Here is a 57,671-nt window from a genome sequence, read left to right as displayed (position 1 = left end):
ACCCTGCGGAAACCGTTCCTGCTGCCCGAGGTGGACCTGCACGTCGACGCCAGCGTCGGCATCGCGGTCCACCCCGACGACGGCGCCGACCGCTCCACCCTGCTGCGCCGCGCCGACGTGGCCATGTACGCCGCCAAACACGGGCACGGCGGCCCGGTCTTCGCCACCGGCCTCGACGACCACGCCCGCGCCCGCCTCACCACGCTCGAGGAACTGCGCGCCGGCCTGGACCGCGACGAACTGGTCCTGCACTACCAGCCCAAGGTCACCGTCGGCCCGGAACGCCGGGTCGTCGGCGTGGAGGCGCTGGTCCGCTGGCAGCACCCGGTCCGCGGGCTGGTCTACCCGGACGCGTTCCTCGGCACCGCGGAGAGCGCCGACCTGATGGGCCGCATCACCGGGGCGGTGCTCGACCTCGCCTGCCGGCAGAGCCGCGCCTGGCACGACCAGGGCCTCGCCGTACCGGTCGCGGTCAACCTGACGGTCTCCAACCTGCGCGACCCCGCCTTCCCCGACCAGGTCGCCGCGCTGCTGGAGCGCTACCGGCTACCCGCCTCGGCACTCGAGCTGGAGGTCACCGAGAGCGTCCTGATGACCGACGCCGACAACGCCCTCAAGCGGCTCGGCACGCTGCGCGACATGGGCGTACGCCTGGCCGTCGACGACTACGGCACCGGCTACTCCAGCCTCGGCTACCTCCAGGTGCTGCCGGCCGACGACCTGAAACTGGACCGCGCCTTCGTGAGCCGCTGCGGCACCGACCCGCGCAGCGCCGCCATCGTGCACAGCACCGTCCAGTTGGCCCACAGCCTCGGCATGCGCATCGTGGCCGAGGGCGTCGAGGACGACGAGATCCTCGACCGGCTGCGCGAGTACGGCTGCGACTACGCCCAGGGGTACGGCATCGCCCGCCCCCAGAACGCCGCCTGGCTGGCCGCGCACGCCCCAGCCCCGGTCACCGCCGCTCCCGCACATAGGTGACGCCGAACGCCCGGACCGGCCGGTACTCCTGCAACCGGTGGGCCAGGTCGAACGCGTCCGAGCTGACGTGCTGGAAGACGTCCAGCCCACGGCCCAGCACGATCCGCCAGCCGGTGTCGGTGACGATCGACCGGTCGTGGGCGCCGTTGTCGAACGACACGTCCAGGTCGACGCCGCCGGCCGCCGCGCCCTGCTTCACCTTCACCAGCAGCTCCAGCTGACGGCGCAGCCGGTCCTCGTCCTCCCGGTGCTCGGCGGTCACCAGCTTCACGCTGATCTCGTCGGCCGGATCCTTGGCCCGCACCAGCACCTCGATCAGCTCCATCAGGTTCCGGGCCTGATGGAACTGCCGGATGTACGGATCGGTCACCGTGATCGTGGTGGCGCCCCGCAGGTACGGCAGCAGGATCCGCTCGAACGACACCCCGCGCTGGTTCTCCGCGAAGTCCCGGTGCCCCTCGAACAGCGCCGGCTCACCCGACGGCCGCGGCCGCGGTTCCGTGCGCGGCTCCGGTGGCCGGCTCCGGCGGTGGTAGTGCTCCGGGTACTCGTCCTCCTCCAGGGTGGTCACCGGCCGCCAGCCGCCGGCGGCGTCGGTGTACCCGAACGCGACAGTCGCCATCGTCGCGTCGATCCGCAGGATCTGGTCCTTGACCCGCTTACGGCCCTCGATCGCCAGCCGCAGCAGCTCCTCGATCTCCGCCGGGCTCGCCTCGCCGTGCGGGTGCAGCAGCTTCATCAGCCCGGAGAAGGTCTTCTGCACACCGTCGCGGTCCCGGGTGGAGATGTCCGGTGACAGGGAGAAATACGGTTGGTAGCGGTCGGAGAAGTCCATCGGCCGCATCGACCGCAGCACCTCGGCGATGTAGTCGACCACGAACCCGTACCCGCTGGAGAACATCTCCCCGCGGATCGTGTCGACCTCCCAGCCCGGGATGTAGTGGTGCAGCCGGTCCAGGTAGGCCGCGTCGTGGTAGCTCTCCGGCAGCTCGTCGAACAGGTCCGCGTGCTTGAGCATGTACGGCACGGTGTGCGAGGTGTTGCCGACGAACACCATCGACGCCTCGGCGCCCAGCGTCTCCACACCCCGCGAGAACGACTTGTTCGCCATGTAGTTCTTCATGATGTCGACCAGCGCCTTGTCGGCCCGCTTGCGCTTGCCGGCGAACTCGTCGAAGGCCACCACGTCCCAGTAGCCGACCAGGCCGATGCGGCCGTTGGCGTTGTTCACGAACAGCTTCGGTACGGTGACCTCGCCGCCCGAGATCAGCATGCCGTGCGGCGAGAACTCCGAGTAGATGTGCGACTTGCCGGTGCCCTTGGGCCCCAGCTCCACCAGGTTGTAGTTGCGCTCCGCGAACGGGATCAGCCGGATCAGCTGGAGCAGCTTGGCCCGGCGGCCGAACAGCGCCGGATCGAACCCGACGGACTGCACCAGCAGGTCGATCCACTCGTCGGTGGTGAACTCCCGGCGGGCCGCCAGATACCCGTCGAAGTCGAAGCTGGACAGCTGGATCGGCTTGATCGAACCGAGGATCCACGGCACCGCCCGCGCCGAGTCGGTGTGCGTGTACTCGATGTCGCAGATGCACCAGACCCCGCCCACCAGCAGCTTCGGGTGCGCCTTGATGGTGGACGGCTCCACCAGCACACCCCGTACGCCCAGGTTGGCGAACTCGGCCTCGTACACGTCGGCCCGGTCGTTCAGGGTGGCCGTGACCCGGTCGATGATCCGGTGCCGGCCGCGCTCCCGGATCGTCGACTTGACCAGCTCCGACTCGCTGCGGTGCACGTAGTGGTCGGCCAGGATCCGCCGGACCGCGTGGATGCCGGCCTGGATGGTGGCCTCGTCGTCGGAGGCCGCGTACTGGCCGAGCAGGTACTCCAGCACGTAGGTGGGGACGATGGCGTTGCCCTTGACCGCCTTCACCAGATCCTTGCGGACCACGACGCCCGGGAACAGCCGATTGATCTTGGAGTCGAGTTCGCTCACGACATCTCCCCTAGAAGTCGAAGTCGGACGTGAACGAACGCCGCAGCGTGTACATCGCCCGGGCGTACGGCCGCCACTGGCTGGTGTTCGGGATCGGCTCCTCCAACCGGAACTCGACCGCCCGGTTGTTGTGGTCGTTCGCCTCCTGCGTGAGCAGCAGCACCACGTTCTGGTAGCGGTCCCGGGTGTCCGCCGACTCCTGATCGAACACCAGCTCCGGCCGATCGGAGATCAGCACGTCCCCGGCGTACAGGCAGGCCCGCAACTGCCGCGGCCGCACCTTCTCGCTCACCGGCCGGGTCTGGTACAGCTTCACCACCAGCTGCCCCGTCGTGATCTTGTCGGTCTCCGGCAGCACCTCCACCCCGACCAGCTCGGTGTCGCTGCGCCGCTTCTTACCGACCGTCAGCACCGGCACGACCACCTCCTGCAACGTCGCCCCGCCGTGCACGAACCGCGACCCGGCACCCGGCAGCCGCAGCCGGTGCACCGACTTCGGCACCTGCACCTCCAGGTCCCCGGCCAGACCCAGCCGGTCCGCGGTGAACGTGCTGAACGCCGGATCCTCGCGCAACCCGCGGCCCAGCACGTACCGGCGGTTGACCACCCGGATCTCGTCACCGGCCGGCTGCGTGGACAGGTGGAACGCGTCGGCCAGCGGCGTGTGCTGGAACAGGAACCCGTGGTCGGCGGTGATCAGGATGTTCGTGGCGTTCGCGTTCGCCAGCCGCTTCACCAGGTCGACCAGCTCCCGCATGGTCTCCTCGGCGGCCTCGAACACCCGCGTCTCGGTGGCCGGCTTGTCACCGGTCGCGTCGATCCGGTCGTGGAAGACGTACAGCACCTGATGCTGCTGGTACAGCTCCCGCAACTCGTCGCGGGTCAGCGCGAGCACCGCCTCCGCCTGGATCGCCCGGCCGCCGGCCGCCGCCAGGATCCGGCTCCGGTTCGCGGTGCCGTTCGACGGCATCCCGTCGACCAGTACCGGGTCGCCGCCGGGGGAGTGCCCGATCGTCGTGTGCGGCAGCAGCGCCGCCATCCCCAGCTGGGTGTAACTGGGCAGCACCCCCAGCACCGCACCCAGCGTCGCGTCGAACCGGTCCTCCTGCCGGATCCGGGAACCCAGCTCGTCGGCGATCTCGTAGCGCAGCGCGTCGGAGACGATCACCACGGCCCGGCGGCGGCCGTCGCGGATCACCGGCTGGACGTGCTCGGCGAAGAACGACGTCTGCGAGGACAGCGCCGCCGACCGCCACCGGTCGGCCGTGTCCACCTGCCGCTGCCACGCGGCGCCCAGCTCGTACAGGAACTTGTTGGTGTAATGCCTCTCCACCCGGGCCCGCAGACCCTCCAGCGGCACCGGCGACTCGGCGGTCCGCGCCGCGTGGATGAACCGGCGGTACAGCTGGTCGATGCGGAACCACTCGGTGCGGTACCGCTCCAGGCCCTCGTCGAACGACCGCATCGACAGATCCAGGCAGCCGATCGCGGTGAGCAGGTCGGACGCGCTGCCGATCGCCGCGTACAGCCGGCGGTGCCCGTCGAACCAGACACTGCTCTGCCGCTGCCGGACCGCCTCGGTCACCTCGCGGGCGGTGACCGTCCGCTCGTCCACGCCGCGCGCCAGATCCCGCACGATCCGCTGCTCGGTCTCCTCGAAGACGTCGGTGCCGAGCAGGTCGCGGTAGCCGGTCTCGCGGATGCCCTCGGCGTACCCGATGGTGGCGGCCACCCGCCGGGCCAGCGTCTTCATCGCCTCCCGGCTGCGCACGTCGTAGCGCAGGCTGCCGAAGTCCCGGGCGATGTTGTGCAGGCCGCCGGCACCGTCCGCCCGGAAACCGCGGTCCGCCTCCCGGAACAGCCACAACACGAAGTCGTCGACACTCGGCCGCGACGAGGAGTAGCCGTAGATCGACGCCGTGCCCCGCCAGAAGAACTCGTCCAGACCGTGATCGGCCAGCGCCTCGAACCGGGGCCGGGACTCACCGGCGTGCTCGGTCAGCACGGTCCGGGTGATCTCCAGCAGGCTGTGCTCGCGCTGCCCCAGCAGCACGGCCGACATCTTCGCCCGCAGCAGCCGGGCGTCGTCGGCCGGCCCGAGCAGCGCCCGCAGCGCCTGCACCCGCTTGGCCGAGCGGAAGAACCGCTCGTGCGCCCGCAGCGCCTCGTCCATCCCCTCGCCGGTCAGGCCCAGCTCCTGGCGCACCAGCGACACCCGGTCCGCGGTGAACACCCCGTACGTCAGCTCCAGGTCGAGCAGCCAGTTGCCGATGTCGGCCGGCGCCGGGCCCGGCCGGTAGACCAGGAACCGCCTCTCCGGCTCGGCCCGCAGCATCCGGTGCTTGAGCCCGTACTCGTTGTTCTCCACCCGGACGATCCGCACGTCGCCCAGATCCAGCGAGTCCAGCTCGCCGGCGTACTCGCCGTCCGGGTCGTGCCAGAACACCAGCCGGTTCGTCTCGAACCGCCGCCGCAGATGGGCCCGGATGGTGGCCGGCTCACTCATCGCCCGCCTCGAGACCCTGGATCCGCCGCAGCGCCGCACCGAACCGGGGGTAGTTGGCCCGCACCCCGTCGTCCAGGTCGATCGCCAGTTGCCGGGTCGCCAGCGGGTACAGCACGTCGTGCTCGTACTCGTCCAGCTCGACCAGGATCCGGCGCAGCCGGTCCAGCTCCTTCTGCGCGGCGGCCCGGGCCCGCGGGGTGCCCGCCTGGTCCACCGACAGCCGCTCCTGGTGCTGCCGGTTCGCCGTGAGCTTCGCCCGGAACTGCCGCAGGTACTCGTTGAGCACCGTGGACACCGTCGACGGCTGGTAGCGGTGCAGGTACACCAGCGCCGTGAAGGAGCCCTTCGCGCTGGAGAACAGCCAGTACACCGGCCGCTTGCGGTACCGCTGCACGTGGTCCTTGTAGAACGACTTCACGAAGTAGTCGCGGACGTCCTTCACACCCAGGGCGGCGGTGACCCACCGCAGGTTCTCCTCCAGGTGCTCGTCACCGAACGCCACCCGCAGGAACTGCCGGAACCGGCCCACGATGTCGTCGTCGAACCACTCGCCGTCGACCACCGGGATCACGTTGTCCTGATCCGGCGGGAACGACGGCCGCGGCACCCGGGCCAGATAGTCCGCCACGGTCGCGCCGGCGTGCCCCAGAACCAGGCCCGGCTCGTCCAGGCTGTACCGGCCGAACATGCAGCCCACCGCGTACGAGACCAGATCGGCGGCACGCTCCCGCGCGTACAGTCGCTCGTGCTCCTCGGCCGGCTTGCCGGCGAACCGGAACTCCGGATTGCCGAACAGGGTGATCTTCGCGGGCGACACCTCGGTGTCCGCCTCGCCGTCCAGCCGGTAGGCGGCGGCGACCTCGGCGTTGAGCCGGGTCTCCAGCTCCCGCGCCCGCCCGGCCGTCGCCACCCCGGCGGCGAAGCTCGCCGCCACCGCGTCGGACAGCAGGCCCCCGGCCTCCACCAGGTCCAGGGTCCGGAAGTCCCAGGACGCCTCGCGGGCGTCCCAGTCCGCCCGGTGGATCTCCACCAGCTCCCGCACCGTCGCGGCGGTCTCCTCCGGCACCTCCGGGACCGGCAGCTGCGCCAGCGTGCCCACCTCGAAGTTCATCCGCGACGACGTGGCGGCCAGCAGATCCCGGGCCACCGTCGAGTTGCAGACCGCCGCCAGCCGCAGCAGGTCCCGCTCGGACGCGAAGATCGACGTGCCCGCCACGTCGAAGATGAACCCCTGCGGATACCAGCGGAACGCGGCCTTGGCGCCCACCTTCGACCACGACACCGACGGCAGGAAGTAGTAGCCGGTGTTCTGCGCGCGCGACCGCGGCCGGCCGGTCTCGATGCCGAACGACCGGATCTCCGCCCCGTCGTCCTGCCAGTTGACGACGAACTCCTGGTTGCCGTACCAGCGGCGGAACTCGCCGCCCTTGTTGTACGGGAACCACCGGAGATCAGAGGCCAGCGCCTCGTCACGGGCCAGCCCGAAACCGGTCCGGTCGGCGCTCACCTCGTGCCACTGCCGGACGAACCGGCCGTTGTCCGCGGTCGCCAGGCCCTGCCGCGGCTCGCCGATCTCACCCAGCGGGCGGCCCAGCCCGAACGCGCGCAGCATCGCCTCGGACAGCCAGTACGCCACCGGCGCGCTCGGATGCTGGCGAAGCTGCCGGCTCGACACCGTGTATACCGGCCGCCGCCCGGCCACCGACTCCAGGAACGCGGCGTTCATCACCGCCTCGCCACGCTCCTCGACCAGCCGCACGAACGTTCCGGCCAGATCCGGATGCCCCTCGTTGACCAGCAGGAACGCCGTGGTGGCGACCACCTCGCCCGGGATCGTGTCGAACGCCCGGGCGTCCAGGTGCGCCATCGTCACGATCGCCTGGTCACGGAGCAGACGGTCACGCAGTGCCGCGTACGAGCCGAGGAACATCCACCCCTGCATCGTGATCATGCCGATGAAGGCGCGCGGCACCGCCAGGTCGACGCACCGCTCGATGAACATCGCGAACAGGTCGGTCTTCGAGTCCGGGTACTCCCGCTTGGCGAACCCGGACAGCATCGCGTTCATGTCGCCGCTGTACAGATAGGGCGGATTGGCGACCACCGCGTGATAACCCCGGGCCAGATACCCCGCCTGGGTCAGCACCCGCTCGGCCCGCCGCCGCAGATCGGCGGCCAGCAGGTCACCCTCCTCGGCCGGCAGCCCGGCCAGATGCCCACGAAGACGATCGACCAGATCGGTACGCGGCCGCACCAGCGAACCCAGGGTGTCCGCGTTCTCGAACAGGCTCCAGAACGACTCCTCGGCCACCCGGTCACCGGTCGGCGTGACAAGCGTGTTCAGCTCGCCCGGCGTGAACGACACCGGCTCCAGCACACAGATGTTCGGCGCCACCCGCCGGTTGAAGAACGTCCGCTGCCGGGCCCGCGCCTTCATGGTCAGCGCGAACGCCGCCAGCGCGCCGGCCCGCGGGTCGATCTCCGTGCCGTGCAGGTTGTGGGTGAGGATCAGCCCGGGGATGTCCGAGGGGGCGTACCCCTCCTCCTCGTAGATCGCGTAGAGCAGATCGAACGCGTAGGTCAGGATGTGCCCGGAGCCGCAGGCCGGGTCGATCACCCGGATCTCCTCCGGGGAGGACACCTTCGGGTAGGACGTCAGATCGGACGGAAGGTAGTAGTCCATCCGCTCGGCCAGCGCCGACGACGGCCGGTTGTGCAGCCACAACCGGCCCACCGAGTTCTCCACCAGATACCGGACGATCCAGTGCGGCGTGAAGAGCTGGGTCGCGGCCGGGATCTCCGGCGCCCCGGCCTTCTGGTTGCGCTTGAAACCGGCGGACACCTCGTCCTTACGCTCCGAGATGTAGAGCTGGTACAGCCAGCCGATCACCTCGACGTCCCGGCAGACGTCCTCGGTCAGCACCGCCACCGTCCGCGCCGGCACCGAGTCCTCGGCCAGCAGATTCGTCGGGATCAGCAGCTCGGTCCAGTCGCCCTCCCGCTCGAACATGAACGGCATCGCCCGGTTCCAGTGCCGGCAGTACTCGGCCAGCAGCAGCGCGTACGCCTCACCCTGCGGATCGGCGCTGCGCCGGGTCCCGTCCAGCAGCCCGGTGATCGCCTCCACCGCACGCCGCCCGGAGACCACCTCCGGGTCCAGGTTGCCGCGCTTCGCCTCGGCCAGCACCTCCGGCTGCCCGGCGACCAGACCGGCGGCCGGGGACACCACCCCGATGCCGGTGTAGCCGTTGGCGTCCATGAACCGCAGCGCCACGATCCGGTTGAACCAGGTGTACGCGACCCGGTCGGCCACCGCGTCCCGGCCGGACGCCGCGATCGCGCGTTCCATGGCGGCCACCGCGTTGGGCTGCTCCACCCGCTCGGCCGACGCCGGGGCGAGCACCACCGCGATCCGGGCCGTCACCTCACGGATCAGGGCGGTACGCGCCCAGGTGGCGAACGTCTTCAACCGTGCCGTGTCGATCACAGTGCGATCCGCTTCCCGTCGTCCAGGGCCGACAGCAGTGCGGCGCGCAGCGCGTCCACGTACCGGTCGACGTCCTCAGGTTTCTCCAACAGGCCCTGCACCCCCGCCGCGGTGACCGACCGGATCGACACGATCGGCCGCACCGGCGCCGGTGCCGGACCGTCCCCACCGCCCGGCGCGGGCGCCGGCGGCACCAGCCGTTCCAGCAGGCCGGGATAGACGACCGACTCGAACGAGTTGCCCAGCTCCCGGATGAACGCGATCTGCGTCTCGGCGGCCACCTGCTCGAGGACCCGGTCGATCGCGCCGGCCACCTCCACCCGGGCCGCCTCCGGTGTCTCGGTCCAGTACCGCCCGGCCACCAGCTCGGCCCGGCGGGCGCCGATCGCCCCGGCCACCGCCTGCCGCGCCCCGGACAGCGCCTCGTCGAGCAGCGCCCGCAGCGTCGCGGCCGCCTGCCGCAGCCGCGTCATCCCGTTGCCGCGGAACGCGTTGCGGTCCGCCAGCAGCCGCCGCACCTCGGCGTCGCTGCCGGCCGGCAGATAGCCCAGATTGTTGGCGTTCCCGGCGAGCAGCGCCGCCGCCTCGTCGTAGATGACCCGCTGGCCGCCCTCCAGGAAGGACAGGATCGGGTCGATCACGTCCTCCTTGGCCTCCAGCAGCTCGTCGCCGAGACCGAAACCGGTCAGGTACCACTCGTCCGGCTTGCCGGTGACCTGCTCCAGCAGCTCGACCGGGCCGGCCAGCTGACCGATGAACGGGTACGGCGAGCCGGCCATCCGGGACCGCAGCTCGTCCAGCCGCGACCGCAGCCGGCCGGCGCCGTACCGGGCCACCTCCAGCGGGTCCCGCGGCACGCTCGCGTCGTCGAAGAAGTCGGTGCAGAACTTGCGGAACGCGGTGACCCGGCGCTCGTCGAAGACCTTCTGCGGGGCCACCACGGTGTGCGCGTGCTTCTGCGTGTTGCGCAGCACGGTGGCCACCTCGCTGCGGCGCACGGCGTTGCCGTCCATCGACAGCGACACCTTCGAGGCGCCGACCAGCCAGGCGATCACCACCTCGGCCGAGGCGAGATCCCATCCGTACGGGCGGGACTGGAACGTGTCCACCACGGTCTTCACCGTCACCTGCTCGCCACGCCGGTCCCGGCCCAGCACGAAGGAGTACACCTCCTCGCCCGGCGCGGCCAGCGTCGACAGACCCGGCCCCTCGACCAGCACCGCCGGATCCGGGTTCGCGGCCGCCGCGATCTGCTGCTCGGTGTAGCGCAGCCCGCCCAGCAGGCTCAGATGCACGTAGGTGCGCCCGATCAGCTCCTGGAAGCCGTCGGTCACCCGGGCCAGCGCCTCCTGCGCACCGGACACCACGGTCGCCGCGTTGATGATCAGCTCCGCCTTGCCGACGGCCCGCCGGACCCGCTCGACGATCTCCCGCTCGCGCTCCACGTTCTGCGCCGCCTTGGAGCGCAGGATCTGGTCCTCGATCGCCGAGATGGACGTCGTCTGCTTGCGCTTGAGGTACTTCTCGCTCTTGATCAGCAGCCGCAGGTCGGCCAGCGCCCGCTCGTCCGGCTCCAGCACCACCCGCAGCTCGTCCTTGCCCGCGCTGTGCATCCGGATCTCCTCCGGACCGTACGGGTACTCGGGCGTGATGAAGTGCACGGTCAGCTCACGCTGCGGCCCGTACTGCTGGTCGTCCAGCTTGTAGCCGAACGCGAAGTCCTGGCCGTTGCGCGCGTACCGCAGCTTGGTGGTCCGGATGACGTCCCCGGACAGCATCCGCAGCAGCCGGTTGCCCACCTCGGACCCGTCGATCTCGACGTTCTTGATCTCCTCCTCGATGACCTGTTCCTCATTGGTCAGGTACTCGTAGAGGTTGCCGTTGCGCTGCACGTACGTCTGGGTCTCCAGCAGCGTCAGCGCCGCCTGCACCCGCCGCGCCAGATCCGGCAGATCCAGCCCGAACCGGTCGTAGACCAGCACCGTCAGGTTCCGCGGACTGGCGTGGAACCCCTCCACGTACTTCACCAGGAACAGCGCCTTGAGCAGGCGGACCGCCAGCGGATCGTCGGCGATGTGCCGTTCGGCCAGGTCGATCGACCGGCGCGCCGCCGACTTCAGCGACGCCCGGATGCCCGCGAACATGTGGTCGAAGGTGGCCAGCGTGCCCACCTCGACGTCACCGATGTCCTTGGCCACCTGCTGCACCACGCCCAGCATCGAGCGCTCACCGACCGAGCTGTTGCGGCCCTCGAAGACGTTGTGGTCCGAGATCCCCTCGATCGCGGCCTGGAACAGCGGGAACTGGTAGCTCACGAACGGGTACGTGCCGGTGAAGTGCGCCTCGTCCGCGTAGTTGCGGTAGGTCTTGCCACCGTCCACGAAGTCGAACAGCGTCTTGAAGTTCGCCGACTCCCGGTCGTAGATGGCCCGCAGTTCGCCGGCGCCCGGCCCGTTCTTCTCCAGCAGCCGCTTGCGGATGACCTCCTCGACGTCCGCGCTGGTCAGCTTCACCCGGGTGGCGAACCGCGCCTGGATCTTGGAGAAGTCGTTGCCCTGCTGCCGGGTCCGGTCCCCGACGACCTTGTCCATGTCCTCCTGCGACGTGACGAACACCCAGGCCCGCCCCTGGCAACGGGTGTTCAGCGACTCGGCGATCGTCTGGAGGTTCAGCATCAGATGGGTGTTCGTGCCGATGAACTGGCCCACCTCGTCGACGAAGAAGTTCAGCCGCAGACCGGCCGGCTGCCGGTCCAGCCAGGTCCGCACCTCGTCGGCGAAGTCCTCGATCGACATCGAGTACTCGTTGCGGTACTTCGTCAGGATGTTCGTCGGCGCGCCCTCGGTCTGGCCGCTGACCACCGCGTACGCCCGGGCCACATTGCCCTCTTCGAGGACGCCCTCCTCCCGGCCCAGCGACCAGTCCCGGCCGGAGATCCGCGCGTACTCCGCCTGGAACGCCTCGTACTGGCCGCGGTTGTCCAGATCCCGCTCGAACCGGGCGACATGCCCCTGGTTGCCGAAGTAGCCGCGGCTCTCGTCGAACACCTTGACGAACACCCGCAGCAGCGCGTCCCCCTGATCCTTCTTGCTGATCAGGGTCGCCTTCTGGTCGATGTTGAACAGCAGGCTGCGCGCCGGGATCCGGTCCGCCCGGTCCAGCAGCGCCGGCAGGAACGCCCCGTGCGCCTTCTCCCGGAAACTCGCCGACACCCGCTCCCGCGGAAACCGCTGCCCGTCCACCTCGCCGAGCAGGTGGGCCAGCATCTTGAGCAGGTGCGACTTACCGGAGCCGAAGAAGCCGGAGATCCACACGCCGTTGGCGGTGGTGTAGTTCGTGTACGCCTCGAGCAGCAGCTCCAGGCCCTTGGCCGCCTCGTTGGTGAGCACGTACTCGTCCACCTCGGTACCGAGGTGCGCGACGTCGTCCGCCTTGATCACGCCCTCGATCGGGCGCTGCACGTCCTTGGCGAAGATCTCGTTGAGCCTCATCCGGATCTAGGCCTCCTGCTCCAGGATGTTCTTGGCGCGGTAGTACTGGTCGTCGGTGAGCCGGCCGAACAACACCAGGGACGAGCCCAGCGTGTCCGACTGCTCGTAGCGGCCCGGGAAGAACACCAGCATCGGCCGCCCGGTCACCACGCTCTGCAGGTTGTTGAGCACGTTGTGCGAGCGGATGTACGGAAAGACCTCACCGATGCCGGTCAGGAACACGATGTCGCAGTCCCGCTCGGCCAGCTTCGCCCGGATCGCCGGAGCCAGATGCCGCTGCGGATCGAGCATCCCCTGCAACAGCTCCCGGAAGTCGTCGCGGTCCTGCTCCGGCTCGATCCCGAGCAGCCGGTCCCACACGCCCCGCGCCTGGAGGATCTCCACCGCCAGGTCGTACAGGTCCACCTCCAGGACCTCGACACCCTGGGTGCCGAGCCGGTTGCGCAGCCGCCGCCTCGCCCGGCCCACCTCCAGGGCGTCCTCCGGCGCGTACGGGTAGATGAAGAACGGCACCTCGTTGCCCAGGCCCTCCATGGCCAGGAACCGCTTGCCGCTGAGCACCGCGAACAGGTGCTCCTCCTGCCGCGGCAGGTCACTCGCCGTCATCACGCCCCCGGCCCGTCACTTCACTGATCGTCGGGAAGAACCGGATCTCACCCGGCGACAGCACCGCCCCCGTCCGCGGCGACAGCACCGCCCCGGCCAGCCCGCCGCTCTCGGTCAGGAAACCGGCCTCGTGCAGCATCCGGAACAGATTCGCCCGCAGCTTGCGCGCCGTCGACGCGGTCAGCCCGGCCAGCTCGTCGTGCCACACCGCCTTGCCGCGCACGAAACTGTCGAAGTCGTCGTGGGTCAGCGCCGGGGCCCGCAGCAGGAACCGCTCCCGCAGCACCTCCTCGGCGAAGTCGCCGATCAACCGGTACCGCCGGCAGGCCGCCAGCCACAGCAGATGCCCCCGCTCGGTGGCGGTCGCACCGGCCAGCGCCTCGATCTCATCGCCGGACAGCGCCGACAACCGCTGCACCACCTCACGGGCCAGCCGCTGACCCGACGTCACGGTCCGCGCCTGCAACAGGTTCTGCGACTCGATCCGCGCGCGCACCCGCGCCCAGTCACGCTCCGCCAGGAACACCGGCGCGACCACCGCCGCCTCCCGGGTCAGCAGGGCGCCACTGGTGAACGACAGCCGGTACCGCGCACCGGCCACGGTGTCCCCCGCCACCGGCCCCTCCTTCCACCGGCGGAAACCCTCGTCGCCAGGCCAGGGTCGACCTTATCTCGCCGGTCCGTCAGGTCTTGACGTGGCTGTCGTATACCTGCTGCTGGACGTGTCCGGATCTACCGTGCGGCACGGCTTTCACCAACGGGCCGCCCAGGCGCTGCCGGCCGTCGTCGACCGGATCGAACGTGTCCGCGGCGACCAGGCCTGGCTCGGCATGGTGACCTACGCCGACCAGGCCGCCCTGCTGATCCCGCTGACCCGGGTCACCGGGCTGCACCACCTGCCGGTACCGCGCCCCGGCGGCTTCAGCTCCCTGGCCGCCGGGCTGCGGATGCTCGCCGGCTGTACCGCCCACGACACCGACCAGCTCGCCGCCGACGGCTTCGCCACACCACGCCCGATCGTCGTGATCATCGCCGACGGGCTGCCCACCGACCGGGACACCGACGTCCTGGCCGCCCGCGCCGCCCTCGACGCCGACGTGCACGCCCTGCTTCCCGGTCACGTGCCGGCCCTCGCCGCCGCCGGCCTCCGCGCCACCCTCCACCGCCACGGCCCCGAACACCTGCCCGACCTAGTCGAAACCCTCCTTTAACCCCCTTTCCGGTACGCCCAAGCGCCCCCGCCTCACGCAGAAGCGGATCGACCACCGCAATCGGTGGCAAGACGTCCAAGATCGCCAAGGTGTGCGAGTGGGCACGGGGTCGCGCGTTCGGCATGCCTCTTCCGCCCGTGATCTTGGACGGTGGGCCACCGGAGGCGGTGGGTTGGCGTTCAAGATTGCGGGTGGGGGCTTTGGGGTGGGGGCTGGACCACTGATCTACGCCCGGCGGGCGCGGCACGGGCGGGACCGGGCAGCCAGGTCGCGGGGCAGGGCGGGACTGTCCTGAAAGGAGTGGACGGGGTCGCGCGTACCAGGAAAGGGGTTAAAGGTTCAGAAGGGTCGCGGGGCCCAGGCGGGGCACTTCGGTGAGGGAGTCGAGGGGCGCCGTCCAGGTGCCGGACGGGCCGGCCACCAGGAGCAGGTCGCGGGTCGCGGCGATCGCGTGCGGCGCGCGGGCGAAGCGGGCCACCCCGGCCGGATGGTCGACGCTGCGCCACTGCCGGGCGCCGTCCAGGTCGTAGGCGAGCAGATGGCCCGTCACCGTGTACGCCAGCAGCCACCGCCCGGCCAGGGTGAGCGTCGCCAGCCGGGCCGGGGGATCGACCGGCGTCCAGTCGCCGATGCCGGCGGTCAGATCCCAGCGGGCACACGCCGTCGTGCCGGCCTCGGTGAGCGCCGCGAGCCACACCGTCCGCGCCGAGCCGGTGGCCGCCGCCAGCGCGGTCAGCCGTTCACCCGATGGGGCGGGCGGCACCGTGAGCGACGACGTGCCGCCCCAATCGCGCAGGGCCGCGTGCTCGATCCGCACCCGGTCCGGCGTCCAGAAGACGTCGACCGTGCTGCCGTCCGGGCAGACCGCGGCCAGCGGATAGCGCACCTGGTCGGCCGTCGCCACGATGCGCGGCTCGTCGTCGATATGGCCGTTAGGGCGCGGCTCGTCGGCGGTGTGGTGGTGAGGGCGCGGGTCGTCGGCGGTGAGGCGGCGGGCGAACACGCCGCCCGGGGCGGTCCACAGGACGTGGCCGCCGGCGAGCGCCACGTCCCGCGACGTCGCGCCGGGCGGGGACGCCACCCGCCGCCATGCCCCGGCGGACCCGGTGAAGACTCCGGAGCCGGTCACCAGGGCGAGCACCGGGCCGTCGCCGAGCGCCACGGCGGCCGGCGGGCCGGGTGACTCCGCGGGCGTGCCCGTGTCGTCGCCGGACCAGGCGGCCAGCAGCTGGGCGGCGATCTCCGGGCGGAACCCGGCGTACCCGGTGAGCCGGTCGCGGGCCTGCTCGGCGTGCCCGCCGGCGAGCAGCTCCGGCACCCCGGCCCGGGCCGCGGCGACCAGCAGGGCGACGGTCCGCTCGTCGCCGGGCAGCAGATCCTCCAGGGCGCGGGCCAGCCGGTCCGGCTCGCCGGCCAGTGACGGGTCGTAGCGCAGAGCGGTCGCGAGGGCCGTGGTCGCGGCCGAGACATCCACCGATGTTCCTCCTGTCCGTCAGTTAACGGCGAGCGGAGATTACCGCCGCTTGATGGTTTTCCGGGGACGAGAGGAAAGTCCGATGACCACATCCGCGACGGACACCCACGGCGACGACCGGCTCCTGGTCCTGCCCTTCTACATCGTCGTGGACGTCTCGCTGTCGATGAGTGTTCCGCAGGGCGGCGACAAGTCGGCGATCCAGGCGGCCAACGAGATCCTGCCGACCGTGATCGACGGCATCGAGGCGTCGCCGACGCTGGGCGACGTGGTTCGCCTGGGCGCCGTCGACTTCTCCGACGACGCCCGGGTCGTGCTGCGGCTCGACGACGTGCGCAACGTCAACCCGATCCCGCAGTTCACGGTGCGTGGCGCCACGTCGTACGCGGCCGCGTTCCGCCTGCTGCGCCAGGAGATCGAGAAGGACTACGCGCAGCTGCGCGGCGACAACTACAAGGCGTACCGGCCGGCGGTCTTCTTCATCACCGACGGCGAGCCGACCGACGACCAGTCCGACATCGTCGCCGCCTACAACGACCTCACCGACCCGTCGTTCAAGCTGCGGCCCAACCTCATCCCGTTCGGCGTGGGCACCGCCACCAAGGACCAGCTCGACCAGTGGGTCTACCCGAAAGAGGGATCCAAGAAGCCGATGCGCAGCTACGTGATGCGCGACGGCGCCGACCCGGCCAAGGCGATCACCAAGGTCGCCGAGATCCTGCTGTCCAGCGTCATCGCCTCCGCCCAGTCGGTCAGCGAACAGGGCAGCGCCGGCGGCTTCGTGCTGGACGACGAGGACCTCGACAGTGACTGGAACTGAGGTCGCCTGGGCACGGCACCCCAACGGGCGGTGGATCGTCGGCGACGCCGGCAACCAGCCGTCCGTGGTGGCCGTGCCCCCGGTCCTGGTCCGCCGCCGCCCGGACGTGACACTCGACGGCGGCCGCGTCGGCATGCTCGACTACCGGGCCGCCAGCCTGCGCGGCATCGGCCATCTGGAGACCGGCAAACCCCGGCAGGACTCGTACGTCGTGACCGTCACCCGCGACGACCACTGGCTGGTCGGCTGCGTCGCCGACGGGGTGTCCGACGGCCGGATGTCGCACCGGGCCGCCGACCTGGCCTGCGAGAAGCTCGCCGCCGAGCTGATCGACGGGCTGGCCGCCGGCCCGGAGGCCGACCTCGGCACCTTGGACTGGGCGGCCGGCGTGGCCGGGGTCAACGCCGCCATCCACCGGGAGTTCCTGCACACCGCCAAGGTCGAGGAGGCGGCCCTCGCCGACGTCCGCGCGCTCATGTCCACCACGGCGGTCGCCTTCGCAGTGGCCACCCAGGCGGACGCCGACGGCACCCACCGGGCCGTGATCGCGTCGCTGGCCGGTGACTCGGCCGCGCTGATCCTCGACGGTGAGGGCTGGCGCCCGGTCACCGCCGTCAAGGGCGACGGCGAGGAGGTGGCCTCCAACGCGGTCCGGCCGTTGCCCCGCGAGGTCGAACCGGAGCCGGTGACGCTGACCCTGCGGCCCGGCGACGTGCTCGCGGTGATCACCGACGGCATCGGCGACCCGATGGGCAGCGGCGGCGGGGTGGTCGGCCGGTTCCTGGCCGAGCAGTGGGCGGAGCCGCCGGACACCATCGAGTTCGCCAACCAGGTCGGCTTCTACCGCAAGACCTTCATGGACGACCGCACCGTGATCGCCGTCTGGGTCGCCCCGGAGCCGACATGAGCGAGCTTGCGAGCGAATCATCGGGCTCAGTTCTGAAGTCATGGCGGCGCCGGAGCGCAGCGGAGGCGACGGCATGACAGAGCCGGACACCGTCGCCAAGGGGGTGCTCGGGCGGCTCGACCACCTGGGCAAGGGCGGCACCGCGGTGATCTACCGGCTGCCCGGCTTCAAACTGCCCGGCCACCCACCGCTGGTCTACAAGGAGTACAAGGACCGGACCAGGACGATCGCCGGCCCCGCGCTCAAGCGGGGCCTGCTCGACCTGGTCCGGCGGCGGCTCGCCATGACCGACCAGCAGCGCGCCGCCTGGGACAGGCTGGTCACCTGGCCGTTGCGGGTCGTCGTCGACGGCGACGAGGCGTGCGGCATCCTCCTGCCGCTCATCCCGGCCGCCTACTTCCAGGACCTGCACACCCGCTCCGGACAGCGGCGGCGGGTGCCCCGCGAGGTAGACATGCTGTTCGGCGACACCAAGGACATGGCCCGCATCGGCCTGCCCGCCACCAGCCCCGAGCAGCGCCGCGCGGTCGCCGTGCAGATCGCCCGGGTGTGCGCCCTCACCCACCACCGCAACGTGGTGCTCGGCGACATCTCCGGCCGCAACATGGTCTACGACGTGAGCGGCCCCCGGCCCCAGGTGATGATCATCGACGCGGACGCGGCGCGGGTCGAGGGCAGCCGCGGCGCCTTCGGCGGACAGCCGCAGACCCCGCACTGGGAGCCGCCCGAGGCACTGCTCGCCGCCTCGCAGCTACGCGCCGCCCGCAAACGCGGCGACCAGAAGTCGATCAACACGCTGCTGCCGCGGACCACCGTGCAGAACCGGGCCACCGACGTCTACAAGCTCGCCCTGATGCTGGTCCGGGTGGTCGACCACGGGCGCGGCAAGGCGGTCAACCGCAGGCCGGACACCGCCCTGCGGATCTTCCGCCGCGCCTGGGGCAAGCCCGCCGCCGAACTGCTGGAACGCGCGATGGGCGCCGCACCGGACGACCGGCCCACCGCCCGCGAGCTGTACGAGTCGATGCGGCCCGGCGGACCGCCCGCGCCGAAACCACAGCCGAAACCACAGTCACAGCAACAGCCGCCGGTCCCGAAGCCACGCCCGCCGGACCCGCCGAAGACCGGCACCGGTCCGATCGAGAACGGCAAACGGGCCGGATCGTTCGTCTTCGTCGAGGGCCGGGGGTGGGTACGCGATGGCAGATGACCCGGGCAGGTGGTGCCGTGCCTGCGGGACGACCGCCGGCGACGGCGCCGGGAACTGCGCCGAATGCGGCGTCGACCTGGCCGCCCCGGCAGCCGGGGACACCCGCATCGGACAGGTGGTGGTGCTCCCCGGACTCTTCCTCACCCGTACCGGGATCGTCGTGGCCGCGACCGGCGACACGCTGTCCGTGCTCGGCAAGGGTGACCAGCCGAACAGCGTCGGCGCCGCCGAGTTCGCCCGGATGCGCCCCGTCGACGTGCCCGGACCGGCGGTCATCGGCGAGGCTGGCCGGCTCTGGGCGGCCTCCCACGCGGCCGGCACCGGCGCCGTCAAGGCGTCCTGGAACGACGCCCGCCTCAAGACGTACGCCGACGACCTGGCCGGCCGCGACCTGGGCCGCCGCCGGGCCGCCGCGGCCGACGCCATCGCTCTGGGCCGGCAGTTCTGGCTGCCGCAGGCCAAGCTCACCGAGACCGAGCTCTGCTGGTACCAGGCCCGCCAGGCGGCACTCCGCGGCGATCTCGGCCAGATGATGGCCTGGCTCGCCAAACTGCCCACCGGCCGGTACGCCGTCCGGATCCCGCTGCTGCTGTCGCACACCGCCGGGCTGCTCGCCGACACCGGCCTCGCCGCGCACGCCGCCGCCCAGCTCACCCCGTTCGAGGACACCCACCCGGACGCCCGCGCCCTGCGCCACCTGCTCGACCCGGACGCCGGTGCCGACCTGATCCACCTCACCGTCGCCTACGCCGCCACCAGCGGAGTCCCGAAGGCGGTGGCCGCCGCCGAGCGGATCCGGGACCGCCGCCGCATCCCGATCGAGCCGCACGCCGGCCCGAACACCCGGGCACTCGACGCCTACTTCGCCGGCCTCAACGGAACCAACCTCGACCAGTACGCCGGACTGCTCACCGAACTGCCCGAGGCGCTGCTCGACGACCTGGTCGACGCCCACGCCCTGACCAAGGTCGACGCCGACGGCACCGCCCGCGGCGCCTACCTGCGATGCCGGCTGCACCCGGGCCGGGTCACCCCGGACGAACTGGCCGCCGCCGGGTTCACCGCCGAACAGGCCCGCCGCCACTACCTGGCCCGCGACACCGACGCCCTCGATGCCCTCGACGGCGCCGACCCCGCCGTCGGCCACTACCGTGCGCTGCTTGCCTTCGTCCGGGACCGCGACCGCGGCCAAGCCGACGACCTGTGGCCGCAGACCCGCGCCCTGGTCGACCTGATCGACGGCGGTGGCGAGGTTCCGGAACAGCTCGCCGCCGACCGGTCCGCCTGGCCCCTGCTGCGCGACGCCGCCCTCCAGGGCCGGATCACCGTCCCCGAGCACGTCAGCGCGGCCCACCCCGACTTCGCCGCCTGGTACGGGCTGTGCCGCCTCACCCGGCTGGTCTACGACGGCGACTGGGAGGGAACCGTCCGGCTGGCCCGCGCGATCGGCCGGGCCACCCGCGGCGGGCCGCTCGCCGACGAGGTCGCGAGCCTCGTGGCGTACGCCAAATGGCAGCTCGGCGACCACGACGGCGCCCTCGCCGCCCTCGACACCGGACCGGCCGCCAGGTTCCGTGCCGGGCTCACCCTGAACGCCTCGGTGATCGCCGCCGAGAAGGGCTCCGCCGCGGCGCAGGAACCGCTGGCCCGGCTGGCCCGCGAGGCCCCCGACCAGCGGCTGCGCAACGGCGCACTGATCAAGGCGCTGGGGTTGTGGATCGCCGACGACGCGGTCACCGAGTACCCGCCGGAGCTGGCCGCCCTCGTGCACGGCCGGCTCGCCGACCGGATCGACGACGACGACTTCTTCCTCGACCTGCTCAAGTTCAGCGCCAACAACGACGCGTCCTGGGTGGCCGCCACCCCCGCGATCCGCGCCACCGGCGGGAACCAGGCCGACATGGTGCGCTACTTCCAGACCCGCTGCCGGATCCTCGAGGAGCACCGGCCGGAGACGTTCTCCGACCTGGCCGAGGTGCTGTCGCAGATCTGGCGGCGCGACCCGCGCCCGGAGTGGCAGGCCCGCGAGCGGGACTGGTTCGCCGACCTGCTGCTCGACCTGGTGCACCGCGACTTCGGCGAGGCGGCCGGCCTGGCCGGGGTGATCGAGATCCTGCTCGACGGCGGCGTCCTGGAGCCACGCGAACGGCTGATCCTGTCCATGCAGGCCGGCGGCCACCTGGCCATGGGCCTCGGCGACGACCAGGACCTGCGTCCGGAGTCGGAGAAACGGTTCCTGTTCGACCCGGCGTACGAGTTCCTGCGCGTGCGCGACGAGTTCCCCGAACCGGTCCGCGAGGCCCTCGCCGAGGAACTGGGCCGCTGCCTGGGCGTCGCCGCGTTCGCCGTCGGCAACGCCATGTCCCGCGCGGTCGACAACCTCGGCGACCAGTACAACGAGATCGTCGAACGGCGCAGCTGGGACCGCAGCAACGACTATTCGCTGTCCCGGATCCAGCTGGAGCTCCTCGACCACATGCAGACGGTCGTCGACCGGATGCGCGCCTACCAGGTACTTCTCGTCCAGTTCCCGCTGGACGGCCCGATGAACGAGATCCCGGACATGCTGCGCGGCCAGGCGGACGCGCTCGCCGGACAGATCGACATGCTCCGGAGGGACTTCTGATGGCCGACCGCAACCCGTACGTCATCCTCGGCATCCCGTTCGGCGCCGGCCGGGAGGAGGCCAACCTCGCCTTCGCCCGCCGGGCCCGCCCGCTGCGCCGCCTCGGCGCCGAGGGCCGCGACCGGATGACCGAGCTGACCTGGGCGCTCAACCAGATCGACGAGGCCATCAAGGAACCGGACACGGTGCTGTGGCTCTACCGGATCCCGCACGACCCGGCGGTGCTCGCCCCGAGCGGACCGGGCGAGTTCGCGCCCAAGCCCCGGCCGATGGCCCGCCGCAGCGGCGACAGCGGCCCCGGCCTCGACGCCGTGCAGCGGGCCGCCGCCCGCGAGCACCTGCGCCACCTCGTCCTCGACCGGGCCGGCCGGACCGCGATCCCGGCACCCTGACCACCGCATCCGAAGGGAAGACCGTGTTCGGCAACAGACAGCAGTTCGAGGCCATCGAGAAGATAGCCAAGCTCATCGACCAGATCGACCGCCGGGTCGAGCGGATCGAGACCGTCACCCTGGTCCGCGAGCCGGGCACGGCCGCGGCCGCCGAGGCGTACGAGGGACTGCGCAAACAGGTCGTCGCCGCGGTACAGAACCGGACCAGCCACCTGGCGCAGCTCGCCCAGATCGACGCCGCCGTGGCACACGGCGCCGCCGCCGAGGACCTCGCCGAGTTGCTCGGGCGCTGCTTCGAACAGGCCGGCCTGGAGAAGGTTGACGACGCCGACGACCCTGAACTCGCCCGCTACTTCAAGTTCGTCGGCGACCGTGACAGCGGCCGTCCCGAGGTGATCGAGGCCGCCTACGTGGACCGGGCGACCGGCCGCGCGGTGCGGCTCGGCGTCGCCAAGTACGTGGGGCACCGGTCTCCACAGGACGAGGGGGAGGAAGAAACAGAATGAGCGACGCTTTCGGGATCGACTTCGGCACCACCAACAGCGTTCTCGCCCGTACCACGGCGAACGGGGTCGAGGCCGTGCCGCTCGACCCCGGCCTGCCGCTGGAGTGGGCGAACCTCGAATTCGACCGGGTGCTGCCATCGGTCATCGGCTTCGACGGCGGCGACCCGGTGTTCGGCTGGGCCGCCAAACGCCAGCGCACCGGCAAGCTGGAGGCGGTCAAGCGGCTGTTCGCCACCGAGGACTCGGTCACCATCGGCGACCAGGACCTCAAGGTCGAGGTGGCGGCCGCCATGTTCTTCCGGCACATCCAGCAGCAGGCCGCCGCGGCCGGCATCATCGCGAAACTCAACCGGGCCGTCGTCACCATCCCGGCGAACAGCCGCGGCCTGGCCCGCTTCCGCACCAAACTGTCCGCCGGGCTGGCCGGCATGGAGGTGCTCGCCCTCATCAACGAGCCCACCGCGGCCGCCATGGCGTACGCCCACGCGATCGGCCAGAACCAGCGGATCCTGGTCTTCGACTGGGGCGGCGGCACCCTCGACGTCACCGTCCTGCAAGCCTTCGACGGCGTCTTCATCGAGCAGGCGTCCAAGGGCGTGCAGCGGCTCGGCGGCCTCGACATCGACGACGCCTTCCGGGCCGCCGTCCTGCCGCAGATCCCCGGCTCGGCCGACTGGGACGACGAGAAGCAGGCACTCTTCCGGCTGGAGCTGGAACGCGCCAAGATCGAACTGTCGCAGCAGGACACCACCCGGATCCCGCTGCCCTCCGGCGGCTACCACCAGGTCAGCCGCGCCCTGCTGGAGGAGTCGGTCGCCGCCCTCGTCCAGCGCACCCGCGAACCCGTCGACATCTGCCTGCGCGACAGCCCCGGCCGCATCGACCACCTGGTCATGGTCGGCGGCAGCTCCAACATGCCGGTGATCCGCCGGTTCGTCTCCGACATCGTCGGCGTCGAACCGTCCACCGGCGTCAACCCGATGCTCGCCGTCGCCCAGGGCGCCGCCATCGCCTCCGGCATCCTCCAGGGCACCGTCACCGACCTCGACTTCCACGTCGGCACCGAACACGCCCTCGGCATCGTGGTGCACAACGACTCGTCACCGCCGGAGGGCTCCTTCTCGGTGCTGATCCGCCGCAACACCAAGTACCCGGCTCGGGCCACCGACTCGTACGTGCCGGCCATGGACTTCCAGGAGCAGGTCAACGTCCAGGTGATCGAGGGCGACCCGGACAAGCCGATCGGGCACGAGGACAACGTGGTCCTCAAGGACTGGGACATCGACCTGCCGGAGCAGCGGCTGCGCACCGACGCCTCGTTCACCGTCACCTACGAGTACGACCTGGACGGCATCCTGCACGTCCTGGTCCGCGACCAGCGCACCGGCAACGTGCTCTCCGAACAGGAGGTCGCGGTCGGCGCCGCCGAGGACCGCACCCAGCTGCCCCTGATGCGCCGCAACGTGGACAACCTGATGACCGTCGGCGCGACACCGAAACCGCGGATCTCCGCCGAGGCACAGGCGGTCATCCGCAAGGCCCGCGACAAGGTGCTGCCGTTCGTCGCCGACGACGACCGCGACACCCTGGCGAAACTGGTCGCCGACCTGGAGTCGGCCACCCCGGAGACCGAGAAGGACCGGACCGAGGCCCTCGAGGCGGAACTGCGCAACCACGCCTACCTGTTGTGGTGATCCCAGCTGAACGACGTGCCGGCCACCGAGACGGTGCCGCCCGGCGGGCAGGCCGCCGAACCGCGACTGCCCGCCGACCCGTCCGGTGAATAGCTGATCATCAACTGCACGTCGGACGAACCCACGCCGGACCGGGCCGCGGTGATCTCACCGCTGCCCGGCAGGCCGGTCGCGTCCGCGCTGAGCACCACCCGGCGCCCGGACAGCGGCAGGACGCGCTGCTCGCCGCCGCCCCGCCGGATCGTCACGGCCCCGGTCAGCGGCGGGCTCAACCGGCCACGCCGCCAGCGGACGAGAACCACCGTGAGCGCGGCCAACAGCACCGCCGTGGTCACCCACCACCACAGGCTGCCACGCTGGGCGGAGAACTCAGCTGTGCCGGGCGCGGCCGCCGGCGCCCCGGCCAGGGTCAGCCCCAGATCCCCGGTCAGCACCGCCGACCAGGGCGAGTCCACCCGGGCGGTGAGCTGGAGATCCCGCTGAGCGGTCACCGTCTTCAACGGGGCCAGCGACCGCGGGCCGGGATCCCAGTCGACGGTCACCGGCACCGTCACGCCTCCGCCCGGCGGCAGCTCGACCGGACCGGGAGCGACCTCGGCACCCGTCACCGCGAGGTCGTTCAGCACCAGTGGCACGTGCGGCATCGGATTCTCCACCCGGACCTCGACGGTGGTCCGGCCCGCGCCGATCGGCTCGGCCGGCCACGTCACCCGCACCGGCTCGGTCACCTCGGCGGCCAGCAGGCTGCGCGCCTTCGCGGCGCGGGCCTCGGCCTTCGGCCGGGCCAGCTGCGCGGTCAGCCGGTCCACCGACGTCGGCGCCAGCACGCTGGCGCCCGGGAACACCTTCCGCAGCAGGGTCGCGCCGGTCGCGCCGGAGAGCGGGATCGCGTACGCCTGAAGCGACACCTTGTTCAACTTCGCGGCCCGGTCGGCGAGCTGGTTCCAGTTGTGCCCCTGGGTCAGCGGGTAGGCGCTGCGCGGCCCCGGATCGTGCCGCCCGTCGGTCAGCAGCACCACCGTGGCCAGCGGCGGAGCGTCCGGCCGGGCCAGCGCCGTCACCCCTGCCTCCAGGGCCGCGCCGATGTCGGTGTACGCCCCCACCGCGTCCCGTGGCAGCCCGGCCGCCAGCTGACCCGGCTCCCGCCCCACCTGCCGGGTGACCGCGTTGGCCCGCTCGTCGAACGGCACCAGCGTCACCCGGTCCTCCGGGGCCAGCGCCGCGAAGAAGCCGGTCAGGCCACGGCGCAACTGCGCGTACCGGGCGCCGCGCATCGACCCGGACACGTCCACCATCACCACGTAGTCGGACGCCACCCGGTCCACACCCAGAGCCGCGTACACGTCGTCGAGCCCGGCCGGTGGCGCCTGCACAGGCGTCGCGGCCAGCAGCATCGCCGCCACAGCCGATCGGATCCACATCACATTCCTCTCTGACGGACAGAGCTGTCCGTCAGATACCGGCGTGACCTTCGATTCCAGGGCCTACCTGCGGGACGTCGTCAACCCGCTGCGCGACCAGGTCGGCGCCCTCCCCGGCGACCTGGCCCGCCACTACGGCGTGGAACCCGGGATGACCAGCACCGAGATCGCCGACCGGCTGCGAAAGGTGCGCGAGTTCTGGGAGCAGCGCCAGGGCGGCTCCGGAGCGGCGGCCCGGGTCTGCGCACGGATGCTGGACCGCGACGAGATCCTGCGGCGCGACCACGGCGACCGGATGCACTCCCCGGACTGGTGGACCACCCTTCCGGAGGAGCCGGAGGAACCGGAGGAGATCGACTTCGAGGAGGACGAGGAGCAGCCGCCGGAACCGCCGCCGGTGAAGGCCACCGCCCACGTCGAACGGCTCAGGGTCACCGTCACCGCCGAGGACCAGGACACCGCCATCGCGCACATCGCCTGGCGCACCCCACCCTCCGGCCGGGTGTCGATCCGCCGCTCCCCGGTCCCGCCCGTCTGGCCGCCCGGCACCCCGGTCCGGGCCGCCGACCTGCGCGGATTCGGGGAACCGCTGGCCGGCGACCGCCTCACCGTCGGGCCGGAGTCGCAGATCGCGGTCCGGGTCCCCGGCGGCCCGCACGTCTACACCCCGTTCACCCTCGACGACCAGGGCGGCGGGGTGGTCGGCGAACCGGTCAGCGCCGGCGTCGCCGACTCGGTGCAGCAACTGCGCGCCCGGCGTACCGGATCCGAGGTGGTCCTGTCCTGGATCTGGCCACCCTCGATCAACCTGGTCGACATCACCTTCACCCCCGCCGACGGGCCGGTCCAGCGGCGGCGGATGACCCGCGGCGAGGTCGCCGAACAGGGCTGCCGGATCCCGGCCGGGACCGGTGGCGGCCGGATCACGGTCTGCGCGGTGACCCGCACCCGCGACGGCGACCTGCTGTCCGCGCCACGGTCGGTGACCGTCGAAGGGGTGGGCGGCACGCTGACGTACCGGCTGCCCAAGGTGGGCGGGCCGCTCAGCCGCGGCCGCCGGATGCTGCGCGTCACCGTCGACCGCACCTGCGAGGGCGTCGAGCTGCGGCTGGTCGTCGTACCCGGCAACGCCCTGCCGGCCCGGCCGGACGCCGGCGAGACGCTGCTGCACTTCACCGGCCTCAGGTTCGAGGCCGACACACCGTGGGAGGTTCCGTTCACCGTGCCGCGGCGGTCCCGCCCCGGCCGGCTTCGCTGCTTCGTGGTGTCACCGCGCGGCATCCGGGTCGTGGACCCGATCGACGAGATGAAGGTTTCCTAGATGAACGTCGCCTGCCCCTACTGCTACGAGCGGATCAACACCCGCCGGCTCTGGTTCCGCTGCACCGGGCGCAAAGCCCCCGGCCGGCCGGCGTGCGTCCCGCAGAAGGACCCGGCCCGCAAGGAACTGACCGGCATCGACGAGCTGGTCCTGCCGTCCTTCCCGGCGCCCGGCCGCGGCCTGCTGCCGGTCAACTCGGCGGTGCACGACGTCTGCAACGCCGTCTCCGGGGTCAAGGTGTGCCCGCACTGCCACAGCCGGATGCCGCCGTCGTTCGGCGAGGGCCGCAGCCCGCTGATCGCCATGGCCGGCGCCCCGCACACCGGCAAGAGCGTCTACCTGCGCATCCTCGCCGACCAACTGCGCCACGGCATGGGCCTGCGCTTCGGCGCCGACGTCAAGCTGATCGGCGACGAGCAGTTCAGCAACACCACCGGCCGCGCCGACTACCTCGACCCGGCCGGCGAGCTGTTCCCCGGCGGGCAGCTCTACGCCAAGACCCAGCAGGCGTCCGAGGGCCGCCGCGACCCGATCGTCTTCGGCTGGCGGCAGCGGCGCATGGGCCGGTACGACACCACGCTGCTGTCCTTCTTCGACACCGCGGGCGAGGACCTGTCGTCCATGTCGACCGTCGACAACCTGCGCTACCTGGGCGCCGCCGACGCGCTCATCCTGCTGCTCGACCCGTTCCTCATCCCGCGCGCCCGCGACCAGATCAACCTGCCCAAGTCGGCGTACACCACCAACCAGTCCACCGTGGACGTGCTCAACCGGGTCACCGACAACCTGCGCGAGAGCCGCCACCTGGGCGGCCGGAAGAACATCCCGATCCCGGTCGCCGTGGTCTTCGCCAAGATCGACGCGTTCTTCGACGTCTGGGGCGAGGACCACCCACTGGTCCGACGGCCGGAACCGGGCCCCTACTACGACGAGACCGCCGGCCGGGCCACCCACGAGTACGTGCGCGGCCAGCTCGCCGACTGGGGCGCCCACGACGTCGACAACCACCTGACCCACAACTACAAGAACTTCCGCTACTTCGCCGTCTCCGCGCTGGGCGCCGAACCCGACTACGACAATGACATCATCGACCCGAACGGCGTACACCCGTTCCGGGTCGACGAGCCGCTGCTGTGGCTGCTCAGCCAGTTCGGCGTGGTGCCGGACAGGGGCTGAGCATGGACCGACGATTCGAGACGCTCGTCTACACCGACTGCCGCCCCGGCGAGGGCCTCGGCGGCGGCGCCGGCCTCCAGTTCCAGGCCCGCTCCAGCGACGCCGCCGTGGCCGCGCAGACCCTGGTCAAGGACCGCCTGCTGTACGAGCCGCCGGCCCGCTGGATGGCCGACCGCCGCCCGGCGGGGGAGTACCCACCCTCCTTCGGGCACCTCAGCGCCTCCGGTTACCTGGCCACCGCGGCCGGCGTCTACCTGGGGCGGGAGGCCAACGGGGTCCGCGAGGGCAACCAGCTCACCCACGCCATCGTCACCACCGGGCCGGAGGCGTACCGCGGCCTGCGCCCGGCCCAGCTGTACGGCGCCGGGTTCTGGACCACCACCCCGGCGCCCGGCTGCCGGTCCGCGCCGGTCACCGTCAGCCCGGAGGACGTGCCGTACACCCCGGCCCGTGCCCGCAAGTTCGTGCTCGCCCGGCCGAACGGCGCCGCCATGCTGTTCGCGCTGGTCTCCGCCCTGGAACGGGCCGGCAGCGACGGCCGGGTGCTGTTCCTCGGCGACGACGTCGGCGACATCGTGGAATGGCTGGTCGCCGGCACCCTGCTGGTACCCCGCCGGCGCGCCCTGGAACTCGGCTTCAAGATCTACTCCAACGACCCGGCCCGGTCACCGGCCCCCGTCGTCGCCGTGCACCCCGACTTCGCCGGGCCCGCCACCCGCGTCGACAACCAGCTCGGCTACCTCGTCTTCGACCTCACCACCCACCGGCACAGCCCGGTCGCCGTCACCGACAGCTCCGACCGCTGGGTGCGGCTGTTCCTCGACGGCGACCCGCGCGACGCCGTCGACGCCCTCGACGTGGCCGGCGAGTCCGGCATCGACGACGGCGCGGCCGCCGCGGCCCTCGGGCTCGCCGCCATCCTGCACGCCGAACCACCCCCCGAACACGCCGAGGCGGTCGTCGGCTGGCTGCGGCGCGGGCCACCGCGACTGCGGGACGCTTACGGCGCCGACCTCACCGACCTCTTCGCCGAGATGCCCGAACGCTGGTCCCGCGAGGTGCTCCGGCTGCTCGACGAGGTCGGCAGCGACGGCCTGCTGCCCGGCAAGGCCGCCGAGGTGCGGATCGCCCTGCTCATCAAGGACATCGAGGAGGCGGTCACCGGCGGCCCGGTCACCTCCGAGCCACCCGCCCCGCTGCCCGCCGGCGAGTGGGGACCGGACCGCGACGACCAGGCGCTCGCCCTGCTCCTGGAGGCGCTGCGGGCCCCCGGCCGGTCCGGGCACGCCATCGAGGCGCTGCTGCGGGTCGCCCACCGCTACCGCGCCGACGTGCACCCGGCCGGGCTCGGCGACGCCTCCGCCGAACTCGCCCGGCACCTGTCCCGCGACCCCCGGCTGCTGCGCCCCGCCGAATGGCCGCACGCCGCCGAGACCGAGGACCTGGTCATCGCCGCGTTGCGGGGCCGGGCCGCACGCGGCGGCGCCGAACCGGCCCTCATCGGCGACGTGTGGGGGGACTGGCTGCTGCGCCGCCGCCCCCGGCTGCCACGCGAGCTGCGCGCCGCGGCGCTGGGCGCCGCGATCCGCGAGGGCGAGGACCGGTCCGGGCTGCTGCGCGACGAGCTCTCCGCGGTTCTCCAAGACCCCGACCGGTACGCGCGGCGCGTCACCGACCTGTTCAGCCAGACCCCCGCCCGCCCCGACGAGATGCAGCTGATCGCCGAGAACGCCCCACCCGGCACACCCCCGATCGACCGGGTGTTCCGCCCCGTCACCGAGCCGGTCGCCGGCCAGGGCCCGGTCACCACCCGCCAGCTCAGGCTCTGCCACGACCTGCGCCGCCGCGGCCTGATCCAGCCGGACCGGGCCCTCGAGGTCACCCTGGCCGCCGACGAGATCCTCGCCGGCGCCGTCGCCCGGCTGCTCGGCGACCCACCCGACGACCGGGTCACCGGGCTGCTGACCGACATCGCCGACGCCCCGCCCCGCCTGGTCCGCGCCCGTACCCCCCGGATCCTCGCCGCCCTGCTCGACCTGCCCGTCTTCCGGGCCGGCGACAAGGTGTTCGACCGTCATCCGGACCTGCTCGACCCGTACCTCAACGAGCTCGCCGCCACGCTGCGGACCAGCACCCGGGCCGCGCTCGCGGTGATGGCCTTCCAGCTGGAGGGCAACCGGCTGCGCGACGACCGGACCCGCAAGACGGCGCTCGGCAAGGCCCTCGACCACTGGCTGACCTGGGTCCCCGACCGGCACCTGGCACAGGCCGCCCACCAGGTCGCCGACGTGCTCGGCCGCAAATGGGCGGAGGCCTGGGAGGACCGGGTGGACCGGCTCGCCGGCCGCCGCAAGCGGTACCGCATCACCCATCCGTTCGGCGGGGGACGCTCCTGATGCGCGTGATCGGATTCGCCGTCTACTACGCCGGCGCCCTGGCCTGCCTGCTCTTCGTCACCGTGCCGGTCAGCCTGGTGCTGGCCGGGGTGAGCCTGGTGACCGGCGCCGTGGCCGTCATCGTGGCCGCCGGCCTGGTCCTCGCCGGCCCCGGAGCGGGCCTGCTCACCCCGGACGGCGCCCGGACCGGCCTGCCCGGCCGGGTCGCCCGCGAGTTCGTCCGCCGCGACCCGGCCTGGCCGCAGTACTTCGCGGCGCAGGCGATCCTCGACGCGGGCGCCACCACCGGACGGGCCTGGGCCTGGACCGCCGGCGCCTGGCGTGCCGGCATCGCCTGGCTGGCCGACACCAACTGCGGCGGATTCTGGTGGCCGATCGTGGTGCTGCCGGTGCTCACCGTCCTGGCCGCCGGTTCCCTCGGCGTGGCCGTCGTGCTGCCCGCCTGCCTGCTCGTGATCGCCGCGCTGACCCTGGCCGCCTGGATCACCGGGCCTCCGCTGGTCTACCTGCTGCGCGGCGTGGACGCCGGCTGGCGGCGGATGTTGCGGTCCCGGGCGAGCTGCACCGCCTGCTTCGCCACGGCCGCGGTTCCCGCCTACCGCTGCCGGGGCGCGCACGGCCCGGCCCAGCGGTCCTCCGGCGACGACCTGCACCGCGACCTGCGGCCCGGACGGCTCGGCGTGCTGTGGCGGCGCTGCTCGTGCGGACTGCGGCTGCCCACCATGGTGCTGCGGGCCGCGCACAGCCGGCACCTGGAGGCCTGCTGTCCGAGCTGCGGGGAGGCGCTCTTCGCCGGCGCCGGCCGGGTCCGCGACGTCCGGGCCCCGGTCTTCGGCGCGGCGTCGGCCGGCAAGACCCAGTTCATCATGGCGGCCCTGGTCGGGCTGCACCGCGCGGCCGACAAGGCCGGCGTCGCCGTCACCATGCCGGACAACCGCGGCCGGATCGCCTACGAGGTCTACGCCGACCTGATCTCCCGCGCCGCCCCGGCCCCGAAGACCGACACCACCGCGCCGGTCGCCGTCACCGTCCGCCTCGAACAGGGCCTGAACACCACCCTGCTGCACCTGTTCGACGCGGCCGGCGAGACGCTGACCGACCGCGAGCAGAACGCCGGCCTGTCCTACCTGGACACCGCCGAGACGCTCACCTTCGTCCTCGACCCGTTCTCGATCCGGCGGATCCGCGACGAGCACGGCGCCGCGTCGGCCACCGTCTTCACCGACGCCAACGCGGCCCTGCACGACCCGGAGGACGCCTACAACGCCACCGCCCAACGGCTTCAGGAATACGGGGTACGCACCGACCGCAACCGGCTGGCCTTCGTCGTCACCAAGGCCGACCTGCTACGCCGCCTGCCGCTGACCATGCCCGGGGACGACAGCGCCGCGGTTCGTGACTGGCTCCGCTCGTACGGCCTGGAGAACCTGGTGGTGACCGCCGAGCGCGACTTCCGGCAGGTCCGCTTCTTCCTCGTCTCCGGCCGCGACACCGACCCGGACGGCCCCGTATCGGTGCTGCGCTGGGTCCTCATGAAGGGATGGGGAGGCATTGGCTGACCCGCGCACCCGGCCACCGGTCGTACACCGGCTGTCCCGGCTCACGATCCTGCTCGTCATCGTGGCGCTGGCCGTCTGGGTCGGCACCTCGGCCCTCGCCCTGACCGCCGTCGACTGGGCCACCACCGTCGTCTCCGACATCACCGCCACGATCTGGCGCCCCCTCACCGAGACGTCCTGACCGGCAGGTCATGTAAGTGTGGTTGCAGTAACCACGCCTACAACTCATCGATCCCGCCGGTTGGGCGCGCTCGACTGACCCCGGCGTCAGGGCTGGGTGGAGAGGAAGCGGCGCACCTCGCTGAAATCGGTCTCCTCGGCGCTCGCCGCGAGCACCGCGCCGAGCAGGCCGGCCAGGTCCAGGCCGGGCAGCTCGAAACAGCCGTCGTCGGTGGCCAGCGCCCGCATCACCGTGTCGTCCGCGCCGGGCAGGCCGAACGCGAAGATCTGGGTACGCCGGTGCCCGCGGGCCCGCGCGAGCCGCCGCGCCAGCGGCCGCCACTCGTCGCTCGGGTTGCCCTCGAAATCGGTGGGCGCGCCGTCACCGACCAGGATGATCCGGGACGCGGCCGGGCCCGGCGCCAGCGCCCGCCGCTCCTCCAGCAGGTGCAGCGCCAGGTCGATGGCGGCCACCATCGGGCTGGCGCCGCCCGCCGTCAGCTCCGGGATCTCCAGCCGGGCCGCCGGCACGAACGCGCCACCGTCGGCGGCCGACGGCGTGCCGTCGCCGGAGACCACCAGGACACCGCCCAGCCCGTACGTCACGACCGCGAACTCGACGCCCCGCAGCGCACCGGCGCCCGCCGCCCGCACGGCCGGCAGCCAGGCGGCGAGCTGCCGGTTCAGCGCCACGATGGCCGGCACGCCACCGGTCTCGGTGGTGCGCATCGAATCCGACGTGTCCAGCAGCAACGTGACGAACCGGGGCTCCATTGTCACCTTTCCGGGTGGGTGATCTCACCCGGTATCTGACGGACAGCGCCCGCCTGTCCGTCAGATACCGATGCGAGGGGAGACAGGGATGGACGAGGACGCCGAACGGTACGCCGTGATCGCCGCCGCGCTGGCCGGGCACGCCCCGATCGCCGACGCGGTGGGTGCGCTGCGATCGGTGCCGGCCGGCGGACCGTACCGCGGTGCTCTCGCCGCCGGGCTGATCGACCGGTTCGTGGCCGACGAACAGAGCCAGCTCTTCGGCGACCGGGAGCCGCTGGAGGCCCTGATCGCGATCGGCGACGACGACCCGCCGGCCGGGCCGTCCTGGCCGCGGACCCGGGCGCTGGGCCGGTCCGCGGCCCTCGCCATGGCCGCCCTGCGCTACGACCTGCCGAACACCGCGGACGCTCTGGAGGAACTCGACGAACTGGCCGCCACGATCACCGACGGCGACCGGGTCGGCCGGATCTACCTGGAACGCGCCCGCCTCTCCGTCTCCATGTACCACGCCGTGATCGACGGCGACGACCCGTTCCAGAGCGAGGCGTGGCAACGGTTCCGCAAGCTCGCCGACGGCGGCCCGCCCGAGGCCGTCGCGCTCGGCGAGGCCATCGACATCTCCCAGGCGCTGATGAACGACCCGCACACCGACCTCGACGCCCGGCTCGAACGGCTGCGCGAGGTCGCCGCCCGGCTGCCGGACTCGGCGGCCCGCTCGATGATCGAATCGACCGCCGACCAGATCCGCCAGGTCATCGGCGGCAACCTGGACGCGATCCCCTCGACCGGCGGCGGTGCGGATGCGCTCCACATGGCCGCTTCGGTCATCGGCCCGCTCTCCGCCGAGGACGCCAGCGAGGAGGACCTGGACCGGGCGGTGGACCGGATGCGGGCCGCCCTCGCCGCCAGCCCGGACGACTCCCACCAGCGGATCGTGCACCTGACCGGGCTGGCCGTGGTCCTCGCCCGGCGGGCCGAGGCCATCAACGACATCGGTGACCTGCCGGAGGCGGAGCGGCTGCTGGTGGAGGCGCAGGGGCTGCTCAGCGGCCCGCAGGACCGGGGCTGGGAGATCGTCCACGAGGGCCTGTCCCAGGTACGCCAGCGGATGGGCGTCGAACAGGACTCCTACCTGGACGCGGTGGTCTCCCTGCGTACCCATGTCTGGCGGGTCCTGATGCAGCCGGACGCGGCAGGAGCCGCCGCCGTCGCGCGGGAGGCCGGGGACGCGGCCGTCTCCGCCGCCCGCGGCTGCCTGCGCGTCCACGACGTCGCCGGAGCGGTCCGCGCCCTGGACGCGGGCCGTGGGCTGGCCCTCTACGCGGCCACCGAGATGCGCTCGGTGCCGGACCTGCTGCGGGACGCCGGCCGGGACGACCTGGCCGCCGACTGGCAGCGGGCGATCGACGCGGACGGGCCTGCGCCGGGCCTGCGCCGCCGGGTGTTCGGCGTGCTGGCCGACATCGCCCCGGGTGGCGCCCTGTTCGACCCGCCGGAGATCGACGAGATCCGCGACGCCCTGTCCGAGCTGGACCTGGACGGCCTGGTCTACCTGGTCCCGTCGTCCGATGTGTGGCCGGGCCTGGCCGTCACGGTGCCCGCCGAGGGTGAGCTGTCCTATCTCGGCCTGCCCGCCCTCAAACCCGCCGACAGCCCCGAGGTGGCCGCCTACCTGGACGCCGCGAGCCGCCGGGACAGCGCGGCGGTCGGCCGGGACGGGAAGCGGGACCTGGTGGTCCTCGACGACGACCTGACCGACCGGCTGGACATCGTCCGCGACTGGGCGTGGCGGGCCGCCATGGGCCCGATCATCGACACCGTGCTGCCGACCTGGACGCACGTGCCCGCCCACCGGGTGCCCCGGATGGCGCTCGTGCCGATGGGTGAACTGGCCCTCATCCCGTGGCAGGCGGCCTGCCGCGCCGGCGGGGAACCGGCCATCCGGTCGGCGGCGTTCTCCCAGGCCGCGTCCGCGCGGATGCTGCTGCGCAGCGCGGCCCTGCCGCCGGTCGCCCCGTCCCGGCTCGGCCTGATCGTCGCCGACCCGGAGACCGGCACCGCCGCCGCGGATCTGCACGGCGCCCGCGATGAGGCGTCCGCGATCCACGACGTCCTCTACCGCGGCGCCCGCTACCTGGGCCGCCTGCCCGGCGACGACGGCGCCGTCAGCCCTTCCGGTGAGGGCGCCCCGGAGCAGGTCCGCGCCTGGCTGACCAGCACCAGCCGCGCCGCCGGGACCATGCTGCACCTGGCCTGCCACGGCGTCGCCGACCCGGACGGCGGCTCCTACCTGATGCTTGCCGGTCAGCGGCTGGCCGCCGAGGAACTGGTGAAGCTGATGACCGCGGTGCCGGAACGCGCGGTCGGCCTGGTCGTGCTGGCCGCGTGCAGCTCCGGGATGGCCGCCCGCGACTACGACGAGGCGTACAGCCTCGGCACCGCCTTCCTGGCCGGCGGCGCCCGCTCGGTGCTGTCCACCCAGTGGACGATTCCGGACAGCAGCACCTCGTTGCTGATGTTCATGTTCCACCACCACCTGATGACCGGACGGCTGCCGGTCTGGGAGGCGCTGCACCGCGCCCAGCTGTGGATGCTCGACCCGGACCGCGAGGTGCCCGAGTCCATGCCCGCCCGGCTGAGCGCGCAGCTCGACGACGGCGATCCGGCCGACGTCACCGGCTGGGCCGGCTTCCTGCACGGCGGTCGTTGAGAGGAGACCGGAGTTTGTCCAAGATCGACGCCCTGCGGGCCCGGCTGAGCAAGCTCAAGGGCGCCACCCGCGCCCGGCCGCTGCTGGACCTGACACAGCTGCTCAGTGACGCGTACTGGCAGGCCGGGCCGGGCAAACCCGAGTCACGGCCGCTGCTCGACCAGGCCATCGCGGCGGTCGACGAGGCGTACGGCTACTTCGGCGACGCCGACCCGATGCGCCGCAACGTGGCCGGGATGCGCGGCTGGCTGCACGGCTCCCGCCACCTGGCGCACGCCAGCCCCGCCGAGGACCGCGACATCGGGCTCCAGCAGATCGAGGAGGGCCTGCGGGCGCCCGGCCTGTCGCCGGTGCTCAGCGGCTCGATGCTCCTCACCCAGGGGCAGCTGTACATGAGCCGGGTGACCGAGATCCTGCAACAGCCGGGCGCCGTCAACATGATCACCGAAGGCCGTCTGCCGGCCGGCGCGACCACCGACGTGGACCGGGCGGTCGCCTGTTTCGAACGGGTACGCGACGAGACCAGCGCACCCCAGCAGGCCCGCGACATCACCGGGCCGCTGATCCGGATGGCTGGCGCGCTGCGGATCTTCGTCACCACGCCGAAGGGCACCTCCAGCGTGGAGATCATGAACCGGTGGATGGAGGCCATGAAGGTCATCCAGCAGATCCACCAGGAACAGTCGGCCATGCACATGGTCGTGCCGATCGGCACCAACGGCGCGTTCTACGGCGCGGACCGGCTCGCCGACCAGGATCCGCTGGACCGTCCGGTGCCGCTCGTGCAGTCGGCCGCCCCGGCCGTGCCCCGGCCGCGCCGCCCCCCGCGCCCGGCCCGGACCACTCCCCGGGCCCCGGCCCGGACCCCGGCCCCCGTGCCGGCGCCGGACGACGCCACGGCCCTGCGCCGCGAGCTGCGGGAGCTGATCACCGGCGGCGGTGACCTCTTCCCGGCGCTGGACCGGCTGCTGCGGGCTCCCGCCCCGGCGCCGGGCCTGGTCGACGACATGGTCGCGCTGGCCACCGCGGTCGTCGACGCGGGCGCCGCGAACCGCACCGACCAGTTGCTGCTCGCCGCCGGGCTGAGCCTGCGGGCCCGCGCGGCCGGTGGCCGCCGGGCCCGCCGCGACCTCACCGAGGCAGCGGACGCGCTGGTCGAGGCGGCCGGCTCGGCACGCATCCCACCCGCCGAGGCGGTCCGCGTGATGCGCCGGGTGGCCGACCTGGTGGACCAGGCCGACCCGGCGGTACGCGCCGGTCACCGCCTGACCGCGATCCTCCGCGAACGTGAAGGAGGCCGCTGAGGTAGCCGGAATGAATCGACTGTCCACCCGATGGCGGCCTCTGAACGTGCGGAATCGGGGCAGCGGACGGTTCGACCGGCCCCATGGGACTCCCCGTAGGACGGTGATTAGAGCAAGCTTCAACCACCGATCCCGGCCCCACAGTCGGAAGGAGTCCTCGGTGGTCATCTCGTACGGCTCGATCACCCGATCAGAACCGGACACCCTGTGCCGGCTCCGGGAGCTGGCCGCGGCCGGTTCCCTGGCCACGGCGGCGTCCGGGGACGGTGCTGAGCGGACCGTGCTGGCGGGCGCCGCGTACGAACTGGTGTGGCCGATCGTGTTCGCCCGGGTGACCCGCCGGTTCGAGCGGAAGCGCGGCCACGCCGTCTGCGCCTCGGGGCTGACCAAACTGGCCGACGAGTGTCTCGACCGGTTCCACGACGACGTCGAGGCGGTGGTCGACGATCTGCTGACCCACGCCCGCCGGCCGATCCGGCACCTGGAGGCGTGGGTGACCGCCCGGCTCGGCGCGGCAACCGTGAACGCGCACCGCCGCCGCCGGGGCGAACGCGGCGCACTGCAACGGCCACGGCTGCCCGGCTGGCTGGCCGACGGCCTGGGCCGGGACCGGTGGCTGATGGCGCTTGCCGTCGACATGCTGGTCTGGGTGGGGGTGAGCGGCACGGCCGGTGACCAGCTGTGGCCGGTCGAGTCGTGGGCGCAGGCCCGGGGCGCGTGCACCGGCGACTGGCAGGGCAGCGACCCGGCCACGGTACAGCGGGAGATCGAATCGGTGCTGGCCGCGATGCGGGCCCGCCCCGCGTGGTACCGGTCCTTCGTGGAACGACCGATCGGAGCCAAACGGCCACCAGTGGTCACGATGGCCGTCGACCCGTACGGTGAACCCGTGCTACCGCTGGTCCCCGGTGACCCCGACGCGCGGGTCGAGTCCGAGCTCCGCCACCTCGCCGGTGACGCCGTCCGGGTCATAGTCGCCCGTCTCGGCCGTGGCGAACCGGCCGAGACGGTGGTCGTCGAGGTGCTTCACACGATCTTCGGTGGCGCCTTCACCGGCACGCTCGACCAGATGCCGCACAGCATGGCCGACCCGCTCGGCGGGATCGTCGGCGGGCTGACCGACCGGTCCCGGGTGGACCGGATCGTCACGGAGATCCTGGCGATCGTCGATGAGGGCGATGACGGTGGCGCGCTATCGATGTGATTCCATGCCGTGATCCGACCCCATCCGAGGGTCCGAGATTCCGGAAATTGCCGGACTTCGTGCTGCCATCCCAGCGTTTGCGAGGTCACCGTCCGTAAGGTCCAATGAGGACATGACGCGTGCGGGTGAACCGGCCTGGGCACCGGGATCCTTTCTGACCCTGCTCACCGTCGCCGAACGCGACGAGCTGCTGTCGCTCGGCACCACCCGGCGGCTGCCAGGCGGCCGGCACCTGCTCGTCGAGGGCCGCCAGGACACCCAGGTCGAGGTGATCCGGCAGGGCCACGTGAAGATCACCACCACGGTCGGCGGGCTGCCCCGGCTGCTCGCCATCCGGCTGCCCGGCGACCTGGTCGGCGAACTCGCCGCGATCACCGGCAGCGGCCGCATCGCCACCGTCACCACCTGCGGCGACGTCGTCTCCACGGTGATCCGGCAGGCCGAGTTCCTGCACTTCGTCAACCGCCATCCACACGTCGCCGCGCAGGTCACCGCGGCGGTCGGCCGCAAGCTGCGGTGGGCCAACGACCGGCGGTCCGAGTTCTCCGCCTTCCCGGTGCACGTCCGCCTCGGCCGGGTGCTGCTGGAGATCGCCACCAGCTGCGGCGAGGCCGTCGGCGACACGTGGCTGATCCGGGTCGAGCTGAGCCAGACCGAACTGGCGTCGCTGGTCGGCGCCCGCGAGGACACCGTCCAGCGGGCGCTGCGTGACCTGCGCCGCGAGGGCCTGGTCCGGACCGGCTACCGCCGGATCACCGTGCTCGACGCGGCCGCCCTGCGCGCCCTCACCGAGAAGGCCGAGTGGCTCTAGGGGACGACGACCTTGATCACCGCCTCGCTGGTGGTCCAGTCGTAGGCCATTCCCAGTTCGGCGTCGACCAGGTCCCGGTGCACCCGCCCGCCGAGCCGGTCGAGCAGGTCTTGGGTGCCGAGCCCTTTGCGGCGAACGGGGATCCGGCGGCCCAGGACCGGCAGCCGGAACGGCAGGACCGAGAACCGCTGCTCGGCTGCGAACAGTTTCAGCCGGTCCCGCGCCCACGCCCCGGGCTCGACTGGGATGTCGCCGGGCAACTGCACCCCGATGCGCCGCCGGTCCCTGCTGTACACGGTGACGCCCGGCCCGATGTAGTCACCCGGGAACAGCATCGGGTCCGCCGCGAACCTCGGCGTCAGGTCGAGCAGCACACAGAAGAGCGGGACAGCGCCGGTGTTGCGCAGCCGGACCCGGATCGACGGCGGCCGCCAGTCCCGGAGGTCGGGGGTGTAGGCGAGCACGTGCTCACCGAGGCCGTTCGGGACCAGTGGCTGGTCGGTCAGCGGATCGACGATCTCTATGCGGACCGGCGAGACGATGCCGGGCGCCGGGTTCTCCAGTTCCCAGATCAGCAGCCACCGGGCTATGTGCTCCAGCGCCGTGATCACCCGGTCGACGCCCTCGTGCGCCCATTCGGCGTACCGTTCTGCGTGCCGGTCGGTGATCACCAGGTTGCCGTCGGCGGCCAGCGTGACCCGCACCTGCACCGGCTCGCCCGGCGCGGCCACCCGCAGGTGCGGCGACCGGCCGATCGCCGCGCTCAGGTCGGCGACCTCGGCCGGGTCCACCCCGGCCACCGCTACCGTGGTGCGGGGCAATGGCACCGACGTCGTGACGACGGGGAACTGACGGTCCCGGTCCGGTTCCCAGCCACCGGCCGGTTCGACGAGGCTGTCCGTCGCGCGCACCTCGACGATCTCGGCCTCCTGCCCGGCGGCGTCGTGCACACCGACCCGCAGACCGCCGCCGATCGGCAGGCCGTGCACCGTCCCGGCGTCGATCGCCCATTCGTCGTGGGTGTACCGCATCCAGATGCCGCTGTCCGGCGCCACCACGGTTCCGCCCAGGAACGGCTGGTCGAGCTGCTCGGGGATGGCGGACCTCGCCGACGACTCCTGGTATGCATGCCGTACCGCCAGCCGGCCACGCGCGGCCTGTAACAGCTCGTAGTAGGTCGCCGTGTTGCCGAGCAGTTTGCGGGCCCCCAGGAGTGCCCAGGTGAAGACGCCCCGCCACTCGCCGTCCAGGATCAGCTCCTGTGCGGTCTCGTGGGCCTCGCAGGCGGCCATCTCGACGTGCCGCATCGGCGGTACATCGGCGGCCCTTTCAATGGTGCCGGGCAGGAACGACTCCGGCGAGCGGGTCTGGGCCGAGTGCGGCGGCGTCCGGATCCGGGCCTCCGGCGTGTGTTTGAGCACGATGCGGGAGGCTCCGGCGGAGTGGCAGCTGTCCAGCACAACGGTGATGTGCCGGGCGGTCAGCTCGTCGATGAGCAGCGCCAGCTCCTTGTCCCACAGGTCCGGCACCCCGTCGCAGCGGCTGTCCGCGCAGACCAGCGTCTGCACCCGGCCGGCGGATTCGAGACCCGCCACCCAGTCCGGTGCCTCGGCGTCCGAGCCGTGCCCGCTGAACCAGAACAGCGCCACGTCGTCCCGCCCGGCTCGGCCCAGGTGGGAGCGGAACGCCGCGATCACCGCATCCCGGGTGGCCTGGCCGTCGCGCAGGATCAGTGACTCCATCCGGACGCCGGGCGCGAGCGTGGACCGCAGGTGCGCCTCGGCGGTCTCCACGTCCCGGACACAGCCGGACAGGTCCGTCACGGCGCGGTACTCGTTGATGCCGACCAGGAACGCGTACAGCACCTTCACGCGCTCACCTCCGGTCCGACGTGGATCCAGCCACGTTCCACGAAGTTCTTCTCCGGCAGCTCGACGGTCATCGCCCGGAAATCGGCGGCCACCGGCGGCTGTACGGCGTGCACGATCACGTCCCGGTAGAGCACGTCCGGTACGCCCAGCGCGTACACCGCCGTGGGGTTGGTCTTGACCGCCTCGCGCAGCGGCGCGCTGTCCAGCAGCCGGTGCACGGCGATCGCCGACGTGCCGACCCACCCGTTGTCGCCCTGTTTCACCAGGCCGCGATGCAGTGCCACGCGCAGTTGCATGGCAGGGCGGCCCCGGTCCCGTGCGGCGAGCCGTTCGCCGAGTTCGCGCAGCAGCGCCGGGATCACCCGCGACTCGTCGATGCCGTACGGCAGGACGGTGAACTGCCCGTCCCCCTGCGGCTGCGGATCCACCTGCCGCTCCGCGATGCCGGCCGCCTGGCGGGCCCGCCCCAGCACCTCGACCAGGTCGTGTTGCAGCAGCTCGGTCTCGGCGTTGCCGCGGCGGCTGTACCCGACCACGTCGGCGGCCATGCACAGCCGCACCGAGGCGCCGTCCGGCCCGGCGGCCGGGGTCAGCGGCTCGGTGAACGGGACGGCGTCGGACAGCACCGCGGTCTCCCGGCCGCCCGGCCCGGTCGTCTCCACCTGCACCGACAGCAGCCCGGCGACCTCGGGCGCGCCGGCCGGGATCTCCAGCAGGGCGTGCATGCCGTACGTGCGGGGCAGCACGAACCGCCCCCGGGGATCCTCCCAGGACCACCCGAACGAGCCCGTCTGCACCCCGTTCGCCCAGGCGCGCGGCACCCCGCGGCGGCCGAGGAGCCGGCGCAGCAGCCCGCCGCGCTCCCCGGCGGCGGCCGTGGCCAGGACCGCCACGCCCGACGCGGGACTGCCGGTGACCAGCCCGAACTCGTCGCCGTCGAGATCCAGCCGGACGGCCCGGGAGCCGCCGTCGGCGAGCGTCACGTCGAAGCGGGCGGCGGTGTAGCGGCGGCCCGGCTCCAGGGCGTCCAGGTCGAAGGCGAACAGTGCTCCGGCGTACCGGTGATGTCCGAGAGCGGCGCGACCGCGCAGGGTGACCGGTAGATCCTCGGCCGGCACCGGATAGATCAGCGGGTGTCCGCATCGCACCCCGCCCCGCCATCCGTCCGGCCCGGACAGGCCCTTGCCGCCGGCCGGGCCGAGCGTGTGGTGGCCCAGGATCTCGGCGCCGGTCAGCTCTTCGTCATCCCACATGCCCCTAGCTGACGGACAGCGGCGTCCAGGCCAGGCCGTACCCGTGGCCCTCGCGCAGATTGTGGAAGTCGCGGACCACCTCGCCCAGCGCGGACGGCTCGATCACGGTCCGCCCGGGCGGCCGGTTGCGCAGATCGGTGTACGGCACCTCGTCGAGCAGCCACACCTCGGCCGGCCGCCGTGCCCCGAACCGGACCCGCACCGTCCCGGACTCGCACGGGTCGAGCGGCACGATCGCGTAGTACGGCCAGATCGGCTGTCCGGGCGCCAGTGCCACTCGCAGCCAGAACTCGTGCATGTCGCCGGGCCGCATCTTGTCCGGCAGTTCGAGGACCACCCGCTGGCCGCTGCCGTTCGGCTCCATGGCCCGCACCCGGGCGCCGAACAGCGCGTCCACCGTCGGCGGGCCGACCTCCACGGGGGATTCCGGCAGGCCGATCCGGATCACGATCTCGTCTATCTCGCGGGTGGCCACGATGGTGCGCATCTCATACAGCTCCGGTGTCGTGGCGTCCAGCCGGAACAGGGCCCGCAAGGACGACACCCGCCAGCCGGAGCCGTTCGCCGGATCGGTGGGCGGGTCCGGGGTCTTCTCGCCGGCCTGGGCCATCAGCGCCACCGCGTCGTCGATCCGTCGCCGTGCCGTGCGCACCGACACGTTCTGGAGGTCGGCCAGGCGCTGCTCGCGGTCGAGGAGGGTGGGGAAGCGGGAGTCGCGGTCCAGCGCGAACGCGAGCATGGCGGCCTGCCGCATGTCCGGCGCCAGGTCGGCGGCCAGCTCCCGCAGCAGTGTCCCGACCGCCGCGTGCACCCGGTTCTCGCGTTCGTGCGTGCCGAGCCGGCAGCGGCGGCGGATCTCCGGCCCGAGGAATCCGCCCAGCCCGAGGCGTTCCACGCCCCGGCCCCGGCGGAGTCTCTTCAGCTCGTGGTACAGATCGGAGTCGGCCATGGTCGTCCTTCGGCTATACAACAGACTGACCGTAGTGCATATTTGTGTCGGCTAGCACACCGCCGGTGACCGAGATCCCGGAAAACTACGGATTGTCATCGAGTTGAGAACGTCCTCGATGGCCAGTGCGACGGCCAGAAATATGGCCACTGAGTTGCCGCGATCCGGTTTTCCCACGGTCCAGTATGGGCCGATGATCTGGGGGGATAGGGTCACTGAGAGTTACAGTATGAATGCTGGGCCGGGCCGGACACGGATCCCGCGCCAGCGGCGCAGCACGGCCGCCGACCGGGCCCGCCTGCGCCGCCTCGCCGAGGCGGGCCTGCTGGGCGCCCTGTCCCAGGAGGAACGACGGCGCCTGCTTCCGGCCGCCTACGAGGTGGCCTATCCGATCGTCTACGACGTGATCACCCGTCGCATCGCCCGCAACCGGGGGCACAACGCCTGTAGTCACGGGCTGCGGCACATGGAGGAGTCCTGTCTGGACGGGTTTCATGATGATCTTGAGGCGGTGGCCGAGCACCTGCTCGCCGTCACCCAGCCGATCGCCGACCTGGAGGGCTGGCTGGCCCGCCGCGCACAGAACGCCGCCATCGACGGCCATCGGCGGCGGCGTGGCGAACAGGGCGCCCTCCAGCGCCCGCGGATGACCAAGGCGCTGTCCGAGGGGCTCGGCGACCCGTGGCTGTGCGAGCTGGCCCTCAAGATCCTTACCTGGGTGGGCCTGCCGGGCGGCGTCGGCGTCACCGTGTGGCCACTGGACAGCTGGGCCCGCGACCGCGCCGACCACACCGGCGATCACCGGGGCAGCACCCCGGCCCGGGTGCAGGCCGACATCGACCGGGTCCTCGAGGTGATGCGCCGCCGCCCCGACTGGTACGAGCGCAACGTCGAACGCCCCCTCGGCCGCAAGACCACCCCGGTCGGCGGCTCGCCGGGGGAGCGGATCGGCGAACCCCGCCCGCTGCTGGTGCTCGACGCGGCCGAGGTCGGCGAGGCCCGGTTCGCGGATCTGGCCGCCCTCGCCGTCGAGGCGATCCGGGCCGGGCTGAGCCGCGACGAGGACCCGACCGTCACCGTGGTCACCGTCCTCACCACCCTGTTCCTCAACGGCAGCGGCGCCGACGAGATCGACCGCGCCCCGGGCGGCGGCTCACTCGCCGAGGACCGGCTGTCAACCGTGCTCGGCGATCCCGCCGCCGTCTCCGCCCTGGTCCAGCGGGTCCTGAGGATCGTGCGCGGGCCCGGATAGCAACCGTTCGAGAGCGCGGCGGCGGTCGGCGGTGAACTCCCCGACCTCCGCCGCGTCGTGCTGTGCGAGGGAAACACGGGCGGCCTCCGCCAGCGCCTCCTCGAGAAGACGCCGGATCCGCTCCTCCTGCCCCGGGGTGAGTTCCATGAGAGGGCTACCGGTCGCGATCTTCGATCATGAACAAATGATGACTGATCATCCCGGCCTCTTCTCATACCGTCTGCGGCGCACACCTAGAACTGGCGGACGGGACGGCGGGCGAGCCGGATCAGGCCGTGCGGACCACCTCGGTGAGCCGCGCGAGCGCCTCCGTGCCGGACAGATGCCCCCGGTGCAGCACGGTCAGATCCTCCACGGCACACGCGGGCGGCGTGCACCCGCCCGCCCGCGCCAGCGCCGGCCGTAGCCTGGCCCATCCGGCCACCGCGGCGGTCAGCACCCGCTCCATCTCACCCACCGGCATCCGGTCGCTGAGCTGCCGCATCGCCTCCTGGCGGCTGTCCCAGAACGACCACACCTTGGTCTCGTCGAGCAGCTGCGCCACCGGATCGGTCCGCAGGTAACGCAGCGCGATCTCGATCACCCCGGGCCGCCCGTCCCCGATCAGGTCGTCGACCATCCGGTGCCGCGCGTGCCCGCCGGCCACCTCGTAGAACGTGCTCCGCGACCCGCGCGGCCCGGCCTGCTCCACGATGCTCTTCCAGGTCAGCTCGGCCGGCGCGTCCAGCAGCGCCTCCGCCGCCCGGTAGTAGATCTGCCGGGTGTGCCAATGATTACGCCGTGGTGCGGTGTTGCCGGCCAGCCGCCGGACCCACCCGCCGACGGCCGTCCCGTCGAGCTCCGCGACGGTCTCGGTCCGGGCACCCATCGTCATCGGTCGCTCCGATCGGCTCGGCGAGGCGTTCCTGAGGCCGATTCTGTCCGCCCGGGAAGATCAACTTAAGCCCCTGATGGACCGTTTCCACCCCGCTGTCCGGTTGCGCTCGGCGCGCATCACCCTTCAGAGCATTTCCGGTACGCCTACCCGTACCCGATCGTGCAGACCCGCGAGGCGCTGCCGGGTCCGGCCCTCGGCGCGCCCGCCGGGCGGTGCTGCCGGGAGACCTCAGGGAAACGACAGGGCGCCCCCGGCGATGCCGGGGGCGCCCTGTCGTTCACACCAGTCTCTTCTTCTTCTTGGCCTTCTTGCCGCTGGCCAGCGCCGAAACCCGCCGAACGTGCTCCTCGACGTCCTGGGTGGCGACCGCCAGGATCTCCGCCTCCCGGCCCGCCTCGGTGAAGTCATGGCCGGGTTTGTTCTCGGCGACGAACCACTCGGCCCGCTCCACCATCCTCAGCAGGTCGACGACCGCGCCCGGATGCCGGTGGCACAGCTCGACCGCGATCCGCATCCGCCGCTCCGGCACCCGGGCCACCTCGGTCAGGTACTCCGGCATCCCGGCCCGCCAGGCCAGCGGGTGCACCAGGTACCCGGCCGGCAGGTTGCCCGGACCGCCCAGCGGCCTCAGGATCCGCAACTGATCCACCTCCAGCGGCGGCGATCTCAGCCCGGTGTAGGCCATCCCGCCCAGCGCCAGCACCACCGCGAGAACGATCGCCAGCACCGGATTGCCGGTGCCGATGGCCAGCACCAGCCCGAGCCCCACCAGGACCAGCGCACCGCCCGTGAGCGTCGCGGAGTTGCCGGTGGTGTCGGACACGGTGCGCCGCGCCTCGTCGATGTACTTGCGGATCACACTGTCCAGCTGTGGGTTCACCGGTTTCCAGTGGTCGTGGCGAACCGGCAGGCCACGTTCGGCAACCTTCGTCATGGGGGGTCGCTTCCTTCCCGAACATCCGTGTCTGGGACCGGCGGAGCGATTGCCCTGGCCACGATGCGGACCGTGTCTCTCTCCGGCAGTGCCGCGAAAATCGGCACGGCGCCGGCCGACCTGAGGGCAATCTCCCCGCCTTCTCGCCGCGACCCCCTCCCACCGTCAGGACAGCGGGGCGCTGAACTCCCGCCCGGTGCCGGGCACCGGCGTCGGCAGCCCCCGGCGGGCCCGCTCGGAGCGCACCGCCACCTCGACGACGTCGTAGAGCGAGCCGCCCACCGCGATGCAGATCGTGGCGCCCGTCAGCCAGGCCAGCGGATCCGTGGCGCCCCAGTCCAGGGTGGCGATCCACTCCGGGTTGAAGAACCGCTCGTTCGCGGCCAGCCACGTCACCGGGATCGCGAACATCGCCGCGAGCACCGCGTTCACCACCGCCACCGTGCGGGACCAGGCGCCGCGACGGAACAGCCAGACGGCGTACACCCCCTCCAGGATCAACACCCCGATCAGGTACGGCCACCAGAACGACCAGTTCGCCGGGTCCAGCACGGGCACCTCGGTGAACGCGAACTGTTGCAGGACGATGACGGCGATCAGCAGCACCGCCCATCCGAGAGTGGCGACCAGCTGCACCGGCGTCGGAGCGCCCGGCTCGTAACGCGGCAGATCGTCCAGCGACCAGGCCCGGCCGCGCACCTCGCTCCGGGCCACCCCGGTGCGCTCCAGGATCGCGAAGGTCAGCGTCACCCAGAACACCATGTGCGCGCCGGCCGTCAGCGCCGTGCCGACCGCGGTCCCGATCACCTCGCCGATCGAGGCGTCCTCCAGGATCCGGATGACCACCATGACGGCGACCACGATCGGCAGGACGACGGAGAGCAGCATGACCAGGATCCGCTGCCAGGCCGGGTAGAAGACCGGGCCGATCAGGTAGCGGGGGCGGTCCGCGTAACCGTCGGCCAGCCGGTCCGGGTCGCCCAGCTCCAGCAGGGTCTGCTCGACCGCGGCCGCCCGGTCCTGGCCGCCGTCGACCCGGGCGTCCACCGCGTCCTCGATGGACGTGCGCAACTCCCGCTCGATGTCGGAGCGCTGCCCCTCCGGAACCCGGCGCAGCACGGTGAAGACGTAACGGTCGATGAGGCTGGTGGTCACTTCTCACTCCTCGAGTCGGTGCCGGCGGGGTGGTCCAGGTCTCCGATCGCCTCGTCCAGCCGCACCCACTCGTCGCGCAGCGCGGCCGCGATGGCATCGCCCTGCTCGGTGGTGCGGTAGAACTTGCGCGGCCGTGCCTCGTCGGTGTTCCACGAACTGGTCAGCAGGCCCTGCGCCTCCAGTCGCCGCAGCAGCGGGTAGAGCGTGTTCGCCTCCACCTCGAACCCGGCCGCGCTCAGCGTCTCGAGCAGCGAGTACCCATACCCCGGCTCGCGGAGAACGGTGAGGCTCGCGACGACGACCGTGCCGCGGCGCAGCTCCTGCAGATGACCGGAGAGCGTCGCATCCATTGTCATGCCAACCACGATACTGTGTCTCACACACTATCGCAACAGGCGCGCTATCGTGTCGACGGCAACCCGCGCTGCCGGCCTGCTGAAGTCGGCGGTCCGACACATGCCTGGCACGACTCCGTGAGAGGCGTGAGCCGGACTCACTAGTAGGCTCTCGCCTGGTTTCCGAAAGGCACAGGCAGAGGGACGGATATGAGTGACGAGGCCGAATTCCACGCGGACCGGACGCAGGAGTTCTACCTGCCGGCCGTGGTTCCGGCCGTGCCACCGCAGCACGGCGGGGCCGAGGTCATCGAGGTGGCGGCCTACCGCGGCGACACCAAGTTCGAGCGCGAGGTGATCGAGAAGATCGCCGCCTCCGCGGCCAAATCCGTTCCCGGCGTCGCCGAACTCGGCGGCGACGTGGCCCGCTTCTTCAACTCGGTGCTCGACAAGATCGGCCTGGACAAGGTCGGCGACGCCACCCGCGGCGTCTGGGCCAAGGTGGACGGCACCGACGTGGAGATCACCGTCATCCTGGTGATCAACGCGGGCGAGGTGGTCTCCGACGTGACCGCCAACGTCCGCCACGAGGTCATCGAGGCCGTCGAACGGTACGGTCTGCACGTCAGCGACTGCACCGTCAAGGTCGACGACATCCGCCTGCCGGAGGCCTGACCCGCCGAATCGCCCGGTGAGGCCCCCCGGCGGCCGGTACTGTCGGTTCGTCGGCGGCCTTTCACCGGGAGGGGCGATGATCACCGTTCCGGCGGGCAGCAGCCTCACCATGCGCTGCCCCGACACCCAGCCCATCGTCCTCGTCTCGCTGGCCGAGGTGAGTGCGCCGTTCCTCGCCGAACTCCCGCCCATCCCGGTGCTCAGCCTGGACGGCCCCGGCGTCCGCCGCATCGGCATCCTCGAACTCGTCACCGCCTCCGGCGTCACCTGGGTCGAGGCCGAACTGCGCAACGACCAGCTCACCGTCATCGGCGACGCCCCCACCGACGTGGTCCAGCGCCGGGCCGCCACCCGCCGCCCCGGCAACTACCCGGCCATCGGCACCGCCGAGATCGAGACCATCGACGGCCGCCAGCGGGTGCCGATCACCGGCCGGGTCGAGGACATCTCCACCGACGGCCTCCTGCTGAGAGCCACCACCGACGACAACCTGCCGGCCCTGCCGTACGGCATCGAGCGCATCCTCCTGCACGTCACCATGCCGTGGGGCGAGATGACCGCCACCATCACCACCGTCGACCAGCGAGCCGACCTGCTACGGGGCACCTTCGAGTGGATAGACCCCAGCGGAGCCACCGAACTGGCCCGCTTCTGCCTCGGCCGCTGAACAGCCGGGATCGCGGGGGCCGTACCCCGGAAGAACGACGCGAACAGCGAGACGGCCCGCCCAGCGCAACCGGGCGCCGGGCGGGCCGTCAGGCCATCAGCTGAATCAGCGGGTGACGACCGTGCTGACGATCTTGTCAGCGAGGGTCTGGCGCTTCGCGTCCCACAGCGGGAACAGGAAGCCGATGTAGCAGATGATGGCGTCGATGAAGTGCGCGAGGTCACGCAGGAACGCCTTGCCGGCGCCGATCGGCTGACCCGTGTTGGCGTCCACCAGCGTGATGCCCAGCGCCTTCTTGCCCCAGCTCTGCCCGGTCTTGCCGGCCTGGAACCAGCGGTTGTAGCCCTGCACGACGAGCGCCAGCAGCAGGAAGATCCAGTAGAAGGCGTTGACCGTGGGCAGGCCGTTCTCGTCGGTGCCCTGGCCCAGCACGGAGGCGAGGATGCTGAACGGCGCCACGATGATGCCGTCGATCAGGTAGGCGCCGACGCGCTGGCCCCAGTTGGCGTAGTTGACGGCCGGGGCGCCGTAGGCACCGGCGCCACCGTAGGGCGCGCCACCGTAGGGCGGGGGCGGCGGAGCCTGGTTGCCGTACGGGTCGTTGGGGGGCGGAGGCGGGTAGCTCATATTCGTTTCCTTCGTAGGGGGTCGGCTCATCCGAGCCGGTGCAGTTGAAATATCCAGCTCGCCAGGGCGGTCAGCCCGGCGAGCCAGCCCACCTGTCGCCGTCGCGCGGACGACCACGAGCGTGGCGGCTTGAGCACGCCCGCGGCACGCAGCGCCACGAGCGGACCGGCGACGGCGGTGAACGCCGCCAGACCGAAGATCAGAGGGTTGGCCTGGAAAGCCGTCTCGACCTGGCCGCGCACCAGCGCCACGGCGGCGGTCGTCAGACCACACGCCGGGCACGGCACACCGGTCAGCGTCCGCAACGGACACGGCAGACCCGCTCCGGTACGGGCGGTGACCGTCGGCCAGACCGCCGCCCCCACCGCGACGAGCGCGCCGAGGCCGCCCAGTCGCTCGGGGACGGAGAACTCACGCATGCACACACCTCTAGATCTCAAAGCTGGAGGATCATACGGGTGTTCGGGCCGGTTCGGCGACCCCGTATCCGCAGCGTGGAACCACTAAACGCCCGTTCGAGTGACCGATTTGGCAGTCCCTCCGCCACGTTAAGCCTCAATGCGCACCGCGGCGGTGTCCGGCTCACGACAATCCGGGCCCTCCGGTTCGGTGGCCGAGCCGCCGCCGGGCGGCCCGCAGTTCGGCGACGTAACCTCGATCGGGTGAGCGCCGCCCCCGTCATCCCTCTGACGTCCGTCTTCGCCGACACCTTCCCGGAGATGGCGACCCCCTGGCGGGCCGCTGACCCGCCCGACCCGCGCCTGCTGATCCTCAACCGCCCCCTCGCCGAGGAGCTCGGCCTGGACCCCGACTGGCTGGAGACCCCCGCCGGCGTTCGCTTCCTGACCGGCACCAACCTCCCCGAGCAGGCGAAACCGGTGGCCCAGGGCTACGCCGGCCACCAGTTCGGCGGCTACTCCCCGCGCCTCGGTGACGGCCGCGCCTTGCTGCTCGGTGAGTTGCACGGGCGCGACATCCACCTCAAGGGTTCCGGCCGCACCCCGTGGGCGCGCGGCGGCGACGGCCTGGCCGCGGTCGGCCCGATGCTCCGCGAGTACGTGATCAGCGAGGCCATGCACGCCCTCGGCATCCCGACCACCCGATCCCTGGCGGTCGTCGCCACCGGTAAGAGCATCGTCCGGGAGAACCTGGCCCCGGGCGCCGTCCTCACCCGGGTCGCGGCCAGCCACCTGCGGGTCGGCAGCTTCCAGTTCGCCCGCGCCACCGGTGACGCCGACCTGCTGCGCCGCCTCGCCGACCATGCGATCGCCCGCCACCATCCCCACGCCGGGAACGCGCTGGAGCTGTTCCAGGCAGTGGTGGACGCGCAGGCCGAACTGATCGCGAAGTGGATGCTCACCGGGTTCGTCCACGGGGTGATGAACACGGACAACATGACCATCTCCGGCGAGACCATCGACTACGGGCCGTGCGCCTTCATGGACGCCTTCGATCCGGCCACCGTGTTCAGCTCGATCGACGAGACGGGCCGTTACGCCTACGGCAACCAGCCGACGATCGCCCAGTGGAACCTGGCCCGCCTCGCCGAGTCGCTGCTGCCCCTCTTCGACGACGACCAGGAGAAGGCGATCGCCCTGGCCACCGAGGCACTGGGGACGTTCCGCACCCGCTATGCGCGGGCCACCATCGCCGGCATGAGCGCCAAGCTGGGCCTCAAGACCGACAATGCGCCCCTGGCCGAGGATCTGCTCGCCCATCTGGCCGCCGAGAAGGCCGATTTCACCTCGTTCTTCCGCAGGCTGGCCGCGGGCGATGAGACCGGCGACTGGGTCGACCGCTGGCGGGCCGAGAACCCCGACACCGAGGCGATGAACCGGGTCAATCCCATCTACATCCCCCGGAATCACCTGGTCGAGGAAGCGCTGGCCGACGGCGAGGTCCGCCACCTCCTGGAGGCGGTCACGTCACCCTTCGACGAGCGCCCCGAACTGGCCCGCTACGCGGCCCCGGCTCCGCCGGACTTCGGCACCTACCGCACCTTCTGCGGGACCTGACAAAACCCATTTATCGTACGCGTTAGGCACAGTACCGCCCTGCCCCGCGAGCCGCTGCCACGCGAGCGTCTGCCGCGCCCGCCGGGCTTACCTGCCCGCTCCGGCTCAGAGCAACACCCGGCGGAGGCGCTGGACGGCCTCGTCCATCGTCTCCGCCCCGGTGGCCGCATAGGTCAGCCGCAGGAACGGCCCGGGCGGCTCGGCCGCGTGCCAGGCCCGCCCGGGAAAGACGATCACCCCGGCGGCAGCGGCGGCCGAGGCCACCGCCACGTCGTCGGCGCCGTCCGGCAGCCGCACCCACAGGTGCAGGCCCCCACGCGGGACCACCGGCGGCGCCAGGCCGGGCAGATGACGTCGCAGCGCGTCGAGCAGCGCCGCCCGCCGGGTCGCCAGCTCGGCCCGCAGCCCGCGACGATGCCGCCCCCACGCCGGGCTGGTCACGAACTCCACTGTGGCCTGTTGCAGCGGCCCCGACACGAAGAAGTCGTCGAGCAGCCGGGCGGCCCGCAGCCGGGCGCCCGCCGGACCACGTGCCCCGAGCCCGGCGACCCGCAGCCCGGGCGCCGCCGACTTGGTCAGCGACCGCAGGTGGATGACGTGACCGTGCGGGTCGGCCGACGCCAGCGGCGCGGGCGGATCACCGTCGATGGCCAGATCGCGGGCGTAGTCGTCCTCGATCAGGAACGCCCCGGCGTCCTGGACGGCGGCGAGCACCTCCGGCCGCCGAGCGAGGGAGAGGGTCGCGCCGGTCGGGTTCGCGAACAGCGGCTGGCAGTAGAACAGCCGCGCCCCGGTGCGGGCGAACGCGGCCGCCAGCTGGTCGGGCCGCACCCCGTCGTGGTCGGCCGGCACCGGCACCACGCGCAGCCCGGCGGCGTGGGCGGCGGCCAGCGCCCCGAGATAGGTGGGCGACTCGACGAGCAGGGTGTCGCCCGGTTCGGTCAGCGCCCGCAACGTCGACGACAGCGCCGCCTGACCGCCCGGGCAGATCACCATGTCGTCGGCGCGCAGTCCGCCACCGGCCTCCCGGGCGAACCAGGCCCGCAGATCGGCCCGCCCCTCGGCCGGCCCCCGCTGCCACGCGGCCGGCTGACGGGCGGCCCGGGCCAGCGCCGCCCCGAGCGCGGCGGCCGGTTGCAGATCGGCGTCCAGGTAGCCACCGGACAGCGGGATCGCGCCGGATGGCGGTAACGCCAGTAACGCCTGCATCTCCTCCTCGCCGAACCGCCGGGGGCCCAGCGCCACCGTCTGCCAGGACAGGTCGGGTGCCGCGGCCGGGCCGGGGCGGGCCGCCACGAAGGTGCCCCGCCCGGACCGGGTCTCCACCAGCCCTTCCGCCACGAGCTGCCGGATCGCCTCGGCGACGGTGACCGGGGAGGCCTGGTGCCGGAGGGTCAGCTCACGCACCGACGGCAGTCGTGTCCCGGCCGCGGCGGTGCCCGCCAGCACTCGCAGATCTTGGACGACCCGATCGGCTGCGTTACTGTTACCCATGACGGATAAGAGTAACGCTACTGTGGCCGGAGCGATAACAGCCGGAGCCCTGGGAGTGCTCGGTTTCAGCCTGTCCCTGCCGGCCACCCGGGTGGCGGTGCAGGAGCTGGACCCGTGGTTCGTGGCGTTCGGCCGGGCGGTCGGCGCGGCCGTCCTCGCCGCGGCCTACCTGTGGCTCACCCGGGCGCCCCGGCCCACCGCGGCCCAGTGGCGGCGGCTGACCGTCGTGGCGGCCGGGGTGGTGGCCGGGTTCCCGCTCTTCACCTCGCTGGCGTTGACGAGCGAGACCGCCTCGCACGGCGCCGTGGTCGTCACCCTGCTCCCGGCCACCACCGCGGTGCTGGCCGTCCTGCGCGCCGGCGAGCGCCCGCCACCCGCGTTCTGGCTGGCCGGTGGCGCCGGGCTGCTGGCCGTCCTGACCTTCCTGGCCGCCAGCGGAACCGTCCACGGCACACTGTCCACGCCCGACCTGCACCTGCTGGCGGCCATCGCCCTGTGCGGCCTCGGTTACGCCGAGGGTGGCGCCCTCTCCCGGGAGCTGGGCGGCGCCCGTACCATCTGCTGGGCCCTGCTCGTGGCCCTGCCGGTAACCGTCCCGCTCACCCTGGCCGCCGTGTGGAGTCATCCACCGCAGGCCGGTCCCACGGCGTGGGCGGCCTTCACGTACCTCACCGTGATCTCGATGTTCCTGGCGTTCTTCGCCTGGTACGCGGGCCTGGCCCGGGGCGGCATCGCCCGGGTCGGCCAGATCCAGCTGGCCCAGCCGATCCTGACCCTGCTCTGGTCCGCCCTGCTGCTCGGCGAGCACCTGGCGCCGTCGGCCGTGGTCGCGGCCCTGGCCGTACTGGTCTGTGTGGTCCTGACCCAGCGGACCCGGAGCCAGGACCGGCGGGGATGTGTTGACACTGTTATGCGCCGCCGCCGTGAGAACGCTGGTCAACGTGTAGGGTCGGGCCGTGACGGGTCCCACCTCAGGCGCTGACGGCCGCCTCATCTCCGCCGCGGAGGTGGCACGCCTGGCCGGGGTGACCCGCGCCGCGGTCTCCAACTGGCGGCGACGACATGCCGACTTCCCCGAACCGGTCGGCGGCGGCCGCAACGCGCTCTTCGCCCTCTCCGAGATCACCGGCTGGCTCGACCGCCAGCGCAAGAACACCGACGTCTCCGACGAGGTGCTGATCTGGCAGGAGCTGCGCGCCCGGTACGGCGAGGACATGACCGCCGGGGTGGCCGAGATCGCCGAGCTGCTGACCGCCGGGGAGTCCGCGGGGCGGCTCGACGAACCGTCCCGGCTACGGCTGCGGGACATGGCCGCCGCCACCTCACCGGCCGACGTGGTCGCCGGCTTCACCGAGCGCCTGATCGCCTCCGGCGCCGCCCTGACCACCAGGCACCTGGCCCGGGCGGTCGCCCACGTGGCCGGCGACGTCACCGGCACCGTCTTCGACCCGGCCGCCGGCGCCGGCTCCCTGCTGCTGGCCTGCGTGAACCGGCCCGGCGTCCGCCTCACCGGCCAGGACGGCAACCCGGCGGCGGCCCGGCTGGCCCGGGCCCGGGCCGTCCTCGCCGGAGCCGAACTGGAGATGCGGATCGGCGACTCCTTCCAGCAGGACGCCTGGCCCGGCCTGCGCGCCGATCTGGTCGTCTGCGATCCACCGGCCGGGCTCACCGACTGGGGCCGGGACAGCCTGATGCTCGACCGGCGATGGGAGTTCGGCATCCCCACCAAGGCGGAGAGCGAACTCGCCTGGCTGCAACACTGCTACGCGCACACGGCGCCCGGTGGACGGGTCGTCTTCGTGATGCCACCCTCGGTCGCCTATCGCCGGGCCGGCAAACGCATCCGATCGGAGCTCCTGCGCGGCGGAGTCCTGGAACAGATCGTCGCCCTGCCCCCGGGACTGGTCGCCTCGCACGCGCAACCGGTCCACCTGTGGGTGCTGCGCCGCCCCACCGACGGCGAGCGCCCGGCCGCCGAGATCCGGCTGACCGACCTGACCCACGCCGACCCGGACGAGCCGTTCGCCGCCGAACCCCGGCCGGCCGTGGACGTACCGGTGATCGATCTGCTGGACGAGAACGTCGACCTCACCCCGGCCGCGCACATCCCGGTGGCCCGGGCCGACCTGGCCGGCGAATACGCCGCCGCCCGCGAGCGGATCCTCCAGGCGCTGCACCGGATCGCCGCCGCACTGCCGGATCTCACCGCCGGACCCGGATCGATCGAGGGCGGGACGCTACGCATCGCCGACCTCGCCCGCGCCGGAATCGTCGACATCGGGGAGCGGACCGCGACCTCCGCGAGCGATCAACTGGACACCGACTATCTGCGCGGATTCCTGCGCGGCTCCGCCAATGCCGCGCGCAACACCAGCGGCAGCGGAACGTTTCGGACGGACATCCGCGGTTCCCGCATCCCGCAGATGGACCTCGAGGAACAGCGCCGCTACGGTGCCGCCTTCCGTGCCCTGGACGACGCGGAAAGAGCCCTGCGTGAACTGAGCGCGCTCGGCCTCGACGCCGTCGCCCGCGCCCGCGACGGCCTCACCAGCGGCACCCTGCGCCCCGGCGAGTGGCCCTGACTTGCGGCCGCTCCTACTCGGCGGCTACGCGGCCAAGTCCTGCCCGCGCGCCGTGCACAACGACTACGACCCCACCGTGCCCCGCCCCGTGCTGCCGGTCGCGCCCGAGTTGCAGGCCCTCTACGACACCGGCGTCGACTTCGAGACCGAGGTCCTCACCGCCTGGCCGGCACTGAACCTGCCCGGCTACGTCGACCTGCGCGACCTCGACGGCGACAAACGCGTCCACATCGGCGCCACCATCGGCGCCATGCGGGCCGGCGCGGCCGTCATCGCCGGTGGCCGGCTCCCCGACGACGTCGCCGGCGGCCGCACCGGCAAACCCGACATCCTGCTTCGCGACACCGGCGGCGGTTACCACCCGGCCGACATCAAGGCCCACCACGTCCTCGACCGCAAATTCGACAACGCCCTGGCCAGCACCCTCAAGGCGCCGTCCTTCGAGGACGCCGTGGCCCTGCCCGACGGCGGCGCGCGACAGCGCGAGGAGGACCTGCTCCAGCTGGCCCACTACTGGCGGATGCTGGAGGCGTGCGGCCACCAGGCCACCCACCCGCGCGGCGCGATCTGCGGCGACGACCGCCCCGGCGATCCGCTGCTCGTCTGGTACGACCTGACGGCCCCCGCCTTCCGCACCTTCTCCCGGACCACCGGCGTCGCCACCCGCAGTGCCCTGGAACGCTACGACCACGAACACGGCTTCCGCTGCCGGGTCGCCGACGTGGCCCGCCGCCGTACCGGCGCCGCCGGCGATCCGCTTCCGCTGGTCGATCCGATCGGCCAGGCCGAGTGCGCCACCTGCCGCTGGTCGCCGGTCTGTGTCGACACCCTTCCCGGTACGGACGTGAGCGCCGTCCTCCGCGGCGCCCTGAGCGCCCGCGAATACCTGGCCCTGCGCGCGGCCGGCGTGCACACCGTGGCAGACCTGGCCGCCAGCGACCCGGAGACCCTACTCACCGGCATGTACGGCACCGAGGTCCCGCACCTGCGCACCCGCGCCTTCCGCCTCCGCAAGGCGGTGACCGCCGCCCGTCTGGCCGCCGACGGCCTGATCGTGCGCCGCCGCGAACGGGCCGACGTCCCCCGGGCCGCCGTCGAGGTCGACATCGACATCGAATGGGGCGCCGACGACCGTGTCTACCTGTGGGGCCTGCTGATCACGTCGAACGGCGTGAGCCGCTACGAGTCGTACTTCGACCCGCGGGTGACCACCGACCGGGACGAGGAACTCCTCGCCCGCCGCTGCCTCGACCGTCTCACCGCACTGGCCGCCGGGACCCCCGACCTGCTGGTCTTCCACTACGGCGCCCCCGAGCCCCGCCAGGCCCGCCGCTTCCCGCCCCTGCCGTCCGGCCCCGCCGGCCCGGACCGCTGGATCGACCTGCTGCCACTGGTCCGCGCCACCGTGGACTCCCGCGCCGGCCACGGCCTCAAGGCGATGGCCACCCACGGTCCCGGCCACACCTGGCGCGACCCCGACCCGGGCGGCCTCCAGTCCCAGTCGTGGCACGCCGCCGCACGCCAGGGCGACCAGGCGGCCGCCACCCGCCTCCTGACCTACAACGAGGACGACGTCCGGGCCACCCTCGCCGTCCGCAGCTGGTTGCGCTCCTGACAAACCTTCAGCTGGCTGTGGGCGCTGTCTGAAACCGGGCGGTTTCAAGCAGCCCCCGCGACCAGCCGGACGTTGATCATGCCTGGACCGGGCGGGGGAGGGGCCACGCACGATGGAAGGAGCCGACGCACGACGACGCCGGGCGGATCTCGATGCCCGGGGTGTCGGCGGTGACCGGCGGCAGTGGAGTGACCCTGCGGATGTCGTTGAGGCAGGCCTCGAAGCGGGAGCGGAAGGCGGCCTGGTCCTCACCCGCCGCGCTGAACCGGGCGAGCAGCGACGGCCAGGGGAACTGGCGGGCGTCGTCGAGGTACGTGCCGACCAGGGTGAGCCAGATGTAGACGTCCAGGGCGAGGCACGACTGGCGGCCCAGCGTGCGTACGGTGTCGGCGTCGAGCGGGATCCAGCGCAGCGCCGACTTGGCGAACTCGGCCTCCAGGGTGATCACCGGCGGGCATTCCGACGACGAGTCGAGGAAGCCGTCGGTCTGCCGGCTGCGGCCGCTGACCAGGAAGCCCGAACCGCCGGTCCCCTCGTTGACCCAGCCGTGCCGCAGCGTGCGGTGCAGCTGTTCCTCCAGTTCGGTGAACCAGCCGCCGCGGACGGTCGACTCGGAGAGCGAGCCGAG

General features: G+C 72.3%; 45 protein-coding genes (2 of these 45 only partly in view). 25 read left to right on the top strand and 20 right to left on the bottom strand.

Annotation, left to right across the window (positions count from 1 at the left end; genetic code table 11):
• Nucleotides 1-981: the 3' end of a putative bifunctional diguanylate cyclase/phosphodiesterase gene (locus IEZ13_RS15535; RefSeq protein ID WP_183221869.1), read on the top strand. Its footprint begins 1,233 nt before the window's first position; 981 of the gene's 2,214 nt are visible here — the last part of the coding sequence; the start codon falls outside the window, past its left edge; it ends in the stop codon at nt 979-981.
• On the opposite strand, the gene brxL is transcribed toward IEZ13_RS15535, so the two are convergent.
• From brxL to IEZ13_RS15505, 6 genes are read right to left on the bottom strand one after another with little or no spacing between them, the layout of a single operon-like run.
• Entirely contained in the window at nt 956-2,974 is a 2,019-nt protein-coding gene (gene brxL / locus IEZ13_RS15530) for a BREX system Lon protease-like protein BrxL (protein ID WP_183221870.1), read from the bottom strand. The two genes, IEZ13_RS15535 and brxL, sit on opposite strands and share 26 nt — an antisense overlap.
• A gap of 10 nt (nt 2,975-2,984) precedes the next feature.
• Nucleotides 2,985-5,480 carry a BREX-1 system phosphatase PglZ type A gene (pglZ, locus tag IEZ13_RS15525; protein WP_183221871.1) on the bottom strand — a complete coding sequence of 832 codons (2,496 nt, stop codon included), beginning with the start codon at nt 5,478-5,480 and terminating at the stop codon, nt 2,985-2,987.
• The gene (gene pglX / locus IEZ13_RS15520; RefSeq protein WP_203833900.1) at nt 5,473-8,967 is read right to left on the bottom strand and encodes a BREX-1 system adenine-specific DNA-methyltransferase PglX; all 3,495 of its coding nucleotides are present in this window, start codon (nt 8,965-8,967) and stop codon (nt 5,473-5,475) included. The genes pglZ and pglX overlap by 8 nt, the downstream gene beginning before the upstream one ends.
• A complete protein-coding gene (gene brxC, locus IEZ13_RS15515; RefSeq protein WP_183221872.1) occupies nt 8,964-12,458 on the bottom strand; it encodes a BREX system P-loop protein BrxC in 3,495 nt (1,164 codons plus the stop codon). The genes pglX and brxC overlap by 4 nt, the downstream gene beginning before the upstream one ends.
• Nucleotides 12,459-12,464: 6 nt before the next feature.
• Nucleotides 12,465-13,064: a DUF1788 domain-containing protein gene (locus tag IEZ13_RS15510; RefSeq protein WP_183221873.1), complete on the bottom strand. Its 600-nt coding sequence runs from the start codon at nt 13,062-13,064 to the stop codon at nt 12,465-12,467.
• The gene (locus IEZ13_RS15505; RefSeq protein ID WP_183221874.1) at nt 13,051-13,680 is read right to left on the bottom strand and encodes a DUF1819 family protein; all 630 of its coding nucleotides are present in this window, start codon (nt 13,678-13,680) and stop codon (nt 13,051-13,053) included. The genes IEZ13_RS15510 and IEZ13_RS15505 overlap by 14 nt, the downstream gene beginning before the upstream one ends.
• A gap of 79 nt (nt 13,681-13,759) precedes the next feature.
• Between IEZ13_RS15505 and IEZ13_RS15500 the strand changes: the two genes are divergently transcribed.
• Nucleotides 13,760-14,275, top strand: coding sequence for a vWA domain-containing protein (locus IEZ13_RS15500; RefSeq protein WP_183221875.1), 516 nt, complete (start codon nt 13,760-13,762; stop codon nt 14,273-14,275).
• 331 nt (nt 14,276-14,606) lie between these two features.
• On the opposite strand, the gene IEZ13_RS15495 is transcribed toward IEZ13_RS15500, so the two are convergent.
• Nucleotides 14,607-15,749, bottom strand: a complete 1,143-nt coding sequence (locus tag IEZ13_RS15495) for a hypothetical protein (RefSeq protein ID WP_183221876.1) — start codon at nt 15,747-15,749, stop codon at nt 14,607-14,609.
• An 82-nt stretch (nt 15,750-15,831) separates the two neighbouring features.
• Here IEZ13_RS15495 and IEZ13_RS15490 point away from each other — a divergent pair, with 82 nt between their 5' ends.
• The 7 genes from IEZ13_RS15490 to IEZ13_RS15460 all read left to right on the top strand — a co-directional run bounded on the left by IEZ13_RS15490 (nt 15,832) and on the right by IEZ13_RS15460 (nt 23,904).
• The gene (locus tag IEZ13_RS15490) at nt 15,832-16,569 is read left to right on the top strand and encodes a vWA domain-containing protein (protein ID WP_183221877.1); all 738 of its coding nucleotides are present in this window, start codon (nt 15,832-15,834) and stop codon (nt 16,567-16,569) included.
• Complete coding sequence (locus IEZ13_RS15485; protein WP_183221878.1) at nt 16,556-17,476, top strand: protein phosphatase 2C domain-containing protein; 921 nt, start codon at nt 16,556-16,558, stop codon at nt 17,474-17,476. The genes IEZ13_RS15490 and IEZ13_RS15485 overlap by 14 nt, the downstream gene beginning before the upstream one ends.
• Nucleotides 17,477-17,549: 73 nt before the next feature.
• Nucleotides 17,550-18,686 (top strand): protein kinase family protein, encoded by a 1,137-nt coding sequence (locus tag IEZ13_RS15480; RefSeq protein ID WP_183221879.1) that lies wholly within the window; start codon nt 17,550-17,552, stop codon nt 18,684-18,686.
• Complete coding sequence (locus IEZ13_RS47495; RefSeq protein ID WP_183221880.1) at nt 18,676-21,312, top strand: hypothetical protein; 2,637 nt, start codon at nt 18,676-18,678, stop codon at nt 21,310-21,312. Before IEZ13_RS15480 ends, IEZ13_RS47495 begins: the two co-directional genes overlap by 11 nt.
• A complete protein-coding gene (locus IEZ13_RS15470) occupies nt 21,312-21,704 on the top strand; it encodes a hypothetical protein (RefSeq protein WP_183221881.1) in 393 nt (130 codons plus the stop codon). The genes IEZ13_RS47495 and IEZ13_RS15470 overlap by 1 nt, the downstream gene beginning before the upstream one ends.
• Before the next feature lie 23 nt (nt 21,705-21,727).
• Nucleotides 21,728-22,210, top strand: coding sequence for a hypothetical protein (locus IEZ13_RS15465; RefSeq protein ID WP_183221882.1), 483 nt, complete (start codon nt 21,728-21,730; stop codon nt 22,208-22,210).
• The gene (locus IEZ13_RS15460) at nt 22,207-23,904 is read left to right on the top strand and encodes an Hsp70 family protein (protein WP_183221883.1); all 1,698 of its coding nucleotides are present in this window, start codon (nt 22,207-22,209) and stop codon (nt 23,902-23,904) included. The genes IEZ13_RS15465 and IEZ13_RS15460 overlap by 4 nt, the downstream gene beginning before the upstream one ends.
• Here the strand turns inward: IEZ13_RS15460 and IEZ13_RS15455 are convergent.
• Nucleotides 23,889-25,325, bottom strand: coding sequence for a vWA domain-containing protein (locus IEZ13_RS15455; protein WP_183221884.1), 1,437 nt, complete (start codon nt 25,323-25,325; stop codon nt 23,889-23,891). The genes IEZ13_RS15460 and IEZ13_RS15455 overlap by 16 nt on opposite strands.
• Before the next feature lie 43 nt (nt 25,326-25,368).
• Between IEZ13_RS15455 and IEZ13_RS15450 the strand changes: the two genes are divergently transcribed.
• The 5 genes from IEZ13_RS15450 to IEZ13_RS15430 are packed head-to-tail and all read left to right on the top strand — an operon-like array spanning nt 25,369 to nt 31,958.
• The gene (locus IEZ13_RS15450) at nt 25,369-26,646 is read left to right on the top strand and encodes a hypothetical protein (protein ID WP_183221885.1); all 1,278 of its coding nucleotides are present in this window, start codon (nt 25,369-25,371) and stop codon (nt 26,644-26,646) included.
• On the top strand, nt 26,647-27,822 hold the full coding sequence (locus IEZ13_RS15445; protein ID WP_203833902.1) for a hypothetical protein: 1,176 nt from the start codon (nt 26,647-26,649) through the stop codon (nt 27,820-27,822).
• Between the two features lie 2 nt (nt 27,823-27,824).
• The gene (locus tag IEZ13_RS15440) at nt 27,825-30,218 is read left to right on the top strand and encodes a GTPase-associated protein 1-related protein (protein ID WP_183221886.1); all 2,394 of its coding nucleotides are present in this window, start codon (nt 27,825-27,827) and stop codon (nt 30,216-30,218) included.
• Complete coding sequence (locus IEZ13_RS15435) at nt 30,218-31,777, top strand: TRAFAC clade GTPase domain-containing protein (protein ID WP_183221887.1); 1,560 nt, start codon at nt 30,218-30,220, stop codon at nt 31,775-31,777. The genes IEZ13_RS15440 and IEZ13_RS15435 overlap by 1 nt, the downstream gene beginning before the upstream one ends.
• Complete coding sequence (locus tag IEZ13_RS15430; protein WP_183221888.1) at nt 31,770-31,958, top strand: hypothetical protein; 189 nt, start codon at nt 31,770-31,772, stop codon at nt 31,956-31,958. The genes IEZ13_RS15435 and IEZ13_RS15430 overlap by 8 nt, the downstream gene beginning before the upstream one ends.
• 86 nt (nt 31,959-32,044) lie before the next feature.
• Here the strand turns inward: IEZ13_RS15430 and IEZ13_RS15425 are convergent, their stop codons facing one another.
• Nucleotides 32,045-32,710, bottom strand: a complete 666-nt coding sequence (locus IEZ13_RS15425; RefSeq protein WP_183221889.1) for a vWA domain-containing protein — start codon at nt 32,708-32,710, stop codon at nt 32,045-32,047.
• An 88-nt stretch (nt 32,711-32,798) separates the two neighbouring features.
• On the opposite strand from IEZ13_RS15425, the gene IEZ13_RS15420 reads away from it, so the two are divergent.
• The 4 genes from IEZ13_RS15420 to IEZ13_RS15405 all read left to right on the top strand — a co-directional run bounded on the left by IEZ13_RS15420 (nt 32,799) and on the right by IEZ13_RS15405 (nt 38,742).
• Entirely contained in the window at nt 32,799-35,423 is a 2,625-nt protein-coding gene (locus IEZ13_RS15420; protein WP_183221890.1) for a CHAT domain-containing protein, read from the top strand.
• A 14-nt stretch (nt 35,424-35,437) separates the two neighbouring features.
• Nucleotides 35,438-36,727 (top strand): hypothetical protein, encoded by a 1,290-nt coding sequence (locus IEZ13_RS15415; protein ID WP_183221891.1) that lies wholly within the window; start codon nt 35,438-35,440, stop codon nt 36,725-36,727.
• 160 nt (nt 36,728-36,887) lie between these two features.
• Nucleotides 36,888-37,931 carry a hypothetical protein gene (locus IEZ13_RS15410; protein ID WP_203833903.1) on the top strand — a complete coding sequence of 348 codons (1,044 nt, stop codon included), beginning with the start codon at nt 36,888-36,890 and terminating at the stop codon, nt 37,929-37,931.
• Nucleotides 37,932-38,043: 112 nt separating this feature from the next.
• Nucleotides 38,044-38,742, top strand: a complete 699-nt coding sequence (locus tag IEZ13_RS15405; protein WP_183221892.1) for a Crp/Fnr family transcriptional regulator — start codon at nt 38,044-38,046, stop codon at nt 38,740-38,742.
• Here IEZ13_RS15405 and IEZ13_RS15400 read toward each other — a convergent pair.
• Genes IEZ13_RS15400 through IEZ13_RS15390 form a run of 3 tightly spaced genes read right to left on the bottom strand, consistent with a single transcriptional unit; the run spans nt 38,739 to nt 42,815 of the window.
• Nucleotides 38,739-40,613: a caspase family protein gene (locus tag IEZ13_RS15400; RefSeq protein WP_183221893.1), complete on the bottom strand. Its 1,875-nt coding sequence runs from the start codon at nt 40,611-40,613 to the stop codon at nt 38,739-38,741. The genes IEZ13_RS15405 and IEZ13_RS15400 overlap by 4 nt on opposite strands.
• Nucleotides 40,610-41,866, bottom strand: a complete 1,257-nt coding sequence (locus IEZ13_RS15395) for a hypothetical protein (protein WP_183221894.1) — start codon at nt 41,864-41,866, stop codon at nt 40,610-40,612. Before IEZ13_RS15395 ends, IEZ13_RS15400 begins: the two co-directional genes overlap by 4 nt.
• A 4-nt stretch (nt 41,867-41,870) precedes the next feature.
• Nucleotides 41,871-42,815, bottom strand: coding sequence for a hypothetical protein (locus tag IEZ13_RS15390; RefSeq protein WP_183221895.1), 945 nt, complete (start codon nt 42,813-42,815; stop codon nt 41,871-41,873).
• A 229-nt stretch (nt 42,816-43,044) separates the two neighbouring features.
• Between IEZ13_RS15390 and IEZ13_RS15385 the strand changes: the two genes are divergently transcribed.
• On the top strand, nt 43,045-44,067 hold the full coding sequence (locus tag IEZ13_RS15385; RefSeq protein ID WP_183221896.1) for a hypothetical protein: 1,023 nt from the start codon (nt 43,045-43,047) through the stop codon (nt 44,065-44,067).
• Between the two features lie 268 nt (nt 44,068-44,335).
• On the opposite strand, the gene IEZ13_RS15380 is transcribed toward IEZ13_RS15385, so the two are convergent.
• From IEZ13_RS15380 to IEZ13_RS15365, 4 genes are all read right to left on the bottom strand, one after another.
• Nucleotides 44,336-44,941 (bottom strand): hypothetical protein, encoded by a 606-nt coding sequence (locus IEZ13_RS15380; protein WP_229794713.1) that lies wholly within the window; start codon nt 44,939-44,941, stop codon nt 44,336-44,338.
• A gap of 280 nt (nt 44,942-45,221) precedes the next feature.
• Nucleotides 45,222-45,878 (bottom strand): hypothetical protein, encoded by a 657-nt coding sequence (locus IEZ13_RS15375; protein ID WP_183221897.1) that lies wholly within the window; start codon nt 45,876-45,878, stop codon nt 45,222-45,224.
• 165 nt (nt 45,879-46,043) lie between these two features.
• Complete coding sequence (locus IEZ13_RS15370) at nt 46,044-47,033, bottom strand: permease prefix domain 1-containing protein (RefSeq protein WP_183221898.1); 990 nt, start codon at nt 47,031-47,033, stop codon at nt 46,044-46,046.
• Nucleotides 47,030-47,389 carry a PadR family transcriptional regulator gene (locus tag IEZ13_RS15365; protein WP_183221899.1) on the bottom strand — a complete coding sequence of 120 codons (360 nt, stop codon included), beginning with the start codon at nt 47,387-47,389 and terminating at the stop codon, nt 47,030-47,032. The genes IEZ13_RS15370 and IEZ13_RS15365 overlap by 4 nt, the downstream gene beginning before the upstream one ends.
• A gap of 189 nt (nt 47,390-47,578) precedes the next feature.
• On the opposite strand from IEZ13_RS15365, the gene IEZ13_RS15360 reads away from it, so the two are divergent.
• On the top strand, nt 47,579-48,043 hold the full coding sequence (locus tag IEZ13_RS15360; RefSeq protein WP_183221900.1) for an Asp23/Gls24 family envelope stress response protein: 465 nt from the start codon (nt 47,579-47,581) through the stop codon (nt 48,041-48,043).
• 76 nt (nt 48,044-48,119) lie between these two features.
• Nucleotides 48,120-48,710 carry a hypothetical protein gene (locus IEZ13_RS15355; protein ID WP_183221901.1) on the top strand — a complete coding sequence of 197 codons (591 nt, stop codon included), beginning with the start codon at nt 48,120-48,122 and terminating at the stop codon, nt 48,708-48,710.
• Nucleotides 48,711-48,815: 105 nt separating this feature from the next.
• Here the strand turns inward: IEZ13_RS15355 and IEZ13_RS15350 are convergent, their stop codons facing one another.
• Both IEZ13_RS15350 and IEZ13_RS15345 read right to left on the bottom strand, forming a co-directional pair.
• Complete coding sequence (locus IEZ13_RS15350; protein ID WP_183221902.1) at nt 48,816-49,337, bottom strand: RDD family protein; 522 nt, start codon at nt 49,335-49,337, stop codon at nt 48,816-48,818.
• A 26-nt stretch (nt 49,338-49,363) separates the two neighbouring features.
• Entirely contained in the window at nt 49,364-49,756 is a 393-nt protein-coding gene (locus IEZ13_RS15345; protein WP_183221903.1) for a DUF2752 domain-containing protein, read from the bottom strand.
• Nucleotides 49,757-49,999: 243 nt separating this feature from the next.
• Between IEZ13_RS15345 and IEZ13_RS15340 the strand changes: the two genes are divergently transcribed.
• Complete coding sequence (locus IEZ13_RS15340) at nt 50,000-51,352, top strand: protein adenylyltransferase SelO (protein ID WP_229794712.1); 1,353 nt, start codon at nt 50,000-50,002, stop codon at nt 51,350-51,352.
• Nucleotides 51,353-51,457: 105 nt separating this feature from the next.
• On the opposite strand, the gene IEZ13_RS15335 is transcribed toward IEZ13_RS15340, so the two are convergent.
• The gene (locus IEZ13_RS15335; RefSeq protein ID WP_183221904.1) at nt 51,458-52,846 is read right to left on the bottom strand and encodes an aminotransferase-like domain-containing protein; all 1,389 of its coding nucleotides are present in this window, start codon (nt 52,844-52,846) and stop codon (nt 51,458-51,460) included.
• On the opposite strand from IEZ13_RS15335, the gene IEZ13_RS15330 reads away from it, so the two are divergent.
• The 3 genes from IEZ13_RS15330 to IEZ13_RS15320 are packed head-to-tail and all read left to right on the top strand — an operon-like array spanning nt 52,845 to nt 57,043.
• Nucleotides 52,845-53,828, top strand: coding sequence for a DMT family transporter (locus IEZ13_RS15330; protein ID WP_183221905.1), 984 nt, complete (start codon nt 52,845-52,847; stop codon nt 53,826-53,828). The genes IEZ13_RS15335 and IEZ13_RS15330 overlap by 2 nt on opposite strands.
• The gene (locus IEZ13_RS15325; protein ID WP_183221906.1) at nt 53,803-55,428 is read left to right on the top strand and encodes an N-6 DNA methylase; all 1,626 of its coding nucleotides are present in this window, start codon (nt 53,803-53,805) and stop codon (nt 55,426-55,428) included. Before IEZ13_RS15330 ends, IEZ13_RS15325 begins: the two co-directional genes overlap by 26 nt.
• A gap of 1 nt (nt 55,429) precedes the next feature.
• Nucleotides 55,430-57,043, top strand: a complete 1,614-nt coding sequence (locus tag IEZ13_RS15320; protein ID WP_183221907.1) for a TM0106 family RecB-like putative nuclease — start codon at nt 55,430-55,432, stop codon at nt 57,041-57,043.
• Between the two features lie 76 nt (nt 57,044-57,119).
• Here the strand turns inward: IEZ13_RS15320 and IEZ13_RS15315 are convergent, their stop codons facing one another.
• Nucleotides 57,120-57,671 carry the 3' portion of a replication initiation protein gene (locus tag IEZ13_RS15315; protein WP_183221908.1) on the bottom strand. 366 nt of this gene lie beyond the right edge of the window, so only the last 552 of its 918 coding nucleotides appear in the window; the start codon falls outside the window, past its right edge — the gene reads right to left on this strand; it ends in the stop codon at nt 57,120-57,122.

The sequence above is a fragment of the Actinoplanes campanulatus genome (assembly GCF_014647795.1).
Classification (GTDB): Bacteria; Actinomycetota; Actinomycetes; order Mycobacteriales; family Micromonosporaceae; genus Actinoplanes; species Actinoplanes campanulatus.
This window is presented reverse-complemented; position numbering and strand designations above follow the sequence as displayed.

Excerpts from the sequence above, each read along its gene's own strand:
- IEZ13_RS15445 (WP_203833902.1), top strand. The coding sequence starts at position 26,647 with ATGAACGTCGCCTGCCCCTACTGCTACGAGCGGATCAACACCCGCCGG.
- IEZ13_RS15380 (WP_229794713.1), bottom strand. The coding sequence starts at position 44,941 with ATGACGATGGGTGCCCGGACCGAGACCGTCGCGGAGCTCGACGGGACG.
- IEZ13_RS15335 (WP_183221904.1), bottom strand. The coding sequence starts at position 52,846 with ATGGGTAACAGTAACGCAGCCGATCGGGTCGTCCAAGATCTGCGAGTG.
- IEZ13_RS15345 (WP_183221903.1), bottom strand. The coding sequence starts at position 49,756 with ATGCGTGAGTTCTCCGTCCCCGAGCGACTGGGCGGCCTCGGCGCGCTC.
- brxC (WP_183221872.1), bottom strand. The coding sequence starts at position 12,458 with ATGAGGCTCAACGAGATCTTCGCCAAGGACGTGCAGCGCCCGATCGAG.
- IEZ13_RS15390 (WP_183221895.1), bottom strand. The coding sequence starts at position 42,815 with ATGGCCGACTCCGATCTGTACCACGAGCTGAAGAGACTCCGCCGGGGC.
- IEZ13_RS15480 (WP_183221879.1), top strand. The coding sequence starts at position 17,550 with ATGACAGAGCCGGACACCGTCGCCAAGGGGGTGCTCGGGCGGCTCGAC.
- IEZ13_RS15425 (WP_183221889.1), bottom strand. The coding sequence starts at position 32,710 with ATGGAGCCCCGGTTCGTCACGTTGCTGCTGGACACGTCGGATTCGATG.
- IEZ13_RS15395 (WP_183221894.1), bottom strand. The coding sequence starts at position 41,866 with ATGTGGGATGACGAAGAGCTGACCGGCGCCGAGATCCTGGGCCACCAC.
- IEZ13_RS15355 (WP_183221901.1), top strand. The coding sequence starts at position 48,120 with ATGATCACCGTTCCGGCGGGCAGCAGCCTCACCATGCGCTGCCCCGAC.
- IEZ13_RS15490 (WP_183221877.1), top strand. The coding sequence starts at position 15,832 with ATGACCACATCCGCGACGGACACCCACGGCGACGACCGGCTCCTGGTC.
- IEZ13_RS47495 (WP_183221880.1), top strand. The coding sequence starts at position 18,676 with ATGGCAGATGACCCGGGCAGGTGGTGCCGTGCCTGCGGGACGACCGCC.
- IEZ13_RS15405 (WP_183221892.1), top strand. The coding sequence starts at position 38,044 with ATGACGCGTGCGGGTGAACCGGCCTGGGCACCGGGATCCTTTCTGACC.
- IEZ13_RS15435 (WP_183221887.1), top strand. The coding sequence starts at position 30,218 with ATGCGCGTGATCGGATTCGCCGTCTACTACGCCGGCGCCCTGGCCTGC.
- IEZ13_RS15470 (WP_183221881.1), top strand. The coding sequence starts at position 21,312 with ATGGCCGACCGCAACCCGTACGTCATCCTCGGCATCCCGTTCGGCGCC.
- IEZ13_RS15385 (WP_183221896.1), top strand. The coding sequence starts at position 43,045 with ATGAATGCTGGGCCGGGCCGGACACGGATCCCGCGCCAGCGGCGCAGC.
- IEZ13_RS15510 (WP_183221873.1), bottom strand. The coding sequence starts at position 13,064 with ATGACGGCGAGTGACCTGCCGCGGCAGGAGGAGCACCTGTTCGCGGTG.
- IEZ13_RS15360 (WP_183221900.1), top strand. The coding sequence starts at position 47,579 with ATGAGTGACGAGGCCGAATTCCACGCGGACCGGACGCAGGAGTTCTAC.
- IEZ13_RS15365 (WP_183221899.1), bottom strand. The coding sequence starts at position 47,389 with ATGACAATGGATGCGACGCTCTCCGGTCATCTGCAGGAGCTGCGCCGC.
- IEZ13_RS15440 (WP_183221886.1), top strand. The coding sequence starts at position 27,825 with ATGGACCGACGATTCGAGACGCTCGTCTACACCGACTGCCGCCCCGGC.
- pglZ (WP_183221871.1), bottom strand. The coding sequence starts at position 5,480 with ATGAGTGAGCCGGCCACCATCCGGGCCCATCTGCGGCGGCGGTTCGAG.
- IEZ13_RS15420 (WP_183221890.1), top strand. The coding sequence starts at position 32,799 with ATGGACGAGGACGCCGAACGGTACGCCGTGATCGCCGCCGCGCTGGCC.
- IEZ13_RS15375 (WP_183221897.1), bottom strand. The coding sequence starts at position 45,878 with ATGACGAAGGTTGCCGAACGTGGCCTGCCGGTTCGCCACGACCACTGG.
- IEZ13_RS15455 (WP_183221884.1), bottom strand. The coding sequence starts at position 25,325 with ATGTGGATCCGATCGGCTGTGGCGGCGATGCTGCTGGCCGCGACGCCT.
- IEZ13_RS15350 (WP_183221902.1), bottom strand. The coding sequence starts at position 49,337 with ATGAGCTACCCGCCTCCGCCCCCCAACGACCCGTACGGCAACCAGGCT.
- IEZ13_RS15330 (WP_183221905.1), top strand. The coding sequence starts at position 52,845 with ATGACGGATAAGAGTAACGCTACTGTGGCCGGAGCGATAACAGCCGGA.
- IEZ13_RS15460 (WP_183221883.1), top strand. The coding sequence starts at position 22,207 with ATGAGCGACGCTTTCGGGATCGACTTCGGCACCACCAACAGCGTTCTC.